Source organism: Agrobacterium sp. K11, assembly GCF_059429395.1.
The window spans coordinates 113,107-169,822 of record NZ_JCAHRB010000002.1; the positions used below are offsets into that span (position 1 = coordinate 113,107).

Annotated in this window: 50 protein-coding genes and 1 pseudogene (2 of these 51 running past the window's edge); 30 read left to right on the forward strand and 21 right to left on the reverse strand. The window is 59.7% G+C overall.

Features of this window, described 5'->3' with window-relative positions:
- The 4 genes in view from AC5SEO_RS02250 to AC5SEO_RS02265 are tightly spaced (at most 4 nt apart) and all read left to right on the forward strand, a layout consistent with a single transcriptional unit that may run on beyond the window.
- Window positions 1-583, forward strand: partial view of an ABC transporter permease gene (locus tag AC5SEO_RS02250; protein ID WP_495363709.1) — the 3' portion only. 440 nt of this gene lie to the left of the window's left edge; only the last 583 of its 1,023 coding nucleotides appear in the window; the start codon falls outside the window, past its left edge; it ends in the stop codon at window positions 581-583.
- Complete coding sequence (locus tag AC5SEO_RS02255; RefSeq protein WP_065662536.1) at window positions 583-1,470, forward strand: ABC transporter permease; 888 nt, start codon at window positions 583-585, stop codon at window positions 1,468-1,470. Before AC5SEO_RS02250 ends, AC5SEO_RS02255 begins: the two co-directional genes overlap by 1 nt.
- Before the next feature lie 4 nt (window positions 1,471-1,474).
- Window positions 1,475-2,311, forward strand: a complete 837-nt coding sequence (locus AC5SEO_RS02260) for an ABC transporter ATP-binding protein (RefSeq protein WP_013761686.1) — start codon at window positions 1,475-1,477, stop codon at window positions 2,309-2,311.
- Complete coding sequence (locus tag AC5SEO_RS02265) at window positions 2,311-3,069, forward strand: ABC transporter ATP-binding protein (protein WP_003511153.1); 759 nt, start codon at window positions 2,311-2,313, stop codon at window positions 3,067-3,069. The genes AC5SEO_RS02260 and AC5SEO_RS02265 overlap by 1 nt, the downstream gene beginning before the upstream one ends.
- Window positions 3,070-3,352: 283 nt before the next feature.
- Here the strand turns inward: AC5SEO_RS02265 and AC5SEO_RS02270 are convergent, their stop codons facing one another.
- The 3 genes from AC5SEO_RS02270 to AC5SEO_RS02280 all read right to left on the reverse strand — a co-directional run bounded on the left by AC5SEO_RS02270 (window position 3,353) and on the right by AC5SEO_RS02280 (window position 6,812).
- A complete protein-coding gene (locus AC5SEO_RS02270) occupies window positions 3,353-4,951 on the reverse strand; it encodes an ABC transporter substrate-binding protein (protein WP_003511152.1) in 1,599 nt (532 codons plus the stop codon).
- A 78-nt stretch (window positions 4,952-5,029) separates the two neighbouring features.
- The gene (locus AC5SEO_RS02275; protein ID WP_112155339.1) at window positions 5,030-5,659 is read right to left on the reverse strand and encodes an SGNH/GDSL hydrolase family protein; all 630 of its coding nucleotides are present in this window, start codon (window positions 5,657-5,659) and stop codon (window positions 5,030-5,032) included.
- 4 nt (window positions 5,660-5,663) lie between these two features.
- Window positions 5,664-6,812 (reverse strand): mandelate racemase family protein, encoded by a 1,149-nt coding sequence (locus AC5SEO_RS02280; protein WP_080801404.1) that lies wholly within the window; start codon window positions 6,810-6,812, stop codon window positions 5,664-5,666.
- A 385-nt stretch (window positions 6,813-7,197) separates the two neighbouring features.
- Between AC5SEO_RS02280 and AC5SEO_RS02285 the strand changes: the two genes are divergently transcribed.
- Complete coding sequence (locus tag AC5SEO_RS02285) at window positions 7,198-8,226, forward strand: LLM class flavin-dependent oxidoreductase (protein ID WP_174068864.1); 1,029 nt, start codon at window positions 7,198-7,200, stop codon at window positions 8,224-8,226.
- Window positions 8,227-8,287: 61 nt separating this feature from the next.
- On the opposite strand, the gene AC5SEO_RS02290 is transcribed toward AC5SEO_RS02285, so the two are convergent.
- On the reverse strand, window positions 8,288-9,595 hold the full coding sequence (locus AC5SEO_RS02290; RefSeq protein WP_174068863.1) for an NtaA/DmoA family FMN-dependent monooxygenase: 1,308 nt from the start codon (window positions 9,593-9,595) through the stop codon (window positions 8,288-8,290).
- A 359-nt stretch (window positions 9,596-9,954) separates the two neighbouring features.
- On the opposite strand from AC5SEO_RS02290, the gene AC5SEO_RS02295 reads away from it, so the two are divergent.
- The 8 genes from AC5SEO_RS02295 to AC5SEO_RS02330 all read left to right on the forward strand — a co-directional run bounded on the left by AC5SEO_RS02295 (window position 9,955) and on the right by AC5SEO_RS02330 (window position 19,672).
- Entirely contained in the window at window positions 9,955-11,010 is a 1,056-nt protein-coding gene (locus AC5SEO_RS02295) for an ABC transporter substrate-binding protein (RefSeq protein WP_174068862.1), read from the forward strand.
- 7 nt (window positions 11,011-11,017) lie between these two features.
- On the forward strand, window positions 11,018-11,914 hold the full coding sequence (locus AC5SEO_RS02300; RefSeq protein WP_174068861.1) for an NmrA family NAD(P)-binding protein: 897 nt from the start codon (window positions 11,018-11,020) through the stop codon (window positions 11,912-11,914).
- Entirely contained in the window at window positions 11,905-13,074 is a 1,170-nt protein-coding gene (locus AC5SEO_RS02305) for an LLM class flavin-dependent oxidoreductase (protein WP_174068860.1), read from the forward strand. Before AC5SEO_RS02300 ends, AC5SEO_RS02305 begins: the two co-directional genes overlap by 10 nt.
- Before the next feature lie 93 nt (window positions 13,075-13,167).
- On the forward strand, window positions 13,168-14,367 hold the full coding sequence (locus AC5SEO_RS02310; protein ID WP_174068859.1) for an amidohydrolase: 1,200 nt from the start codon (window positions 13,168-13,170) through the stop codon (window positions 14,365-14,367).
- Between the two features lie 34 nt (window positions 14,368-14,401).
- Entirely contained in the window at window positions 14,402-15,991 is a 1,590-nt protein-coding gene (locus AC5SEO_RS02315; protein ID WP_035199537.1) for an ABC transporter substrate-binding protein, read from the forward strand.
- Between the two features lie 297 nt (window positions 15,992-16,288).
- Window positions 16,289-16,627, forward strand: coding sequence for a DUF3088 domain-containing protein (locus tag AC5SEO_RS02320; protein ID WP_174068954.1), 339 nt, complete (start codon window positions 16,289-16,291; stop codon window positions 16,625-16,627).
- 41 nt (window positions 16,628-16,668) lie between these two features.
- Complete coding sequence (locus AC5SEO_RS02325) at window positions 16,669-18,264, forward strand: ABC transporter substrate-binding protein (RefSeq protein WP_174068858.1); 1,596 nt, start codon at window positions 16,669-16,671, stop codon at window positions 18,262-18,264.
- Window positions 18,265-18,319: 55 nt separating this feature from the next.
- A complete protein-coding gene (locus AC5SEO_RS02330; protein WP_174068857.1) occupies window positions 18,320-19,672 on the forward strand; it encodes an LLM class flavin-dependent oxidoreductase in 1,353 nt (450 codons plus the stop codon).
- A 16-nt stretch (window positions 19,673-19,688) separates the two neighbouring features.
- On the opposite strand, the gene AC5SEO_RS02335 is transcribed toward AC5SEO_RS02330, so the two are convergent.
- From AC5SEO_RS02335 to AC5SEO_RS02365, 7 genes are all read right to left on the reverse strand, one after another.
- A complete protein-coding gene (locus tag AC5SEO_RS02335) occupies window positions 19,689-20,660 on the reverse strand; it encodes a LysR substrate-binding domain-containing protein (protein WP_112296457.1) in 972 nt (323 codons plus the stop codon).
- Window positions 20,661-20,679: 19 nt separating this feature from the next.
- Window positions 20,680-21,918: an acyl-CoA dehydrogenase family protein gene (locus tag AC5SEO_RS02340; RefSeq protein WP_112296458.1), complete on the reverse strand. Its 1,239-nt coding sequence runs from the start codon at window positions 21,916-21,918 to the stop codon at window positions 20,680-20,682.
- Window positions 21,919-21,988: 70 nt separating this feature from the next.
- Window positions 21,989-23,044 carry an aldo/keto reductase gene (locus AC5SEO_RS02345; protein WP_003511118.1) on the reverse strand — a complete coding sequence of 352 codons (1,056 nt, stop codon included), beginning with the start codon at window positions 23,042-23,044 and terminating at the stop codon, window positions 21,989-21,991.
- An 18-nt stretch (window positions 23,045-23,062) separates the two neighbouring features.
- On the reverse strand, window positions 23,063-23,998 hold the full coding sequence (locus AC5SEO_RS02350; protein ID WP_003511116.1) for an ABC transporter ATP-binding protein: 936 nt from the start codon (window positions 23,996-23,998) through the stop codon (window positions 23,063-23,065).
- Window positions 23,976-24,974: an ABC transporter ATP-binding protein gene (locus tag AC5SEO_RS02355; protein WP_065659601.1), complete on the reverse strand. Its 999-nt coding sequence runs from the start codon at window positions 24,972-24,974 to the stop codon at window positions 23,976-23,978. The genes AC5SEO_RS02350 and AC5SEO_RS02355 overlap by 23 nt, the downstream gene beginning before the upstream one ends.
- Entirely contained in the window at window positions 24,971-25,966 is a 996-nt protein-coding gene (locus AC5SEO_RS02360; protein WP_421460540.1) for an ABC transporter permease, read from the reverse strand. The genes AC5SEO_RS02355 and AC5SEO_RS02360 overlap by 4 nt, the downstream gene beginning before the upstream one ends.
- A complete protein-coding gene (locus tag AC5SEO_RS02365) occupies window positions 25,963-26,952 on the reverse strand; it encodes an ABC transporter permease (RefSeq protein WP_065687801.1) in 990 nt (329 codons plus the stop codon). Before AC5SEO_RS02365 ends, AC5SEO_RS02360 begins: the two co-directional genes overlap by 4 nt.
- A gap of 268 nt (window positions 26,953-27,220) precedes the next feature.
- Between AC5SEO_RS02365 and AC5SEO_RS02370 the strand changes: the two genes are divergently transcribed.
- The 3 genes from AC5SEO_RS02370 to AC5SEO_RS02380 all read left to right on the forward strand — a co-directional run bounded on the left by AC5SEO_RS02370 (window position 27,221) and on the right by AC5SEO_RS02380 (window position 31,144).
- Window positions 27,221-28,828: an ABC transporter substrate-binding protein gene (locus AC5SEO_RS02370; protein WP_421460542.1), complete on the forward strand. Its 1,608-nt coding sequence runs from the start codon at window positions 27,221-27,223 to the stop codon at window positions 28,826-28,828.
- 112 nt (window positions 28,829-28,940) lie between these two features.
- Window positions 28,941-29,972, forward strand: coding sequence for an ABC transporter substrate-binding protein (locus AC5SEO_RS02375; RefSeq protein WP_149910206.1), 1,032 nt, complete (start codon window positions 28,941-28,943; stop codon window positions 29,970-29,972).
- A complete protein-coding gene (locus tag AC5SEO_RS02380) occupies window positions 29,969-31,144 on the forward strand; it encodes an acyl-CoA dehydrogenase family protein (protein WP_174068854.1) in 1,176 nt (391 codons plus the stop codon). The genes AC5SEO_RS02375 and AC5SEO_RS02380 overlap by 4 nt, the downstream gene beginning before the upstream one ends.
- Window positions 31,145-31,201: 57 nt before the next feature.
- On the opposite strand, the gene AC5SEO_RS02385 is transcribed toward AC5SEO_RS02380, so the two are convergent.
- Window positions 31,202-32,272 (reverse strand): LLM class flavin-dependent oxidoreductase, encoded by a 1,071-nt coding sequence (locus AC5SEO_RS02385; protein ID WP_065662618.1) that lies wholly within the window; start codon window positions 32,270-32,272, stop codon window positions 31,202-31,204.
- A 399-nt stretch (window positions 32,273-32,671) separates the two neighbouring features.
- Between AC5SEO_RS02385 and AC5SEO_RS02390 the strand changes: the two genes are divergently transcribed.
- From AC5SEO_RS02390 to AC5SEO_RS02410, 5 genes are all read left to right on the forward strand, one after another.
- Complete coding sequence (locus tag AC5SEO_RS02390; RefSeq protein ID WP_174068853.1) at window positions 32,672-33,289, forward strand: alpha/beta hydrolase; 618 nt, start codon at window positions 32,672-32,674, stop codon at window positions 33,287-33,289.
- A 217-nt stretch (window positions 33,290-33,506) separates the two neighbouring features.
- Window positions 33,507-33,704, forward strand: coding sequence for a hypothetical protein (locus tag AC5SEO_RS02395; RefSeq protein ID WP_003511101.1), 198 nt, complete (start codon window positions 33,507-33,509; stop codon window positions 33,702-33,704).
- A gap of 171 nt (window positions 33,705-33,875) precedes the next feature.
- Window positions 33,876-35,045, forward strand: coding sequence for an FMNH2-dependent alkanesulfonate monooxygenase (ssuD, locus tag AC5SEO_RS02400; protein WP_076845535.1), 1,170 nt, complete (start codon window positions 33,876-33,878; stop codon window positions 35,043-35,045).
- Window positions 35,046-35,240: 195 nt separating this feature from the next.
- Window positions 35,241-35,786: a flavin reductase family protein gene (locus tag AC5SEO_RS02405; RefSeq protein ID WP_174068852.1), complete on the forward strand. Its 546-nt coding sequence runs from the start codon at window positions 35,241-35,243 to the stop codon at window positions 35,784-35,786.
- Window positions 35,787-35,837: 51 nt separating this feature from the next.
- Window positions 35,838-36,782, forward strand: a complete 945-nt coding sequence (locus AC5SEO_RS02410; protein ID WP_174060858.1) for an acyl-CoA dehydrogenase family protein — start codon at window positions 35,838-35,840, stop codon at window positions 36,780-36,782.
- Window positions 36,783-36,789: 7 nt separating this feature from the next.
- Here the strand turns inward: AC5SEO_RS02410 and AC5SEO_RS02415 are convergent, their stop codons facing one another.
- Window positions 36,790-37,239 (reverse strand): RrF2 family transcriptional regulator, encoded by a 450-nt coding sequence (locus AC5SEO_RS02415; RefSeq protein ID WP_003511094.1) that lies wholly within the window; start codon window positions 37,237-37,239, stop codon window positions 36,790-36,792.
- A gap of 304 nt (window positions 37,240-37,543) precedes the next feature.
- Here AC5SEO_RS02415 and AC5SEO_RS02420 point away from each other — a divergent pair, with 304 nt between their 5' ends.
- The 7 genes and pseudogenes from AC5SEO_RS02420 to AC5SEO_RS02450 all read left to right on the forward strand — a co-directional run bounded on the left by AC5SEO_RS02420 (window position 37,544) and on the right by AC5SEO_RS02450 (window position 45,618).
- Window positions 37,544-38,548, forward strand: coding sequence for an LLM class flavin-dependent oxidoreductase (locus tag AC5SEO_RS02420; protein WP_174068851.1), 1,005 nt, complete (start codon window positions 37,544-37,546; stop codon window positions 38,546-38,548).
- Between the two features lie 23 nt (window positions 38,549-38,571).
- On the forward strand, window positions 38,572-39,912 hold the full coding sequence (locus AC5SEO_RS02425) for an LLM class flavin-dependent oxidoreductase (RefSeq protein ID WP_112674695.1): 1,341 nt from the start codon (window positions 38,572-38,574) through the stop codon (window positions 39,910-39,912).
- A gap of 85 nt (window positions 39,913-39,997) precedes the next feature.
- A complete protein-coding gene (locus tag AC5SEO_RS02430; protein WP_013761660.1) occupies window positions 39,998-41,185 on the forward strand; it encodes a M20 aminoacylase family protein in 1,188 nt (395 codons plus the stop codon).
- 23 nt (window positions 41,186-41,208) lie between these two features.
- On the forward strand, window positions 41,209-41,766 hold the full coding sequence (locus AC5SEO_RS02435) for a GNAT family N-acetyltransferase (RefSeq protein ID WP_003511088.1): 558 nt from the start codon (window positions 41,209-41,211) through the stop codon (window positions 41,764-41,766).
- 13 nt (window positions 41,767-41,779) lie between these two features.
- A complete protein-coding gene (locus AC5SEO_RS02440; protein ID WP_495363711.1) occupies window positions 41,780-43,585 on the forward strand; it encodes an amino acid ABC transporter permease/ATP-binding protein in 1,806 nt (601 codons plus the stop codon).
- A gap of 25 nt (window positions 43,586-43,610) precedes the next feature.
- Window positions 43,611-44,549: pseudogene (locus AC5SEO_RS02445) on the forward strand (ABC transporter substrate-binding protein).
- Between the two features lie 133 nt (window positions 44,550-44,682).
- Window positions 44,683-45,618, forward strand: coding sequence for an ABC transporter substrate-binding protein (locus AC5SEO_RS02450; RefSeq protein ID WP_003511082.1), 936 nt, complete (start codon window positions 44,683-44,685; stop codon window positions 45,616-45,618).
- An 87-nt stretch (window positions 45,619-45,705) separates the two neighbouring features.
- Here the strand turns inward: AC5SEO_RS02450 and AC5SEO_RS02455 are convergent, their stop codons facing one another.
- Window positions 45,706-47,031 carry an NAD(P)/FAD-dependent oxidoreductase gene (locus tag AC5SEO_RS02455; protein WP_019564745.1) on the reverse strand — a complete coding sequence of 442 codons (1,326 nt, stop codon included), beginning with the start codon at window positions 47,029-47,031 and terminating at the stop codon, window positions 45,706-45,708.
- A 231-nt stretch (window positions 47,032-47,262) separates the two neighbouring features.
- Between AC5SEO_RS02455 and AC5SEO_RS02460 the strand changes: the two genes are divergently transcribed.
- Window positions 47,263-47,739: an Lrp/AsnC family transcriptional regulator gene (locus AC5SEO_RS02460; protein ID WP_013761655.1), complete on the forward strand. Its 477-nt coding sequence runs from the start codon at window positions 47,263-47,265 to the stop codon at window positions 47,737-47,739.
- Window positions 47,740-47,842: 103 nt separating this feature from the next.
- Here the strand turns inward: AC5SEO_RS02460 and AC5SEO_RS02465 are convergent, their stop codons facing one another.
- The 7 genes from AC5SEO_RS02465 to AC5SEO_RS02495 form a co-directional block, all read right to left on the reverse strand.
- Complete coding sequence (locus AC5SEO_RS02465; protein WP_080801358.1) at window positions 47,843-49,498, reverse strand: ABC transporter ATP-binding protein; 1,656 nt, start codon at window positions 49,496-49,498, stop codon at window positions 47,843-47,845.
- Window positions 49,498-50,349, reverse strand: coding sequence for an ABC transporter permease (locus AC5SEO_RS02470; RefSeq protein WP_013761653.1), 852 nt, complete (start codon window positions 50,347-50,349; stop codon window positions 49,498-49,500). Before AC5SEO_RS02470 ends, AC5SEO_RS02465 begins: the two co-directional genes overlap by 1 nt.
- On the reverse strand, window positions 50,349-51,299 hold the full coding sequence (locus tag AC5SEO_RS02475) for an ABC transporter permease (RefSeq protein WP_003511075.1): 951 nt from the start codon (window positions 51,297-51,299) through the stop codon (window positions 50,349-50,351). Before AC5SEO_RS02475 ends, AC5SEO_RS02470 begins: the two co-directional genes overlap by 1 nt.
- A 198-nt stretch (window positions 51,300-51,497) precedes the next feature.
- Window positions 51,498-53,108: an ABC transporter substrate-binding protein gene (locus tag AC5SEO_RS02480; RefSeq protein WP_174068849.1), complete on the reverse strand. Its 1,611-nt coding sequence runs from the start codon at window positions 53,106-53,108 to the stop codon at window positions 51,498-51,500.
- Between the two features lie 88 nt (window positions 53,109-53,196).
- Window positions 53,197-53,910: an HAD-IA family hydrolase gene (locus AC5SEO_RS02485; protein WP_019564741.1), complete on the reverse strand. Its 714-nt coding sequence runs from the start codon at window positions 53,908-53,910 to the stop codon at window positions 53,197-53,199.
- A gap of 256 nt (window positions 53,911-54,166) precedes the next feature.
- A complete protein-coding gene (locus AC5SEO_RS02490; RefSeq protein WP_112191968.1) occupies window positions 54,167-55,540 on the reverse strand; it encodes an aspartate aminotransferase family protein in 1,374 nt (457 codons plus the stop codon).
- A gap of 14 nt (window positions 55,541-55,554) precedes the next feature.
- A complete protein-coding gene (locus AC5SEO_RS02495; RefSeq protein WP_065662552.1) occupies window positions 55,555-56,391 on the reverse strand; it encodes a GNAT family N-acetyltransferase in 837 nt (278 codons plus the stop codon).
- 324 nt (window positions 56,392-56,715) lie between these two features.
- On the opposite strand from AC5SEO_RS02495, the gene AC5SEO_RS02500 reads away from it, so the two are divergent.
- Window position 56,716, forward strand: partial view of a haloacid dehalogenase type II gene (locus tag AC5SEO_RS02500; RefSeq protein ID WP_003511068.1) — a 1-nt sliver only. Its footprint extends 668 nt past the window's final position; only 1 of the gene's 669 nt is visible here; only part of the start codon is in view: it crosses the right edge, with 1 base visible at window position 56,716; the stop codon falls past the right edge of the window.

The following is a 56,716-nucleotide window of genomic DNA, read 5'->3' on the forward strand; positions in this document are numbered from 1 at the left end:
CATGCCGATTTTCTGGACCGGTATGATTGCGCTGATCGTTTTTTACGCTCATCTCGGGCTTGTCGGCGGCGGTGGCCGCATGGACCAGTTCTATATCGGTCTCGTGGAGGAACGAACGGGCTTCCTGCTCATCGACAGCCTGCTGGCGGGCGATATGGAAGTCTTCTGGTCGGCCATCAATCACCTCATCCTGCCCGCCGCTCTGCTTGGTTATTCATCGTCGGCCTATATCACCCGCATGACGCGCAGCTTCATGCTCGACCAGCTGGGGCAGGAATATGTGACGACCGCGCGCGTCAAAGGCCTGTCGCAACGCCAGACGGTGTGGTTGCATGCTTTCGGCAATATCCGCGTGCAGCTCGTCACCATCATTGCCCTTGCTTACGGCTCACTGCTGGAAGGCGCTGTCCTTATCGAGACCGTCTTCGCCTGGCCGGGCTTCGGCCAATATCTCACCAGCAATCTTATCATCGGCGACATGAATGCCGTGATGACCTGCGTACTTATCGTCGGCGTCATCTTCATCGGGCTCAATCTCCTGTCCGACATTCTCTACCGCTTTTTCGATCCGAGGACCCGCTGATGACGGCTCGTGCAGAAACTTCCTTGCGTCTTCCCGTGCCATTGAACGCGCTGAAGAACATCATTGTCTTCCTGCTGAAAAGCCCGACATCGGCCTTCGGCCTGGTGATATTGCTGCTTCTCGTCATCGCGGCGATTTTCGCGCCCTGGCTTGCGACGCATGATCCTTACGTGCAGGATCTCGCCAAGACGCTGCAGCCGCCTGGTAACGGCCATTTCTTCGGCACGGACGAGCTTGGACGCGATATTTACAGTCGCCTTCTGTGGGGCGCGCGCATCACTCTCACCATCATCACGCTGGTGTCGATCATCGTCGGTCCGGTCGGTCTGCTGGTCGGCACGGCCTCCGGTTATCTCGGCGGCAAGTTCGATACGGTGATGATGCGCATCACGGATATTTTCCTGTCGTTCCCGAGCCTCATCCTGTCGCTCGCCTTCGTGGCCGCGCTCGGACCCAGCCTCAACAATGCGATCATCGCGATCGCGCTCACCTCATGGCCGCCGATCGCGCGGCTCGCACGCGCCGAAGCGATGACATTCCGCAAGGCGGACTACATTGCCGCCGCAAGGCTTCAGGGTGCTTCGCCGCTGCGCATCATCATAAAATCGATCATGCCAATGTGCCTGCCTTCGGTCCTGATCCGTCTGACGCTGAATATGGCGACCGTCATTCTGACCGCCGCAGGCCTCGGCTTCCTAGGCCTTGGCGCGCAGCCGCCCCTGCCTGAATGGGGCGCGATGATCGCGACCGGTCGCCGTTACATGCTCGACAGCTGGTGGCTCGTCACTTTCCCCGGCGTTGCGATCCTTTCCGTCAGCCTTGCCTTCAACCTTCTGGGTGACGGCCTGCGGGATGCGCTCGATCCGAAGCAGATGAACCGGAAATAGGGCCATGGAAAAACCAATCCTCGACGTCGAAAATCTTCGCATCCGTTATGGCGGTTCGCCCACCGAGGCCGTGCGCGGCATCTCCTTTACCCTTGGCCGGGAGCGTCTCGGCATTGTCGGCGAAAGCGGATCGGGCAAGTCCACCGTCGGCCGGGCTTTGCTGCGCCTCCTGCCATCGGCGACGATAACGGCCGACAAGCTTGATTTTGATGGCCTCGATCTTCTGTCGCTCAGTGAGAAGGAGATGCTGAAGGTTCGCGGACGGCGCATGTCGATGATCCTTCAGGATCCAAAATTCTCTCTCAATCCCATCCGCCGTGTCGGCGATCAGGTGACGGAGACCTATCTGCGCCATTTCAAGGCGTCGAAATCGGAAGCCCGGGAAAAGGCGCTCGCCATGCTCGATGCGGTCAAAATCCGCGACGCCGCGCGCGTCTACGAGCAATATCCGCACGAGATTTCCGGTGGCATGGGCCAGCGCGTCATGATTGCGATGATGCTGCTTGCCGATCCTGATCTGGTCATTGCCGACGAGCCGACCTCCGCGCTGGATGTGACGGTGCGGCTGCAGGTTCTGAATATTCTCGATGGCCTCGTTCGGGATAGAGGCATCGGTCTCATCATGATCAGCCACGACCTCAATCTCGTGCGCAATTTCTGCGACCGGGTACTCATCATGTATGCTGGCCGGGTGGTGGAAACGCTTGCCGCGCGCGACCTCGATCAAGCGCAGCACCCCTACACGCGCGGCCTGCTCGCGGCGCAGCCGCGGATTGGCGGCACGCGTGCGCCACTTGCGGTGCTGGATCGCCGCCCTGAATGGCTGGAGGAGAAAGTATAATGGCCGTTTCCGTTGAAACCCGCGATCTCTCCATCACCTTCGGCAGCGGCCACACGGCGCTGAAAGTGCTGCCTTCGGTGTCCTTTCGCGTCGAGCCGGGTGAGTGTTTCGGTCTGGTCGGTGAAAGCGGTTCGGGCAAATCAACAGTGTTGCGCTGCGTGTCGATGCTGAATGATTTCTGGAGCGGCGAAATCCTCATCAATGGAAAGTCGGTTCGCGACATGCCGCTGATCGAGCGATGCCGCACGTTGCAGATGGTGTTTCAGGATCCCTATGGTTCGCTGCATCCGCGCCAGTCGGTGCGCACCGTTCTCGGAGAATCGCTTGCCATCCATAAACTGGGCGATCGTGAAGAGCGCATGCGCAAGGTAATTACGGATGTCGGTCTGCCCGTGTCGTTCCTGGACCGCTTCCCGCATCAGCTTTCCGGCGGCCAGCGGCAGCGCGTGGCGATTGCGCGTGCGCTGATCCTTGAACCGTCTCTGCTTCTGCTCGACGAGCCGACCTCGGCGCTCGATGTTTCGGTGCAGGCCGAAATCCTCAACCTGTTGCAGCGCCTGCGCGAAGAGCGCGGCTTCACCTATATCATGGTGACGCACGATCTCGCCGTGGTCGACCACATGTGCGACCGCTTCGCTGTGATGCTGCGCGGCGAAATCACCGAAATCCTGCCGCGTGAGGCAATCGCCGGCAATGGCGCGACACATCCCTATGCGCGCGAACTGATCGGCGCCTCGCTGGAATATGAAGGCGCATGACACCTCCCAAAGCGTGATCGTCCTCCTCCGGGGCATCACGAATAATAAAATCCTCCTTCCTTGCCCGGCCTTCAGTGCCGGGCAATTTTTTTTGGATGGCTACGGCGGGAGGGCGGGCCGCCAACTGCGCTTAGGCTGCTCACACAAGACCCCGGATCTCGTCCGGCGTGACAGAGTGCGGAGGCTTCGCTTGCGCCTAACACATTGGGTGAATGGAGCTTCATTACAGCAAAAAGGCGCGGGGTTAGCCGCGCCTTCTCCTACTCGCAGATATGGCAGCCGATCACCGCTCCTTGCTCACCTCTTCAAAGCGCGAGAGCCAGGGGCTGACGATCATACCCTTGATGTCGCTGCGGAAAGCGGCGGTGTCGACGACTTCGGAGAATGGCTGAATGGACATGACGATCTCGTCCATATAGGCCTGAAGGTCCTCGTAGAGCTTCGTCTGTTTCGCCACGTCGCGCTCGACAAGGGCTTCCTCGATCATCTTGTTCAGCTTTTCATCGAAGAAGCTCGTGCGCCAGCTCTGATAGTTGGTGAGCTTGGCGTCGTCCGCATTGTTCGGATTATAGGCGATGGAGCGCAGGTTGTTGTCCGGATGCGGCTGCTGACCGCCGCCGCCGCGGCCGAGAAGCAGTTCGAAGTTGCGCTCGCGCATGGCGCCGTAAATCTGGTCGCCGGAACCGCTGATAAGTTCGGCCTGGATGCCGGCCTGGGCCAGTGTGTTCTGGATTGCCGTTGCCGCTTTCATGAAGGGGTCTTCCGAGAGCACGCGCAACGTCGTCTTGAAACCGTTTGGATAACCGGCTTCAGCCAGAAGCGCCTTGGCTTTTGCGATGTCGAGCTTGTAGCCCTGATCCGGCAGCGCGCCCATCACACCGGTGCTGAGAGAGCGCTGATGCAGCTTGCCGTAATAGGGCATGACCGCCTTGTCGAGACCGTCGTAGTCGATCAGGTAACGCAGGGCTTCGCGCACTTTCTTGTTCGCAAAGCGCTCGTCTTTCATCGAAACGCTGAGGTAATAAAAACCGGAGCCGGGTGTGGATTCGATGGCGATGGTCTTGTCGGCTTCGAGCGACTTCAGGTCCGGCGCCTGCAGGGAATAGGCGACATCAATATCGCCCTTTTCCAGCATCAGCCGCTGCGATTGCGATTCCGGCAGATGGCGCATCAGGACGCGCTTCATCTTGGCTTTTTCACCCCAGTAATCGTCGTTGCGGGTGAGAATGATATATTCGTTGGATTTCCACTGGGTTAGCTTGAACGGGCCGGAGCCCGCCGAATTGAGCGTCAGCCACGCGCCACCGAGATCGCCGTCCTTTTCGTTTGCAAGCGCCGTCTGGCTGTCGATGATCGAGCCGGGCCCATTCTGTGCAAGGATCATCAGCAGCAGGTTGGGATCATCAGGCTTCGGAATATTAAGCACGAAGGTCTGGTCGTTTTCGGCGACGAAAAGCTTGTCGGCATCCTCCAGCTTGAAGCCGCGCGTTTTGAGGAAAGACGATTGCGCCAGATTGCGGGCGAGCAGACGTTTCAGGCTCCAAGCCACGTCCTTTGCCGTCACGGCGTTACCGGACGCGAACTTGGCGTCGGCGCGCAGGTGGAAGCGGATCGATTTCCGGTCCTCGCCGATTTCCCAACGTTCGGCAAGGCGGGGCTGGACGCTGCGATCTTTGGGCGAAAGCACGACCAGCGTGTCGTAGATATTATTCAGAACCTGCACCGTCTCGCGGCCGGTAATGGCGGCTGGATCAAGGGTCAGGATATTGCTCATGGTCGTGGCGACGATGAGCTGGTCCTTCGGCGTTTCGGCAAAGACGCTGAGCGGCACGGCGCCGATCAGCAGTGCACCGAGGGCTGCGGTTGCAAGAAAATGTCTCATTTTTCCTCCCATATGGCCGGTTCATACGGCCTTCCACGTTTCGATCCGCGCGCCTGTTCCTCCACAGGCTTCGTGTGATCAGCCAAGAATGTCTCTGACCGGAGCGGCGAGCGCCCGGCCGATTGCGGCCGTTGCCAGCGCTTCCAGATGCACGCCATCCACTGGCGAGGCGCTGGCGACCGATCCGGCATCAAAGAAGTGATGCCCAAGTTCGGCGGCGAGTTTGTGATAGAGCGGCGCAAGCCGTAGTGATTGTCCGATATCGCGGCCGCCCGCCGGTTCTCCAGCGGGGCCTGCGACGCAGGGCGGTGGCGCGACGATCAGAAGCTTAGGCACTGCATCTCGCGGCTTGTAGATGAAGGTCTCGACGATTTGCGCCAGCCGCCGCATGCCCGAAACGGCGGCTTCCGCGCGACCGCCATGCACCGGCTTGATGTCGTTGGTGCCGAGCATGACGATGACGAGATCAAGCGGCATGTGGCACGAAAGCGCGACTTCAAGAGCTCGCGCGCCATTGCGGCAGGCCGGGCCGGCATGGTCGTCATAACAGGTGGTGCGCCCGCCTAGCCCTTCGGCATGAACCTTCGCCATTCCGGAAAGCTCTGCCTCCAGCACCTCCGGCCAGCGATGCTCAGGCCGGTGGCGGAGACCCGTTGCCGGGTCTGCGCCCCAGGTGAGGCTGTCTCCAAAGGCGAGCACGGTTTTCATAGCCTTATCTCACCCGGTTGTTGTCGATGAAATCGAAATCGATATCCTCGCCAAGGCCCGGCCGGTCGGGAACGTGAACGAACCCATCGCGGTCCATCGGGTCGGACAAAGACTTCAGATAGTCGTGGCCGTCATCATATTCGAGGAAGGGATGCAGGAGGCCACGCTCGTACCAGCGGCAATTCTTGGTGGCGGCGACCACATGCAGGTTCATGGCCGTATTGCCATGCACCTCGCATTCCATACCGAAGGCTTCGGCCAGATGCATGGTCTTGAGCGCCGGCGTGATGCCGCCTACATCGTTGACGCCGGTGCGAAGAATATCGCAGGCTCCGGCCTTGATCCATTCTGCGCGGTGCCAGTGCTTGCCAGCTGCACTTTCCGGGCCGACGACGGGAATATCGAGATTGTCGGCGAGCCACTTGTAGGAGGAGAGCGACTGCTCATCCATCGGCTCCTCGATCCAGTCGAAGCCGAGCTTTTCAAGGCCACGTCCCAATGCCAGCGCATCGGTGCGGGAATACCAGTGAAAGGCGTCGATCATCAGGCGGATATCGGGCCCGACCGCCTCGCGCACGGCCGCGCAGGCCTTGAGGTCCATCTTCACATCCGGCGCCCAGCTGACGGGCGGCATCCAGGTGTGAAGCTTGATGCCCTTGTAACCGCGCTTCACCAGCGTTTCGGCAAACCGGCCGTAGTCTTCAGGCGTTGCTAGGCCGCCTTCCAGCTCGTCCCCGCACATGATCGAGCCATAGGCGAGCACCTTGTCGCGATAACCACCGATCAACTTGTATACAGGTTGTCCGAGGCTGCGACCGGCAAGGTCCCAGAGCGCGCAGTCCACCACCGCCAGCGTGCGGTCCGTCAGCTGCGCCGCCGAGCCGCGTTGCCAGTGAGCAAGGTCCTGCCAAAGGCGTTCCCGGTCGCGATGATCCTCGCCGATCAGCACCTTCTTGACGAATTTTTCGATGACATGCGGGCGAACGATTTCCGGCGCTGTGAAGGAATGGCCTTCTTGCCCGTCTTCCGTGCGGATGGTCAGCATGGCCTGTTCCACCTGATGCGCCGGACCCGGATGTGCGTGACCGGCACTGTCCGAGTGCCGACGGGTCGTCGTGCGGAAAACACGGACCTCGACGTCGGTGATGATCATAATTCCTCCCTCATGCAGGTATCGCAGCGTTCGTGGTGGCTGCAATGTCATACATGTATGCATTATTTGTCAACATGTATGATAATCTGTATTACATGTTGGGGAGGAAAATCAAGGGCATTCGCGCGGCGCTCGATACGTCGGCGTATTTACAAGGATGTAGAGGGGACAAAGCGACCGCTCCTTGAGGATTAATCTATAATTTTAGTAGACTACTGAATCGCGCAACGATCTTTCAAAAATCGCCGGGACTATAAAAGACCATGCCGCGCCAGCGATGCCGGTCATCGTGCATTCTGCTTGGGTATGCGCGGTACAGGATGATGGCCGCACCTGCGCTGTCTGAGCTTCATCATGCCTCAACAAACATTCCCGGATGCACACCATGCCTATTTCCCATATCACGCATTTTGCTTTTCTGGTTCCCGGCAACTATCACGATGATGATCCTGCGCAGGGGCTGGAGGAAACTCTGCAGCTTTTCGAAGCCGGCGAGGCGCTGGGTTATGATAGCGCCTGGGTCCGCCAGCGCCATCTGGAACGCGGCGTATCCTCGGCCGCCACCTTTCTCGCGGCGGCGTCGCAGCGCACCAAGCGGATTGGCCTCGGCACCGCCGTCATTCAACTGGGTTATGAAAACCCTTTCAGGCTGGCGGAAGATCTTGCCACCGTGGATGTGCTGTCACACGGACGGTTGAATGTCGGCGTCTCTGTCGGCGCGCCGCCCTTCGCCCATCTGATTTCGGATTATGTCGATACGGCGCCCGATGTGGATTACAGCCATGCTCGTGCCGAGACGCTCGCCAGGGCCTTGAGATCAGAACCGCTGTCCAGCGAAACGGAGGCGGGCAATGCAGCGGGCGCGCAGGTGCCGCGCCTTCGGCCCTTCGCCAAGGGGTTGACCGACCGGCTGTGGTATGGCGGCGGATCGCAGAATTCCGCTCGCTGGGCGGGGAAGGCGGGATTCAATCTGCTGACCGGCAATATCGTCAGCGGTGAAAATACCGATGATTTTCTGACGGCGCAGGCGGCCCTCGTTGCCCGATTCCGGCAGGAATGGGCGCATGAGCGCCAGCCGCGCGTCGCCCTTGGCCGCGTGATTTTACCGACGGACAGTGCCAGCCCGGCGACACGCCGCCGTTATGCGGAGTTTGCGGCTGAGCGCGACAAGCGCACGCATACGCCGCATGGTGCGCGCCGCACGCTTTTTCTGCCTGATATTGTCGGGACGACGGATGAAATTCTGGAGAAGCTGTCGCGCGATCCCGTTTTGCCGCATGTCTCGGAATTCCGTCTGGAACTGCCCTATGAATTCCAGCCGGAAGATTATCGCCAGATCGTGACGGATTTCGCCTCTGTGCTGCTGCAGCTTTCCGGCGAAAGGCCGGTTTTGAAAGTGGCAACAGCTCAATAGCGCGTTCACAACGTCGCCATTCCTGCGCCGAGCGTGGGAATGGCGAACGAGACGAACAGCGTCAGTTTGGTTGAGGCAGGTCGTATCTCTCGCGTATGGTCGTGCCTTCGTATTCGCGCGGATAAACGCCGCGGTCTTGCAGCACCGGCACGACTTGTTCGACGAATTCGGCGATATCGTCAGGGGCACGGGGCGGCTGCAATGTGTAGCCGTCAACCGTTCCGTCCTGCCAGAGATCGATGATACCGTCCGCCACCTCTTCCGCTGTGCCGAGCAGCAGCCGGTGATGCCCCTCCGAGCGCCGCACGGCCTCGCGGGCGGTGAGCTTTTCATGGGTCAGCAGTTCGGAAAGGCCAAGCCCCATGCCTACTGCCCATTGGCGGTTCTGGTCGGGAATGAAGCGCTCGCCATCCAGTTTCGCATCGGGATCGAAATCGCGGGGATCGATACCGTTTTCCTTGGCGAAGCGTGCCAGAAGACCGTCTTCCGAGCCGGTTCCGCTGTAGAGTTCGTGTTTGCGCAGCGCTTCCTCGCGCGTCTCGCCGAGAATGACGACCAGGCCGGGAACGATGCGGATGCCGGAGGGATCGCGGCCGAAAGACACTGCGCGGTCACGGACCTTTTTGCCAAAGGCCTGGCCGGCGGGACGGGACAATATGTTGCAATAGATGATCTCGCCATGACGTGCCGCCAGATCGATGCCGCCCTCGGAAGCGCCCGCCTGGGCGATGACGGGGTGCCCCTGCGGTCCACGAGGGACGTTGAGCGGGCCTTTGACATGAAAATATTGCCCCTCGTGATCGATGGTCTCGGCCGTCGCCGCATCCCAGAAGCGGTCTTCCGGTATCTCGCCTTCGCGGCGCGGATCCCAGCTCGACCAGAGCTTTTTCGCGACATCGAGAAATTCCGTGGCCTTGGCATATCGCTCATTGCGCGGCGGCAGCGGGTCGTTGCCGAAATTGGCGGCGACGTTCGGATTGAAGGAGGAGACGATGTTGACGATCAACCGACCGCCCGTGACGATATCGATGGATTGCGTTCGTCTCGCAAAATTATAGGGCGAGTTATAGGTGGAGGACACCGTCGCCACGAATCCGATGTCCGGCACCTGTGCGGCAAGCGATGTGGAAAGGATGAGCGGATCGATGGTGTGAAACGGCCGGCTTGTCGGGTCGGTCAGCAATGCCGGGTGATCCGAAAGGAAAACGGCGTCGAACCGGCCTTTGTGAGCCAGTTCCGTCAGTCGCCGGTAATAGCCGATATCGTTGATATCGTGCCGGTCTCCGCTCCTGTATTTCCAGGCATTGGCGAGGTATCCGGTGGTATTGATGCCGACATTGAGATTGAGCCGGCGTTTGTTCGTGCTCATGCTGCCACTTTTTCTTTCAGGTCTGTTGGATTGCCGGCTTGCGGGTCCGGCACAATTGCGGGGAAGCGTAACAGCCGGGGTTCCGGTCGCGAGTTAAAAATCCTTGCTGTCAGGAGAAGAAAAACTTCCCAGACATGGCCGGCGCTCCCAAGGACAGGCTCACATCGAGTGCCGCTCTCCGACGAAGTATCGCGCGAGAATGACGCCGTTTCCGAAAGGATTTTTTACCGGAAGCACGAAGCCATGATGATATGGAAACGAATTTCCTCAATGGCCTCTCAAATAGTACACGTTATCTATAGAAAATATTTTATGGCGTGTAGCGTGTCGTAGAGATCGCAATTGAGAGGACGAACGCCATGGCTGATGCGGCCCTTCGCCAGATAACCCACCCTGAAACCGTCTGGTACACGCGCTGCCCGGCGCCAACGCCGCTTTCCATCGCGGCGCAGCTTGGCTGGATCGAGGAGAGTTTCGCCGGCCACGGCATTACTGTTTCTTCCATTCGCGATGCGGCGGATCCGGCCATTCGCCAGAGCCATTTCGATCACCGTCTGGACTGGTCATTCCGTCAGGGCGGTAATATTCCGCCTATCTGGGCAAAATCCGGCGGACGCCAGACGCGTCTTGTCGGGTTGACCAGGACCGACGAGTTTCAGGCGGTCATAGCGCTGCCAGCCAGTGGTATAACAAAGGGCGGCGAGCTGAAGGGCCGGCGCATCGGGCTGCCGAAACGACCGAACGAAACCATCGACTTCCAGCGCGCCACATCGCTCAAGGGCATCGTGTCGGCACTGACCGTTTCCGGCCTTTCCGTGGCGGAGGTCGAGCTGGTCGATCTCACCGCAACCGAGCCGGTGCTGCTCGGACCGGCTGACGACAGGTTCCATGGCCTGCGCCGACGGCTGCCCTATGGGGAGGAGATCGCGGCATTGCATCGCGGAAAGATCGATGCGTTTTTTGTCAAAGGGGCGGAGGGCGTCACCGTCGCCAATCTCATTGGCGCGCACGTCGTCGTGTCGACCGGGTTTCACCCCGATCCGAAAATCCGCATCAATAACGGCACGCCACGTCCTTTGACCGTGGATGCTACCTTTGCCGATGAGAGGCCCGATCTCGTCGCCGACCTCGTGGCCGCGGTACAGCGGGTTGCCGGCTGGGCGAATGACAATCCGGCGGAAGCGGTGCGTTTCATCGCCCGCGAGATCGGTGTCAGCGAGGAAGCGGTTATCGCCGCCAACGGGGCGGATGTGTACCGTAACCTGAGGCTCGATCTCGATCCGGCGGAGCTGGATGCGCTCAACCACTTCAAGGATTTCCTGCTGGAATGGAAATTCATCCCTGCCGATTTCGATGTGAACGACTGGGCCGATCCGCGCGCCCTTTCTTTACTGCAACAGGCTGCGGCGAAGTGAGGGCGTCATGACAGCAACCATTCTTGTAACGGGTGCGACCGGCAAGCTCGGCCAACGCATCGTCAGCCGCCTGTTGCAGAAAGAGGCGAAGGTTAGGGTGCTGACCCGCCGGGGTGAGGACGCGCTCAAGCTTTGGGGCGACAGGGTGGATATTTCGGAGGGTAATTTCTCCGATCCCGCCAGCCTGAAAGAGGCCTCACGCGCAACAGACACGGTGTTCCTCCTTTCCCCAATCGGTGAAACGCTGGCGGCGGACCAGAACGCGGTCATCGATGCCGCTCTCTCCGCCAGCGTATCGCGGATCGTGAAAATATCCGGTTCCGACTGGACCATCGCCAATGCCGCACGCTCCGTCTCGGGTGCCGCCCATGCCGAGGTCGAAAAACATCTGGCCGGGAGCGGCATTGCACATACGGTGCTGCGGCCGAATGCCTGGATGCAGGTGGCGCTGGAACCCGTCGTCGCAGCACTACGCCAGGGGGAGGATGTGCCCACCCGTTTCGGCGATGCGGCAGTTTCCTTCATTGATGCCGACGATATAGCCGATGTGGCGGTTCACGCCTTGACTGCGAGCACGTCTGTTTCCGGCGCCTTGGTGCTAACCGGCGGTGAAGCCTTGACGGCACTGGAAATCGCCCGCATCGCGGCCCGTATCCTGCATCGGCCCGTTGGGATATCGCATCATTCCGCTTCCGTTTTTCTGCCGGATATCGGAGCGTTCGAACAGACGGCGATTGGTGAATTCGGCCAACTCATCCGCGAGGGCCTCGCGGCCTCCGTCAACGACAACATCGAGCGGATTACCGGTCGGCAGCCCCGCAGCGTGGAGGCCTATTTGCGCGCCCGGCTGGCAGCGACCACCCCGCAGGGTAATCATTCCGAGGGAGAAAAGACATGGCGCTGACTGTTTCACTGCCTGAAGGTCCCGAACTGAAAAGCCCCACTGATTTCGAAGACAGCCCGCTCAGCCGCGCGGTGAAGCAGCCACTGATGCTGGGGCTGTTCCTCAATCTGCAGGACATCAACTTCTCCAGCCTGCCAACCAGCAATAGCTGGACCTTCGATTACAACGCGGAGCTGGTGAAGCGCGCGGAGGAGCTTGGTTTCGAAATCGCCTTCAGCCGCACGCAATGGCTGCCCAAGGGCGGTTATGACGGCGAATCCTCGCTCGACAGTTTCATCGCACTCGGCGCCATGGCGGCGGTCACGAAGAGTATTCTTCTAATCTCCACCATCCATGTGCTTTACGGTCCCCTGCATCCGCTTCATCTCGCCAAATATGGCGCGACGCTGGATCATATCGCCAGGGGACGATGGGGCATCAACATCGTCACCGGCCATCGCGCCATAGAGCATGAAATGTTCGGCTGGCAGCGGATCGACCATGACAAGCGTTACGACATGGCGGGCGAGTTGTTCGATGTGCTTCATCGCCTGTGGGGAGAAACCGAAAACTTCTCCTACGAGGGCAAGCTTAACCCCTGGGCCATCAACAACGGCTGGATAACGCCAAAGCCCGCCTTTGGCCGCCCGCCGCTGGTGACGGCGACCGGCTCGCCGGCCGGTATCGATTTCGCTGCCCGCCATTCCGATCTGGTTTTCGTTACCTCGCCCGGCGGCGCGCATATCGACAGCGCGCTGGAAACGCTTCCCGAGCATATCGCCACCATCAAGAACCGCGCCAGGGCCTATGGCCGTCAGGTGAAGACGCTCATCAATCCGATCATCGTCAGCCGCGATACGGAGAGGCAAGCGATCGCCTATGCCGACGCCATCGAGGCGGGAAAACCGCAGCCCGGCACCCGTGCCTTTGCGACCAACAATTACGACAGCGACGCCCATGCCTGGCGGGGTCGCGGCGATGCGCGCCACAAGCAGGGGCGCAATCTCGGCGGCAATATCGAAATCATCGGCTCGCCGGAGCAGGTGGTCGAGCAGCTTGTCGGCTTGAAAAAGGCTGGCATCGATGGCGTGCAGCTGAATTTCTACGATTTCCGCGAAGATCTCGAATATTTCGCTGAGCGCATTCTGCCCTTGATGAAGGAGGCTGGCCTGAGGCTCTGACGCCTCTCCCGCCTCAGATTTCCAGTTCTGAAGCTTAGCACTTCGCAATCACAGAGATTGCGAGAACGATCTTTTTTGCCCTGAGGAGATACCGTGAATATTGCCGTCGATCCCGTCAAAACGCCCGCGCCGAAAGTCATAGACCGGATCGGGACCTATGTTCCCGAACTCGTCTCCATCCGCCACGATCTACACCAGCATCCGGAAATCGGTTTCGAAGAGGTGCGCACCTCTGGCATCGTCGCCGAGAAGCTCACCTCCTGGGGGATCGAGGTGCATCGCGGTTATGGCAAGACCGGCGTGGTCGGCGTGCTGCGTGGCCGTCATGCTGGCAACCGTTCAATCGGGTTGAGGGCGGATATGGATGCCCTGCCGATGCCGGAAGAAACAGGGCTGCCTTATGCATCGGTCTATCCCGGTAAGTTCCACGGCTGCGGGCATGATGTGCACACCACCATATTGCTTGGCACCGCCCGTTATCTGGCGGAAACCCGTGATTTTGCCGGCACGGTGATTTTCATTTTCCAGCCCGCCGAGGAAGGACTGGGTGGCGCACGCGCCATGATCGCCGATGGGTTGTTCAAGGATTTCCCCGTCGATGAAATTTACGGGTTGCACAATTCCTCCCATGCAGCACCCAACCATCTGAAGGTTTCGCCCGGCACCATTCTGGCAGGCGCCGATTTCTTCGATATACGGCTGAAGGGCAGGGGCGCGCATGCTGCTCACCCGGATCTCTCGCGTGATCCGGTGCCGGCGACGGGTGAACTCATCCAGGCCTTGCAGACCATCGTCAGCCGCAATGTGCCGCCGACCGATCCGGCCGTCTTGTCGATCACCCGTATCGAGGCGGGATCTGCCTATAACGTCATCCCCGAAACGGCCTCGATTGCAGGCACGGTGCGGGCCTTCTCCGACAGCGTGCGCGAGACCATAAGGGGCCGAATCCGCACGATTTCCGATCACATTGCCGCCGCTTATGGGCTCACCGCCGAGGTGGATATTCGCGACATATTCTCGGTTCTGACCAATGACGACGCGTCGGTGGAGATTGTGGCCGGGGTGGCGCGCGAAGTTCTCGGAGACGAGCGCGTTTCCACCGAGCCCAGCCGCTTCATGGGCAGCGAGGATTTCGCTGATCTCCTGAAACATGCGCCCGGTGCGTTTTTCACCCTCGGTCATTCCGGCACCGTGCCGGCCCATAATCCCGGTTTCATTGTCGACGATGCCATCCTGCCGGTCGGCGCCACCTTGTTTGCCCGGCTGGTCGAAACCCGGCTGAAGCCTGCCTGAAAATTTGAAAACAAGCCTGCAAGAGGAAACATCCATGGATATTACAAGACGTAAGACATTGCTTTTGAGTGCTGCGCTAGGTGCGGCCATGCTGCTGCCATCCCTGCCGGTGCTGGCGGCGGAAACGCCGAAAAAGGGCGGTATTGTTACCCTTGCGGGTCTCGGTGAGCCGACGACGCTTGTGCCGCTTTCCGATTCCAATACGCGCACGCGCGCGATTTCCACCAAAATCCTGGAAGGGTTGGTGCGCTTCGACAGCGAGTTCAAGCCGCATCCGGTTCTCGCCGAAAGCTGGGAAACCTCCGCCGACGGGCTGCGCTACACCTTCAAGCTGCGCAAGGGTGTCAAATGGCATGATGGCAAGGATTTCACCGCACAGGATGTGAAATTTTCCCTGCTTGCCTTCAAGAAGGTGGGCCCACGCGGCCGTATCACTTTCGCCAATGTTTCCGATATCGAAACGCCCGATCCGCTGACGGCGGTAGTGGTGCTTTCCAAACCTGCGCCTTATCTTCTGAGGGCGCTGACCGGTGGCGAAACGCCCATTTTGCCGGCCCATGCCTATGCTTCGGAAAACTACAATGAGAGCCCGAACGGCAACGCGCCCGTTGGCACTGGCCCCTTTGTGTTTGAGGAATGGAAACGCGGCAGCTATGTGAAGCTCAGGAAGAACCCGAACTACTGGCAGGCCGATCTTCCCTATCTCGATGGCTTCGTGGCGCGGTTCGTCGCTGACGCGGCCTCCACCACCATCTCGGTGGAAACGGGCGAGGCGGATTATACCGCCGATGTCTCCTACAGCGATCTGGAGCGTTTGCGGCAGAATCCCAAGCTTTCGGTGGAGGTCTATACCGACTCCTATCTCAATAACGCCGCCGTATTCGAGTTCAATCTGGAGAACCCGATCCTCGCGAAAAAGGAGGTGCGGCACGCGCTGGCACATGCCATCGACCGCAATTTCATCAACGACGCGATCTTTTTCGGCACGGCGAAACCCGCCGGTTCGAACATTCCGGCGGTATTCACCGCCTATAATGACGAGAAGCCCTTTACCTATCCCTTCGATCTGGCCAAAGCGAACGAGCTGCTGGACAAGGCGGGGTATCCGAGGGGTGCGGATGGCACGCGTTTTTCGCTGCGGCTGGCCTTCCTGCCCTCCGACGTTTTCCGCAAAACCTCCGAATATCTACGCTCGTCCTTCGGCAAGCTCGGCGTGAAGGTGGATATCGTCGAAGGCGATCTCGCCACCTTCATCAAGCGCGTCTATACGGAGCGCGGTTTTGACCTGACGGTGAACGGCATCAGCCGGTTGTTTGATCCGACAGCGGGCGTGCAGCGGCTCTACTGGTCCGATGGCATCAAGAAGCCCGCGCCATACGTCAATGCTGCCCACTACAACAATCCCAGGGTGGATGATCTTTTCCGCGCCGCTGCGATTGAAGTGGATGAAACGAAACGGGCGGGGCAGTTCCACGATATCCAGAAAATCACCGGTGACGAATTGCCGAATTTCTCTATCGTCGCCCTGCCGACCGTCATTCTGCGCAACACCAGCCTGCAGTCTCTCGTCACCACCATCGACATTGCCTATGGCGATCTGTCGACGGCCTGGAAGAACGAGTGAGCGTTTTGCATATGGCAATAAAAAACCCGGCAATATTGCCGGGTTTTTTATTGCTGAAAACGGCCCTCCGGCCTTTTTTCACTATCGCGGGATAACGGCGTTTTCGGGAAAAACATTGCCTTTGGAACGGGCCGGCAGGAACGGTGATGCCAATTATCGGAACTCTAAAAAAAATCAATTTCTTCAATAATTTAGGGCGAAGGAATTCTTCGTTTTGCGGGAAGAATAGCTTTCTGGACCTCTGATTTCTCTGCCTGCACTGTGTCCATGAAATCTCACCCGCACACGATGGATGCCATGGCCAAGGATACGCTTTTTTTGATCGCCCCCGGTTTTGAAGACCCCAAGCACCCCGGTGTCCGGTTCGTCTGCCCGCATTGTAACCAGATCGAAGGCCTGCTTGCCGCCTTTCCGGACCTTGCCGCCGGGATCGATATCCACCGGGTCGGTTTTCAGCGTCCGCGCGAAGCGGTCATCGCCGCCGTGGGTGAGGAAAACCAGTCGTTGCCGCTGTTCGTCTTTACCGGCGATGCACCAGCCGATGCGACGACCAAAGGCGACACGCACTTCATTCAGGACACGAAACGCATTTTGCAAATCCTCGCCGAGCGTCACGGGTTCCCGCAACTGCACTGAGATGCCGCACCCCGCACATCGGATTTTTATCGGAGATAGACATGACCTTTTCCAGACGCCAGTTTCATAAAATTGCACTCGCCGCCGGCGCTTTCGTGGCGCTTCCAGGTGGTTCTTTCGCTGCTGCTGAAGAGCCCGTTTCGGGCGGTACGCTCAAGATCGTCTATTTTCCCGAGCCGACGCAGCTCGTGGCAATCAATACCAGTGCGGGCGGTCCGCAGTTCATCGGATCGAAGATTTATGACGGGCTTTTGACGTACGATTACGAACTTTCGCCCAAGCCGAGCCTTGCCAAAGAATGGAGCGTTTCCGCCGACGGGCTGGAATATATCTTTCATCTGCAGCCGAATGCGAAGTTCCATGACGGCAAGCCGGTGACATCGGCAGATGTGGAGTTCTCGATCCTGCGGCTGAAGGAAGCCCATCCGCGCGGCCGGGCGACTTTCTCGCATGTTGAAAGCGTCGATACTTCCGATCCGCTGGTCGCGAAGGTGAAGCTTTCCAAGCCGGCGCCGGGATTGATAACCGCGCTCGCCTCGTCGGAATCGCCTGTTGTGCCAAAGCACATCTTCGAGACCTTCAAGCCGACTGACAATCCAAAACCCGCCCAGATCATCGGCAGCGGCCCCTTCGTCCTGAAGGAATGGGTGCCGGGCAGCCATATTCTTCTGGAAAAGAATGCCGACTACTGGGACGCGTCAGGTCCTTATCTCGACCGCGTCATCATTCGCCTCATCAATGATGCGGGCGCTCGCGCGGCGGCGCTGGAAACCGGAGAGGGCGACATTGGCCCGAACCCGGTGGCGCTTGCCGATCTGGAACGGCTGAAATCCATTCCGACGCTGAAGGTGGATGACCGCATCTACGCCTATGCCGGTCAGCAGAACCAGCTCGTCATCAATCTTGAGAACGAATATCTCAAGGAATTGAAGGTGAGGCAGGCCATTGCCCACGCGATCGACGTTCCGGCGTTGATCGATACCGTGCTATACGGTTATGCCGTGCCATCGCCCACGCCGATTAGCCCCGGCCTTGCGAAGTTCCACAATCCGGATATCGGTTTTGCCAAATTCGACGTCGCGCTGGCGGAAAAGCTGCTGGATGAGGCGGGCTTTCCGCGCAAGGATGGCGGCAAGCGCTTCAAGCTCAGGGTCACCACCAACCCGTTCAACCCGCAGACCTATTCGGATTTCATAGCGCAGGCGCTTTCCAAGATCGGCATCGAGGCGGATATCCAGAAATTCGATTTCGGCACCTATGTGAAGGTCGTTTATACCGATCGGGCCTGGGATCTTTCAGTCGAATCTCTCTCCAATACCTTCGATCCGACGGCCGGCGTCCAGCGTGTCTACTGGAGCAAGAACTTCAAGATCGGCCTGCCATTCTCAAATGCCAGCCACTACGCCAATCCGGAAGCGGACCGGTTGCTGGAAGCGGCCGCGGTGGAGCCGGATATCGAAAAGCGCGCAGCCTTCTTCAAGGAGTTTCAGGCCGTCGTCGCCAAGGATCTTCCCGTCATCAATCTCGTTTCGCCAATCCAGCCGGTCGTCGGCAGCGTCCGCATCAAGGATTACGCGACAGGGGCGGAGGGTCTTAGCGGCAATCTCGCCAAAGCGTGGGTGACGAAGGAGGCGTAAGCGCATCCTCACCTCTCGTTTAAAGCCGCGTCAAAGTTGAAAAGGGTTCATCGCCATGAGCAGAAAATCCGAGAAGCTGGTCCTAAATGCGTTCATCTATCCGGGTGGGCACCATGAAGCAGCCTGGCGCCACCCCGAGTCGGAGCCACTGCGCGTCACGGATATAAGGCTCTACCAGGATATCGCCCGCAAGGCCGAGGCGGCAAAGCTGGATGCCATTTTCTTTGCCGATGCGCCGGTGCTGGACGCCAATATCCGCTATGCCGCCCGGCACCGGCTGGAACCGATCACCATGCTGGCGGCCTTGGCGGCCGTCACCGAAAAGATCGGCTTCATTGCGACGGCCTCCACCACCTATTACGAGCCTTACAATCTCGCGCGGCTGTTCGCCTCGGTCGATCATATCAGCGGCGGCCGGGTGGGCTGGAACATCGTGACGACCTCGGCCGATGCGGCGGCCGGAAACTTCAATCTCCAGCAGCATCCGCCGCATGCCGACCGTTACCGGCAGGCGACTGAGTTCGTCGATGTGGTGACAAAGCTCTGGGACAGCTGGGAAGACGATGCCATCGTCGCCGACAAGGAGAGCGGTCTTTTCGCCGATACCGACCGCATCCATCCTGCCAGTCACGAGGGCGAGTTCTACCGGGTGCGGGGCGCGCTCAACCTGCCACGCTCGCCGCAGGGCAGGCCGGTCTATGTGCAGGCCGGCTCTTCGGAGGACGGCCGTGGCTTTGCTGCCCGGTATGCCGAGGCAATCTTTACCGCGCATCAAACTCTGGAGAGTGCGCGGTCTTTTTATTCCGACATCAAGAGGCGCGTGGCGGCCACGGGGCGCAATCCCGCCCATGTGAAAATCCTGCCGGGGATCAGCCCCTTCATCGCCTCCACCGAAGAGGAGGCGCGAAAGCTCGAGGCGAGTTTCAACGATCTTATCCAGCCGGCCTTTTCGCTTGGGCAGTTGCAGCGCATTACAGGCATTGATCTCTCATCGGCCGATCTCGATCAGCCGTTGCCGAAGGAGGCGGTGGAAGCGACGCGCGCGCAGGCGGATAGCAGCCGGCATCAATTGGTTCTCGATGTCATCGACCGGGAAAATCCGACGATCCGGCAATTGTTGCACCGGCTTGCCGGCGGGCGCGGGCACAAGGTGATTTCGGGAACGCCGGAACAGGTGGCAGACTGGATAGAGACCTGGTTCCGTGAAGGTGCTGCCGACGGCTTCAACATCATGCCGCCATGGCTGAATGGCGGGTTCGATATTTTCGTCGACGAGGTCGTGCCGATCCTCAAACAGCGCGGGCTGTTCCGCGAGGACTTCGAGGGCGACACGCTGCGTGATCATTACGGCCTGCCCCGGCCGGAAAACATCCATACGACCAGGGAGTTGCAAAGGGAACGCGCCTGATGTGGGACGGGCGTGTTCAGGCGGCGGCTTCGAGTGAGCGTGTATCCTCGCGCAACAAGGCGAGTAGAGATGCGATTTCCGGCAGCCGCCGCCTGTCAGGACTGGTCAGAAGATGATACCGGCTGGCGGTCGGCTGAGGTGCGCCGAAAGGTGCGATCAGACGGCCGGTTCGAAGCTCTTCGGAAATGAGCGAGTGGCGCGCAAGGCCGATGCCGTGGCTGGACAAGAGTGCCTCTATCAGCGCGGTCTGACGCGAAAAGCGCGGTCCGGTTGCCGAAAGCCGAAGCGGAATGCGGCAGGCGCGCAGCCAGTTTGCCCATTCGAAGGCAGCATCGGTGCCGTTGCCGCGCAACATCGCAAAAGAGATATCCCGAAGCCGCTCGGGTTCACCACCAAGCTGGTAGCGGGTCGCAAAATCCGGAGTGCAGACGGCACTGACGGTGTCGGTAAAAAGCGGTTCGTGGATGAAACCGGGGATTTGTCCGTGGGTCGCGACGATCGCGCAATCGGCATCGAAATGCGTGAGGTCGATGGTATCGCCCTCGAGAGATTCAATCGAGATATCTACGTCTCCAAGGGCTGGAACGATGGTTCCCAACCGTGGTGCCAGCCATCGGGCCGCAAAACAGCCTTCCGCCAGAACCTTCATCTGCCGCCGGCCGCCGGAGGCCATGAGATCGGAAAGACTGCCGATCATCGTCTCGAAAGCGTCCGCAAGGCCGGGGTAAAGCGTGCTGCCGGCCTGGGTCAGCACCAGTTCGCCGCGCTGGCGGCTGAAGAGTGTTTGCCCGAGATGGGTTTCGAGAATGCGCACCTGCTGGCCGATTGCGGCAGTCGAGACATGCAGTTCTTCCGCCGCCCGCGAGAAGCTGGCGTGACGCGCGGCCACGACAAATGCGCGCAGGGCCGTCAGCGGCGGCAGCCGGGAAAGCGTCGGCAACCGGAAAGCCGCTCTTGCGACCGAAGGAGGGATGAATTCCGTTCTCATGGCCGTTTTCCCTTCATCGCTAGAATACCCGGCCTTCCCTGAGGTGCGTCGTGGTGCCGTTGAGATAGTAGTCGCCGATGACACGCGCCTTGTGGGCAAGCGGATTGTGGTTGTAGACCGTGCGGATGTTGCGCCAGTGGCGGTCGAAATTCCGCTCGCTGGACGTCGCCGATCCGCCGCCGAGTTCGTAAAGGTTGGTGGCGACCGTTAGTGAAAGCTGCGATGCGATAATCTGGGTACGGGCGGTGGCGAGAGAACCTTCCAGCAAAGCCGCTTCTATCGCCTCTTCGTCGCCGCTGGAAAAGGCGGCGGCAGTCCTGTCGAGCGTTCTTGCCGCCTCGCGGATCAGCGTCTTGACGGCGAAGGCACCGGCGCTGATCTCGCCGAGCATCTTTTGCACAAAGGGGTCCTGATTGGCGGTTTCGGCGCTGCTGTGGAGCGTGGTGCGCGCCTGGCGCAGAACATAGTCGATGCCGTCGTTGAGTGCACCCTGAACGGCACCGGCGGCAGAGGCAGCGAGGTGCAATTGTCGCATGGCCGAGCTGTGGCGCCCGATCTGGCTGCCGAGCTTGCGGGTCGTCAGTTCATGCGGGAGCACCTCGACATTTTCAAGCAAAACGCCGCCGCTTGCCGTCATGCGCTGACCCATGCTGTCCCAGTCGTCGAGAATGGTGATCCCGGGCCGATCAAGCGGAATGAGGACGCCGACCGGCTGTTCGTCGTCGCCGACAGCGCTGAAGGTGCCGAAATCTGCGAAGGCGGTGCCGGTCGCATACCATTTGCGGCCGTTCAGACGATAACGGTCGCCATCGGCGCTGAGGCGCGTGGTGATTTCGCCGGGGCGTTTGGTCCCCTGTTCCGTGCTGGCGCCCGCAAAGAGCTTGCCGGTGAGGACATTTTCGAGGTGCCGCCGATCCTCAAGCTCGATCGGTGTGAGAGCGAGGTTTTCGGTGAAATTGAAATGGCTGCGGAGTGCGTGCGGAATATTGCTGTCGGCTTCCCCGAGGATCATCAGCACTTCTATATAGTCAGCAATCGAGCCTCCCGGCCCACCCTTGGCCTCGGGGATGCGCAGCGTGCCGATCCTGGCTTCTTTGATCAGGCCGAAGATTTCGAAGGGAAGTTCCCGCTGACGCTCACGGCGAGCGGCATCCTTGGCGGCAACAGCCGCAATGTCCCTGGCGCGGGCCAGAATGTCGTCTCGGCTCGGCACGCCGGAATTATCGGTGGTTGCGGTCTGTATTTTAGGATTGGACATTGCGGATTTTCCCTGAGCGGATGTGATGACCTGCGGCACGGTCGCGCCGCAGGCATTTTCTTCTGGACGATCAGGCGACCGCGCGCGGCTTGACGACCGGGCGGGGAGCCGGTTCGATATTGCGCGGCACGCGGCCTTCGACGGGATGGCTCGGATCGTTGAAGCCGGGTGTCGAGGGATGGCCTGTCGTCACAAGGCTGTCGACCAGCGCCTCGTCTTCCGCATCGATCTTCACATCGAGGGCGCGGACGTAACCGTCCCAATGGTCTTCAGTGCGCGGGCCGGTGATCGCGGCGGTGACGAACTTGTTGTTCAGCACCCAGGCGAGCGCAAAATCCGCTGCCGAAACACCCTTTGATGCGGCGTGCGCCGCAACCTTCTGGGCGATTTCGACCGACTCGGGGCGCCATTCCGTTTCCAGAACCCGCTTGTCGCCACGGCCGACACGGGTATCTGCGCCCGGCTGCTCACCCGGCTGATATTTGCCGGTCAGCACGCCACGTGCCAGCGGCGAATAGGAAACGACGCCCAGCCCGTAATTATGTGCCGCGGGCAGCTGCTCGGCTTCGGCTGTGCGGTTGACGATGTTGTAGAGCGGCTGGCTGGCGATAGGCCGGTCGATGCCGAGCTGATCGGCCAAATGCGAAATTTCGGCAATGCGCCAGCCCCGGAAGTTGGAAACGCCGAAATAGCGCAGCTTGCCCGCACGGATGAGATCGGCAATGGCGCGTACCGGTTCTTCCAGCGGCGCGTCGAAGACGGCGCGGTGGAAATAGAGGATATCGATGTAGTCGGTGTTGAGACGGCGAAGCGAATTCTCGACGGTCTCGATCACCCATTTGCGCGAATGGCCGCCAAGGTTCGGACCCTTGGTGTGGGAATTGACGAATTTCGTTGCCAGAACCCAGTGATCGCGACTGGCCTTGATACCGCGACCAACGACTTCTTCCGACTTGCCGTCGTGATAGACATCGGCAGTGTCGATGAAGTTGATGCCCTGCTCGCGTGCCTTGTCGATGATGCGGAAGGCCACGTCATCCGGCGTCGGGCCTCCGAACATCATCGTGCCGAGGCTCAGCGGTGAAACTTTCAGCGCGCTGCGTCCGAGATAGCGATAGTCGACCATTATGGTTGCTCCTTCAGTTTATTGGGCATGGTGGCAAGCCACGGCGTGGTTCTTGCCGAAAAGGGTGTAATCCGGCGCTTTTTCGCGACAGAGATCGGTGGCGAGCGGGCAGCGGGTGTGAAACCGGCAGCCGGATGGCGGGTTGTGGGGGCTCGGCAGGTCGCCGGAAATGGGCGCTGCCTGCTTGCGGCGCGCGGGATCGGGAACGGCTGCGAGAAGCGCACGGGTATAGGGGTGTTTTGGCGAGGCCCAAAGCTCCGCGGTCGGCGCGCTTTCCACGATCTTGCCGAGATACATGACGAGAACGCGATCGGAAAAATAGCGTACGACCGAAAGGTCGTGGGATACGAAGAGATAGGACAACGAAAGCCGTTTCTTCATCTCCACCAGAAGGTTGAGGATCTGCGCCTGGATGGAAAGATCGAGCGCCGAGACAGGCTCGTCGCAGACGACCAGTTCCGGCTCGAGAACGAGCGCCCGGGCAATGCCGATGCGCTGGCGCTGGCCGCCGGAAAACTCGTGCGGATAGCGGTCAAGTGCATCCGGTGGCAGACCCACCTGCGCGACGATCGCCTCGACGATCTCCCGCTGTTGCGCCCTGTCGCCAATGCCGTGCACCTTCAACGGCCCGGTAAGGATAGTTCGCACCGTCTGGCGTGGATTGAGCGACGCGAATGGGTCCTGAAAGATCATCTGGATGCGGCGGCGGATGCCGCGCAGCTGCGACGACGACATCGCCGTGACATCGGCGCCCTTGAAGGTGATCCTGCCGGAAGTGGGCTCCACCAGCCGCATCAGCGACTTGCCGAGCGAGGATTTTCCGCAGCCTGATTCACCCACCAGCGCCACGGTCTCGCCCGCCTCGATGTCGAGCGAGACATCGTCGACGGCGCGGACTGTTCCGCGTCCTCCCGAATAGTGGGTGGAAAGACTATGCACTGACAAGAGCGTCATCGGATACCTCTTGGGATGTGGGGGATACGAAGGGGCAGGCGGCGTAGCGGCCTTCCGAGACGAGCCTCAGCGGCGGTACGAACTGCCCGCAGAAACCGCGGGCGCTCGGACAGCGTGGCCGGAAGGCGCAGCCGCGCTCCCCCGTGGCGGAAACGATTGAACCCGGAATTTCGATGAGTGGCCCGTCGCGATAATGCTGGCCGTCTTCGGCGCGCGGAGAGGCAGCCAGCAGGCCGCGCGTATAGGGGTGGTAAGGATTGGAGAAAACCGGTTCAGGCAATCCTTCTTCCACCTTGCGGCCGGCATACATGACCATCACCCGGTCGGCCCATTGCGCCACAATGCCAAGATCGTGGGTGATGAGGATGACGGCCATGTTGAGATCGCGGCGCAGATTGTCGAGCAGCTGCAGGATCTGCGCCTGTATCGTCACGTCGAGCGCGGTCGTCGCCTCGTCGGCGATCAGCAGTTTGGGATTGCAGGCAACGCCGATGGCGATCATGACGCGTTGGCGCATGCCGCCGGAAAGCTGGTGCGGATAATCGTCCACGCGGCGCTGGGCGTCGGGAATATTGACGAGGTCCAGAAGCTCGATGGCGCGTTTGCGCGCCTGGTGCCTGTCGATCCTTTCATGGATGCGCAGCACCTCGACGATCTGTTCGCCCACCGTCAGGACCGGGTTCAGCGATGTCATCGGTTCCTGAAAGATCATGCCGATATCGCGGCCGCGAATGCCGCGCCATTGCCGCTCGGAAAGCGGCAGCAGATCGCGGCCTTCGAGCAGAACACGCCCGCCGGTTTTTGCATGCGACGGCAACAGGCCGATCAGGCCGAGCGCAGTCAGCGATTTTCCCGAGCCGCTTTCGCCGACGATTGCAAGCATTTCGCCGGACTGCACATCGAAGCTGACGCCCTTGACCGGTTGGGCTGAGCCGAAGCTGACGGAGAGATCGTGGACTTCGATAAGTTTGCTCATCGGCGTTCCTCCGAAAAACGGGGGTTTAGCGCATCGTTGAGACCGTCGCTGATGAGGTTCAGCGAAATGACGGTGAAGACGATGGCGAGGCCGGGAAGGGCGGTCAGATACCAGGCGGTGCGGATGACATCGCGTCCCGACCCGATCATCGAACCCCAGGAAACACGGTTGGGGTCGCCAAGTCCCATGAAGGAAAGGGCTGCTTCCATGAGGATCGCACCCGCCACCATGACGGAGGAGGTGACGATGATCGGCGGCAGGGCGTTGGGCAGAATTTCCTGAAACACGATACGCGCATGGCCATAACCGAGGCTTCGTGCGGCAAGCACATAGTCCTTCTCGCGGATGGCGCGGAATTCGGCGCGGGTCAGGCGCGCAACAAGTGGCCAGGTAATGATGCCGATTGCCGAGGTTACCGTGGTGACCGAAGGCTGGGCGATGGCGACGAGCACCACCAGCAGCACGAAGTTCGGCAATGTCTGGAAGATTTCGATGATCTTCACGAGAATATCGTCGATGACGCCACCGAAATAACCGGCGAAAGCACCGATTGTTATGCCGATCGTCAGCCCGATCAGGGTGGCGACGACACCGACGGTGAGCGAGATGCGTGCGCCATGCACGATGCCCGCCAGCACATCACGACCCATGGAATCGGTGCCGAGCGGATAGGCTGAGTTCTGGCCGGGCCAGAGGAAGGCGCGGGCAACCATTTCCAGCGGATCGCCCGGATAGATCAGTGGGGCCGTGACAGCGGCGATGAGCACGGTGGCAAGAAACAGCAGCCCAACGATGGCGTTGGGATTGGTCAGGAAAATCTTTAGTTCCCGCCGCAAGCCGCGCCGCGGCACGGAGACGGAGCGGGCTGAAAGCGCGTCCGGCGCATGGATATAGGGCCAGACCTTTTCTTCAGGTTTTTTAGGTTTGGGATTGCTCTCTTTGGCACTGAGTTCGGCCGCGTCGAGAACTGCTGATGTCTGGGAGGAATTCATCGGCTTTCTCCGATGCGGGGGTCGAGCCATGCCTGCAACAGGTCCACGGCGGCATTGACAATGATGACGACAAGGGAAGAGAGAAGCAGAATGCCGAGCAGCACGCTGAAATCGCGGGCCATGACGGCCTCGAAAGCAAGACGGCCAAGGCCTGGCCAGCTGAAGACGGTCTCGACCACGACCGCACCGCCCAGCAGGCCGCCAATATGCATGCCGGCCATGGTGGTGATCGGGATGAGCGCGTTGCGCAGAATATGGCGTGTGGTGAGCCGGAAGGGTGAAACGCCTTTTGCCCGTGCCGTGCGCACATAGTCTTGGGATTTGACTTCCAGCATCGCCGCGCGGGTGAGGCGGGCATAAATCGCCAGAAAATAAAGCGCCAGCGAAAGGGCGGGGAGAACGATATAGCGCAGCCTGTCCAGAAGGGCGTCGAGGCCGGTGAGGCTGCTGCCGATGGTGCTGTCGCCGCCAGACGGAAGCCAGCCGAGCTTGACCGAGAAGGTGAGGATAAGCATCAGGCCGATCCAGAAGCCCGGCACGGAATAAAAGATTAGCGAGCCAATCGAAATGATCCGGTCCGGCAGCTTGCCGGAAAAGAGCGCCATGATGGAGCCGAGGAAAACGCCGACGAAAATCGCAATGCCAAGTGCTGCTCCCATCAGCGCCAGCGTGCCGGGCAACCGCTGGCCGATAAGATCGGCGACCGGCATGCCGTAGCGGGGTGAAAAGCCGAGGCTGAACTGGGCCAGATTGCCGAGATAGTTCATGAGCTGATGGACGACCGGCAGGTCGAGCCCGAAGCGTGAGCGAATTTCGGCCATGGTCTCGACGGTCGCCGAACCCGCTTCCGCGGCCAGCACGTCAGCCGCATCACCAGGCGCCAGCTGCAGCAGGAAGAAGTTCAGGATGACGATACCGAGAACCGTCGGGACGGCCTGAATGGCCACCCGCCTTGCCTGCGATAAAATCCGTTTCGAATTCGACATCGGCTCCAGTCCATTCGCTTGAAAACATGAAATCGCCCGTAAAGGCGTTGGTATTAGTTGACTAATTTTATGGAATTTGTCAAAGAGTAATAGAATTATTTTCTGAAATTTACGGAAAAATGCGCCATAAAGAAAAGATAATTCCTATTTATGAGAATGGTTGGTGCTTCATGCCAATCTCACTCTCGTCTGCGGAACAAACTTCTTCCCAAGCGCGGCCGTTCAGTTTTGCCGGTTTTTCGCCGGTTCAATTAAGGAGAGGTATCGCATGACTGTTTTCAACCAGACGACGCGCCGCGGATTTCTGCTGGCGTCGGTGGCGCTTGGCGTGGTGTCGTTGCCGGGGCTGAAGCTCAACGCAGCAGAGCCGGCAAGCGGCGGAACGGCCACTTTGCTCATCTCATCGGAGCCGCCGGTTCTGACGACGATCGCGCACACGGCCTATAATTCCGTCTACATATCGCCCAAGGTCACCGAAGGGCTGCTGACCTATGATTTCGACCTCAATCCCAAGCCGCTCCTGGCCAAATCATGGGATGTCAGCGGCGATGGCCTGCGTTACACCTACAATCTGAGACCCGGTGTAAAATGGCATGACGGCAAGCCTTTCACATCTGCCGATGTGGCGTTCTCCATCAATACCATCAAGGAAGTGCATCCGCGCGGTCGCAATACATTCCTGAACCTCACTGCTGTCGAGACGCCGGACGAGCTGACGGCGGTTCTGGTTCTTTCCAAACCTGCGCCCTATCTGATCACGGCGCTTGCCGCCGCCGAAACGCCCATCGTGCCGAAACATCTTTATGAGGGTACGAAAGTGACCGAAAATCCGGTCAATCTAGCACCCATCGGCACCGGTCCGTTCAAGTTCAAGGAGTGGGTGCGGGGCAGTCATATCGTTTTCGAGCGTAATGCCGATTATTGGGATGCGCCGCGCCCCTATCTCGACAAGCTGATTGTTCGCTTCATTCCTGATGCTTCGGCCCGGGCGATTGCCATCGAAACCGGTGAAATCGATCTCGCGCCCAGCACGCCGGTCGCCTATAGCGATCTCGACCGGCTGAAGGAGCTGCCGAGCCTCGGCTTCGAGACCAATGGCTATCAATATACCAATTCGATCAGCCGCGTGGAGTTCAACCTCGAGAAGGACGTGTTCAAGGATGTCCGCGTCCGCCGCGCCTTCGCGCATGTCATTGACCGTAACGTCATCTTCAACACGGTCAATTTCGGTTATGGTGCGACGATTACCGGACCGATCAATCCGAAGCTGACGAAATGGTTTGTCGAAGATCTGAAGACCTATCCGATCGATCTGAAGGCGGCCGAAGCGCTGCTGGACGAGGCGGGATACAAGCGCGGCGCGGATGGCATCCGTTTCAAGCTCAATCTGGACTATGTGCCGAGCACCGAGGCCTATCCGCGCGGCGCAGATTACATTCGCCAGGCACTGGCAAAGGTCGGCGTGGATGTGACGGTGCGGACGCAGGATTTCGCCACCTACACGAAGCGCATCTACACGGATCGTGATTTCGACTTTGCCTATGAGGGCATGAGCAATCTCTTCGACCCGACAGTCGGTGTGCAGCGGCTCTACTGGTCCAAGAACTTCAAGAAGGGTGTGCCCTTCTCAAATGGCGCCGCCTACAGCAACCCCAAGGTGGATGCGCTGCTGGAAGCTGCCGCTGTCGAGATCGATCCGGACAAGCGCGTCGCGCAATGGAAGGAAATACAGCAGATCCTCGTCGATGACGTTCCTGCCATCGATATCGTTGCGGCACCTGAAATCACCATCTTCAACAAGCGCATTGCCGATCACACTATCGGTGCAGAAGGCGTCGCGGGCAGCCTGGCCTTCGCGCATATCGCGGCATCCTGATCGTCTCGCCAGCCCCTGCCCGCCGTTTGCGGCGGGCAGGGACATCTCCCTTTCGTCGACGGGCACCGCAGCATCGCTTTCTGGTGTCATCGTTTTCATCGAGGCCAAAGCCATGAGCACGACACTTTCTGAAATCTGGTACACACGTTGCCCGGTGCCCACGCCCGTGGGGCTTGCGGCGCAGCTCGGTTATCTCGCACAGACCTTCGAGGATGTCGGCATATCGCTGAAATCCATCATCGATTCGCCGGATCGCTCCGTCCGGCAGAGCCATTTCAACCACACGCTGGAATGGTCCTTCCGCCACGGCGGTAATGTGCCCCCTATCCGCGCCCGCTCGGAAGGGCGCAATACGCGTCTTATCGGCATTACCTGGACCGATGAGTTCCAGGCGATCATCACCCTTCCGGAAACCGGTATCCGCTCGCTTGCCGATCTCGTCGGCCGCCGTTTCGGTGTGCCGCGCAGACCTGATGGGATTGTCGATTTCATGCGAGCGACAGCATTGAAGGGCATCGTTTCGGCGCTTTCGCTGGAGGGCCGTAAGGTCGAGGATGTCGAGCTGAAGGATATCGTGATCAAGGATTCCGTGCTGGCGACACAGGAGGGACCATCCCTTTTCGGCCTGAAGCGGCGACAATCCTTCGGTGAGGAGATCATCGCGCTGTTGCGGGGTGAGGTCGATGCGATTTTCGTCAAGGGTACTGCCGGTATCGCCGCCGCGAACCTGATCGGCGCCGTGCAGGTGGCGGAATTCGGTTTTCACCCCGACCCGAAGATACGTATCAACTCCGGCTCTCCCCGCGTGCTGACCGTCGACGGTCGGCTTGCCGATGAGCGCCCCGATCTGGTGGAGCGGCTGGTTGCCGCCATTGCCAAAGCCTCGCTCTGGGCAGAGCAGCATCCGGAAGAGACCCGCCGTTTTATCGCGCGCGAGGCGGGTGCGACCGAAGAGCAGGTTCTGGCCGCCAACGGCCCGGATGTCCACCGCCATCTAGGTCTTGGCCTTGATGCAGACCTCGTCGCCGCCGTCGGCCATTACAAGAATTTCCTGCATCAATGGGGTTTCCTTGAAAACGACTTCGATCTCGCTGCGTGGATCGATGACCGTTTTGTCACGGCCAGTGAAAGGGCGGTGGCATGAGCGGCGCTTTATCCGCCGTTCCGAGCTCGGAGCAGCACTTGAATCCCGTCGCCATCGCAACCGCGCTAGCCGAAGATTTCAGCCTGACTGCGGCGGAGTATGACAAAAGCGGCGAATTCGCTGCCGGTAATTTCGAGGCGCTTTTCAAGTCTGGCCTGCTTGGTCTCGTGACGGCTGAAAAGGACGGTGGCTGGGGGGAGGGCATGGAAACCGCGCATGCCGTCATCGCCGCCATTGCCAAGGGTGATCCGTCAACCGCCCTCATCCTTGCCATGCATTACAGCGTTCATGCTGCCATCCGGCGCGGCAGGTGGCCGGCAGATCTCGCGGCAAAAGTGCTGGCCGCCAATAACAGGGAGCGGGCGCTTCTGAACAATGCGCATGCAGAGCCGGGGATCGGTTCCCCGGCCCACGGCGGACTGCCGGAAACGACGGCGCGGATCGAGGGCGATTTCTGGGTGGTCAATGGCCGCAAGAGCTTCGTCACCGGCCTGCCGGGTCTGAAATGGGCGATTGTACTTGCCGTCACGACGGAAGAGGCGCCGCGTCTGATCCAGCTTCTGGTCCCGCTCGATGCGCCGGGCATCGGCCGGGAAAAGGCATGGGAAGCGACAGGAATGTATGCCACCGCCAGCGACGATCTCCTGCTTGAGAATGTGAGGGTGCCGCTCGCCGATATCGTTGCCGAACAGCCGGCGGACGAGCCGTTGCGGCGGGATGAGGCGGACGGTTACAATTTCTTCGTGCTGCTGGCCTCCGTCTATCACGGTGTCGCGCTTTCGGCGCGTGACGCCCTCTTGCGCCATCTGACAGGCCATGTTCCGGCAAGCCTCGGCGCGCCGCTGTCATCCATTCCGCGCATTCAGGAAGGTGTGGGCGAGATCGAGGTACTTCTTGCGGCCAACAGGCGTCTGCTCCGCTCCGTCGCGCGTGATATCGATGCGGGTGAGAGGGTAGGCACGGATGCGCTCGCCGTTCGTCATGTGGTGATCGACAATGCGCTGGCAGTGACGGATCTGGCGCTGGAGCTTGGCGGCAATCGCGGCCTTCGCCGGGACTATAATCTCGAGCGGCATCACCGCGACGCCATAACGGCAAGGGCGCATGCGCCGCAAAGCCACATGATCCGAACTATCCTCGGCCGTCAGAGCATCAAGGCTGTTGGCGGCTGACCGTAGAAGACATGGGCGGCTTTGTTTGGCAGGCCGCCCATGTTGACGCCGCCCGCATCAGTCCCGGAGTAGCGGCAACAGCTTGTCGCCCTGCCGTTCAATTTCCTGAAGATAGGGCGTGTCGGAAAGCACGAAATGGGTGATGCCAAGCGCGCGGTATTTGCGCAGCGACGCGGCGACGTCTTCCGCCGAACCGACGAGCCATGTCGTTGCGGCACCGCCTCCGCCAAATTTGCCGGGTGCGGTATAAAGATTGTCGTCCAGCACATCGCTCTGCGTGTGCAGATCCAGCAGGCGGCGCTGGCCGACCGCGACACCTTGCAGATGATCGTTCCAGCGCACGCCATTGTTCGCAGCCATCTCCGCCACCTTTGCTTCCGCATCGCGCCAAGCCTCAGCCGTGGTTTCGCGCACTAGCGTGGTGATCCGCAGACCGAATTGCAGCGGCGGCAGATCACGGCCGAGGGTCTCACTGAAATGTCTGAGACGTTCGATCCTTTCGCGCACGCCGGCGAGCGGTTCGCCCCAGAAGAGCTGGACATCGGCTTCAGTTGCGGCAACCTGTTCGGCGGCCTCGGACGCGCCGCCGAAATAAAGTTTGGGATGTGGCCGGCCGGCACTCTCGCTGATGCGCGGCGAGACGGTGGAGTTCTTGACCCGGAAATGGTCGCCATTGAAAGTGACGTTTTCCTCAGTCCAGAGCCGCCGCACCAGCCGCATGAACTCCTTCGTGCGCGCATAACGCTGCGCCTGATCGCCTTCTTCGTCGCCATAGGCCGCAAGCTCGTCCCTGCCGGAAACGACATTGATTCGTACCCGGCCACCAGAAAGCTGATCGAGCGTGGCGGCGGCCGATGCGAGATTGGCCGGCTTCCAGTAGCCGGGGCGGATAGCGATCAGTGGCTCGAAAGTGGTGGTACGCGCGGTAAGCGACGCCGCAACCGTAAAGGTATCCGGACGCCCCCAGCCTGTGCCGATCAACGCGCCCTTCCAGCCATGGTTTTCCAGCGCCCTGGCATGGGTAGTTAAAGTATCGAGGCTGTTGTGGTTTTCGCTGACGGCGTCGCCCCGATGTCCGGGTTTGACGTCATTGGGGATGTACCAGAGAAATTCGCTCGTGCTGCTCACATTATCCGCCTGAATTTTCGCTTTATGTCGCGGTGGAATGGCCCTGCCGAGGCTCGGCATTTGCCATTTTGAGGTTCGGGAGGTTGAGGTCTCCGACAGTGCGAGAATGACAAACCGGCGGCGGCACGGCCAAGCAGCGGCGTTTCTTTTGGAATGCGGCAGAGGAAAAGCTTTCCGCGCGGTTTGCTCGATTAGAACATATTTTCTATGGAAAATATTTTAGGCAATGATTCCACATGCGCAGTGCCAAGGCTGCTGCCGAGAACGTATTTTTTGCCGCAACGGAATTGTCTGGATCGATTTTTCTCGAGTTCGGAAAAGCTGAGCAAGGCAATAGTCGACTAAAATTGCGAAATTCACCATTCTTGGCACACCCCGCCCGCAAACCACGGAGTAGGCATGTGTACCACCTTGATTGTCCCCGGCCTCAACGGTTCGGATGAGGGGCATTGGCAGCGGCACTGGCTGCTGGAAGATTCGGAGGCGCAGCTGGTCGATCAGCAGAATTGGGAATGCCCGGTTCTTGAAGACTGGCTTGAGCGTCTGGAAGCGGCGCTCGCCGCAACCGAAAGCGCCTATATTGTCGCCCACAGCCTGGGTTGCCTGCTCGTCGCCAATATGGCGACACGACCCGTGGCCAGCAAAATCAGGGGTGCGCTTCTGGTGGCGCCCGCCCATCTCGACAGAGTGGAGGCAATGCATCCATGCATCGTCCGCTTCGGCGCATTTCCTCGGTCGCCGCTCACCTTCCCCAGTCTCGTCGTAGGTAGCATGAACGACCCCTATATGAATCCAGACGAGTTAGCCCGCACCGCTGCTGACTGGGGAAGCGATATCGTCAATCTCGGCTCCGTTGGACACATCAATATTGCCGCCGGTTTCGGCCGGTGGTCCGAGGGCTATGCTCTTTTCGCACGCCTGAAAGCAGCGTCCGAAATCAAGGCCAGCAGATCGAGGAAGCGCAGATCACCCGTTCTGCACGGTGCGCTGCTGCAGGGTGATGCCGGCGCTCTATAGTCTTTTCGTCCCAAGTCCGTGCTTTGAGCGGCCATCGTGTCGACGCCATTGCGATGACCCCTTTATTGGTGGTTCGAAACGGAATTTTTTCCGCTGCCGCAACCTTAGTCCACGTTTGCCGGCAATCCGCCAATTATAGAATAGTAATTTTATGGAAAATATTGACCAATCTGGGCGCTCGCCGGAGGATAGAGCGAATTGATCAAAGGAGGCGCACATGCCGCAGGGACTTCATGCGTTTACTGTCGATCTGTTCGGTCTGGCCAGGCGTAGGCCGCGAGGGGATGATCAGGGCAGGCTCCAGCCGCTGGATCATTCCGGTCGTATCAAGCGGGAAAAGAGCGATCTCGACCTTGAGCGGGAAGAGATTTACGAAATGAATTTCGCGATGCTCGGACTTTATCCGGTCCTCTGACACAGGGAGGCGAAAGGTTTGTTTTCGCTTCCCAGACCCATTTCCCAGCGGAGATAAACTCTCCTTGCGGCACGGAAATTGGAACAAAATTTCTTAAACGCGGCGGGGAATTGGCTACCCTTTTAGTACCCAGCCGAATTGCCCGATGGGCGGATTGCAAAGGACCTGTCGATGAGCACAGCTGACAAACCACTCGATTTTCTGTGGTTCATACCCACCTCAGGCGACGGCAGCTATCTTGGCTCCGACGATCTGTCACGACCCGCCGATCCCGGCTATTTCCGGGAAATAGCGCAGGCTGCGGATCGGCTCGGTTATTCCGGGGTGCTTATTCCTACCGGCGTCGCCTGCGAGGAATCCTTCATCCTCGCGGCCAATCTCGCCGCCTATACCGAGAAACTGAAATTCCTCGTCGCCATCCGTCCGGGCGTTGCCTCGCCGGCCTATTATGCGCGGCTGGCCTCCACGCTGGACCGTGTTTCCCATGGTCGGCTGCTTCTCAACATCGTCGTTGGCGGCAGCGCGCAGGAGCTGGCTGGTGATGGCATCTTCCTGCCGCACGACGAGCGTTACGACCACGCTGACGAGTTCTTCCAGGTGTTCAATTCGTTGATCGAAAATGGCAAGGGAGATCTCGACGGCAAATATATCAAGGCACAGGGTGCCAGGCTCGGCCTGCCACCGGTGCAGGAACCGCGTCCGCCGCTTTATTTCGGCGGCTCCTCCGATGCCGGGATCGAGTTCTCGGCCGGTATCACCGACAAGTATCTGACCTGGGGTGAGCCGCCGGCACAGGTGGCGGAAAAAATCGCCAAGGTTCGCGCCGCCGCAGCGAAAAAAGGGCGAGAAGTGACATTCGGCATTCGCCTGCATTTCATCGTGCGCGAAACCGATGAGGAGGCCTGGGCCGATGCGGACAAACTGATTTCCAAGCTTTCCGACGAAACCATCGCTTCCGCTCAAGAGGCCTTCTTAAAGGCGTCGGATTCGGTCGGTCAGGCAAGGATGCGGGCGCTGCATAATGGCCGGCGTGACCAGCTTGAAGTCTCTCCGAACTTGTGGGCGGGAATCGGTCTTGTCCGCTCTGGCGCCGGCACCGCGCTGGTGGGTTCGCCGAAGACAGTTGCGGCGCGGCTGCGGGAGTATCAGGCGCTGGGCATCGATACCGTCATCGCATCGGGCTATCCGCATCTGGAGGAAGCCTACCGTCTATCCGAATTGCTGTTTCCGGAAATCGGGCTTGATGGGCCACGTAATCAGATCCGTTCGTCTTTCGGCACGAAACAGGTTTTCGGCGGCGGCGGCCACGGCGGTAACGTCAAGCTGGTATCCGGCTCGTGATCAATCGCCGGAAGGCGGTCGGCCCCGTCTTCCGGTTAGCCTTTCCTATGGGCGTCATTCGGCGGAGCGTTCACGGGAGAGCGGCATATAAAACATTATTTCCATAGAATATAAGTATTATGGAAAACGATGTCTATTTCACGCCCCGCCGCCGCTGCTAACTATTGAGCAACAAGCTGTTTTCAGGAGCGATCGATGACATTGCAATATGCGGCCAAGGATCAACAGTTCATCAATCTCCGCGATCCCGTCTCTGGCAAGGCGCCGGATGCCGATAGCCTTAAGGCGGCGCTCAGGACGCTGGGCGGCGGTGTCAGCGTCATTACGGCGGGCGAGGGTGATGCGCGCACGGGTGCTACGGTAACATCCGCCACCGCCCTGTCGGTCGATCCGCCAAGAATTCTGGTTGCGCTCAACCGCTCCTCCTCCACATGGCCTGTGGTGCAGCGCTTCGGCCATCTGGCGGTGAATATTGTCGGCCCGAACCATCAGTTCATCGCCAACCAGTTTGCCGGTGTTGGCGGTCTGAAAGGTGTGGACCGTTATCGCGGCGCGGAATGGACCCGTCTGGCGAGCGGCGCGCCCATCCTCGAGGACGCCGTTGCCGCGATCGATTGCACTATCGAGGAGGCGATCGAGCGCCACAGCCACGTCATCATCATCGGCAAGGTGGAGGCGATCCGCATCGGATCGGGTTACTCGCTGGTCTATCAAAACGGCCGTTATCATTCGCTGGACTGAGCTCCGGCCTTTCCGGCGCTTTCACTGGGTCATTCTTTGAGGGAGTTGAGCATGGGATCTGTCACGCCGCTCGGCGAAAGAATTCGTTTCGTGTCCCCGCGTCTCGGCGCGGATGGGGATGTACTGACCGTTGCCCGGACGATTGCCGAAAAATGCGCGGTGGAAAGTGCCGCACAAATCCACGCGCGGATTGCCCGTTCCGGCCTTCTCGCCCTCTCCGTTCCAAACGATCTGGGCGGGGCGGACATCACAAACGACGTTCTCTCGCAAGCTCTCTCGATTATTTCCGCGGCTGATGCGGAGGCTGCGCATGCGCTTGCCGAACACTTCACGGCGCTTGAATTCATCAGGAACGCCGGTAGCGAAGAGCAGCGCAAGACCCTCTTCGCCCGCCTCGATCTTGGCGAGACTTTTGCGCTTGCCTCATCTGACGCCGGCGTGGATCAGGCGGTTCTGTTGACTGGCGATGACTATGGCTTGCGGCTGCCCGCTGACATTGCCCGATCTGTTACCTCAGATGCAGACTGGATCGTTGTCCCGGCAGTCAACACGGCAGGGCAGGCCGTGCTCGTTGTTCTTCGCAATCGCCCGGATACATCATGGGACGGCCTGCTGCGCGCCGATCAGGTCGCGTTTCTTGCCCAGGGCGCTGGAAATCTGGCAGCCTCCGTTTTCACCCTTCTGAAGGCCGCCGTGGCTCTGGGTGAGAAACAGCGTGAGCTTTCAGCGTTGCTGATTGACAGATTGGCCGAGGAAGGTGATGCGCGCCCCCTTATCGGCGAAATATTTCTCGCAATCGAATTGCTGAAGGCACAGATTTCCCGCCTCGCGGCCAATATCGATGCGGCGCAGGTGGGGGCGGAAAGCGTGACCTTTCGCTCTGTCCGCAACAATGCCATCACGCTGGAAATTCTAATGGCCCGTCTCGGCCTTATCGATGGTGCAAGCGAATCCGGGCTGATTGCGACCCTGGGAGACGATCTGCGCCGGCAGTAAACGGCGCTTATTCGCCTGCCGGAATAAATTGCGCGTCTTGTCCGCCTTTTGCCACGAATTGTGCGAGCGTCATATTGTCCAGGATTGTTGCGATGGCGTCCCGCACGTCCGTCATCGAAACCCTGACCTGACAGGTCTCGGGATCGTCGCAGTCGTCGCAGGCTTCAAAAGCGGTGCGGCTGGCACAGCGGATGGGGGCCAAGGGCCCGTCCAGCGTTCGGATGACCTGCCCGATCATGATTTCCGATGGCATTTTCGACAGCGAATAACCGCCATTCGGTCCCTTCTTGGAACGCAGAATGCCGCTGTTGCGCAGTTCCAGAAGAATAGTATCCAGAAATTTTTTCGGAATATTGTTGCGGGTTGCAATCTCGGTCACAAAGGCGGTCTCGCCCTGGGGCAACCGCGCCAGATCGACAAGAGCCTTTAGTCCGTATTTGCCTTTTTTGGTCAACATCGCATGATCCGCAAAGAGGGCCAGCACCTTCTGAGTGCCGGGTTATGGTGTTCTCAACTTACTAAGTAGTTTTTACCGAATTCCCGCGCAAGTCCGTTTCGTCCCGGCTCGATGCACAAAGCGGCTTTACACCATCGTTTTTCGCCCCGTTTCCTCATCGTTTCGGATTGCTTTGCCAAAGACGCCTGCCGAAACCATAGCGGGAAATAATATTTTCTCTGATCGCGTCGCAACGTGGAACGAACGTCCTTTATTACTATATAAAATCAGTAGACAAAGTATGCATCAAAAGACGTGCGAGGTGATGATGTATACTCTCAGTTTGCTGGACAAGAGCCCTGTTCCAACGGGTGAGAACGCGGCAAGCGCGTTCCGCGACACGATCAATCTCGCCAAACGCGCCGAAGAACTGGGCTATCGCCGATTCTGGGTGGCAGAACATCACAATTCGCCGGAGCTTGCCGGTTCCGCGCCGGAAGCGCTGGTTGCATGGATTCTGGCGAAGACCTCTCGTATCCGCGTCGGCTCGGGCGGTGTCATGCTGCAGCATTACAGCCCCTACAAGGTCGCCGAGGTTTTCAACGTGTTGTCGTCGCTCGCCCCCGGTCGGGTCGATCTCGGCGTCGGCAAGACACCGGGCGGGCTGCCGCTTGCGACGTCTGCCCTACAGCAGGCCTATGATCCCGCCCGCAAGCCGGATTTCGAAACGGCTTTTGGTGAACTTACCACGTTTCTCTCCGGTGCCGCACCGCAGGGGCATGCGCAGGCCGGGTTGCAGGCAACACCGTTGCCGCCGGTTGCGGTGGAACGGTTTCTGCTCGGTGCCAGCCCGGAAAGCGCAAGGCTTGCAGCTTCCAGAGGATGGAATTTCGTCTTTGCCGGCCACCTCAATGGTGATCCGGAGGTTCTTCGCAGCAGCCTCTCGGCTTTCCGTGAGGAGAGCGGCGGCAGGGCGCCGATCCTTGCCCTCTCCGTCTTTGCCGCGAGTGATCCCGACCATGCGGCGCGGCAGGTGGAAGGTCAGCGCATCTACCGGGTGTTCCTCAGCGACGGCAAGGCGTTCAACCTTGGCCGCCGTGAACAGGCGGAAGAATTCGCCCGCCAGTCCGGCGATACCGATTATCGCATCGAGGAGCGTAAGCCCAACGTCCTGCATGGCGGGCCGGACGATATTCACAAGGCGCTGCGCGCGCTTTCCGATGAGCACGGTATCGAGGAATTCATCGTGGAGCCGCCGCATGTGGGGGCCGATCAGAGGCTCGCCTCGATCGAATTGCTGGCCACACACCGCCTTTCCAGGGCCGCGTGAACTTGTCCTCAGGAGGAAATGACATGACGAAAAAGACAATCCGTTTCGGCATCATGCTCCAGGGCCCCGGCGGGCACATGAACGCCTGGCGGCACCCGAAAAGCCCTGTTGATGCCAGCGTCAACTTCGATTTCTTCAGGAAGAACGCGCTGAAGGCAGAAGCCGCCGGCATCGCCTTCGCCTTCGTTGCCGACGGGCTTTACATCAACGACAAGTCCATTCCGCACTTCCTCAACCGGTTCGAGCCTTTGACCATCCTTTCGGCGCTCGCCTCCGTCACCTCGAAGATCGGTCTTGCCGGCACGGTTTCGACCTCCTACAGCGAGCCCTTCACCATCGCGCGCCAGTTCGCCTCGCTTGATCTTCTGAGCGGTGGCAGGGCCGGCTGGAATGCAGTGACGACGCCACTCGAAGGTACGGCGAAGAACTACAGCCGCAACCATCCCGAACATGCGCTGCGTTACGAGATCGCCGATGAATATCTGGAGGTGATCAAGGGCCTGTGGGACAGCTGGGACGACGATGCCTTCGTGCGTAACCGCGAGACGGGACAGTTCTTCGACAGGCAAAAACTCCACACGCTCGGCCACAAGGGTCGCTTCTTCCAGGTGGAAGGTCCGCTGAACATCCAGCGTTCGCCGCAGGGACAGCCGGTGATTTTCCAGGCGGGTTCTTCGGATGCCGGTATCGGGCTTGCGGGCAAACATGCCGACGCCGTTTTTACTAATTCTGCATCGCTCGAGGAAAACCAGACATTCCTCAAGCGCGTGAAGCAGAGTGCTGTCGCGCAGGGCAGGTCCGCTGCCGACGTGAAGATTTTCCCTGGCATCGGGCCGATTGTGGGCGAGACGCAGGAGGAGGCGGAAGCGAAATACAACATCATCCGCAACCTCATCACCATCGAGGATGCGCTCGCCTATCTCGGCCGTTTCTTCGACCACCACGACTTCAGTGTCTATCCGCTGGATGAGCCTTTCCCCGAACTTGGCGAGATCGGCAAGAATAGCTTCCGTTCGACGACCGACCGCATCAAGCGCCGTGCGAAGGAAAAGAGCCAGACGTTGCGCGAAGCGGCGCTGGAGGCGGCGACCCCGCGCGAAGGTTTCATCGGAACTCCGGACAAGGTGGCGGACGAGATCATCCGCTGGGTTGAGCACGATGCGGCCGACGGTTTCATTCTGGGCTTCCCGGTGATTGCCGAAGGGCTGGATGATTTCATCCGCCTCGTCATACCGGTGCTGCAACGGCGCGGATATTTCGAACCGCATCTGGAAGGCAGAACGCTGCGTGAGCATCTCGGCCTGCCTTTCAAGGAGAGCATCTATTCCCACGCTGAAAGCGGTTCCAGCAAGGCGATCGCATAAAAGCGGGGTCGGGCGGCAGCCATTGCCGCCCGGAGAGAATTTCAAGGTGCTGTGCGGGTAAAGCGCAGCGCAGGAGACCAGAACCATGAATATCCGCATTGACGGCGCGCGTCCGCAGGACGACGCCGAACGGGGAATCCTTGCCTTCATCGAGGAAAGCATCGCCATCCGGCACGATCTTCACCGACATCCGGAGCTTTCGCTTGGGGAAAAGCGCACGGCGGCGCTCGTTGCCCGTTATCTCCTCTCCTTCGGATATGAGGTGACCGAGGGTGTCGGGGGCCATGGCGTCGTCGCCACCTTGAAACGTGGTCATGGTGACAAGCGTCTGGGTATCCGCGCCGATATCGACGCCCTGCCCATCGTCGAGGAAACCGGTCTTGCCTATGCCAGCCAGACACAGGGTGTGATGCATGCCTGCGGTCATGACGGTCACACGACTATCCTGCTCGCCGCTGCCCGTTATCTAGCTGAAACATCGAGTTTTTCCGGCACGCTGACGCTGATTTTCCAACCCGCCGAGGAAATCGGTGCGGGTGCTAGAGCGATGATAAAGGACAGGCTTTTCGAGCGGTTTCCCGTCGATGCCGTGTTCGGGCTGCACAACTGGCCGGGTGTCGAAACCGGACAATTCGGCTTTGTCGAAGGGCCTGCCATGGCCTCCGTCGACAAGGCGAAGGTTCGGATCATCGGCAAGGGCGGGCACGGGGCGGCGCCGCATGAAACGGTTGATCCGGTTCTTGCCTCGGCAAGCTTCGTCACCGCCTTGCAGAGCATCGTCTCGCGCAATGTCGACCCGCGAGACATGGCGGTGCTGACGGTAGGCTCCATCCATGGCGGAACTGCTTCCAACGTCATTCCCGAGAGTGTCGAACTGCAGATTACCGCGCGGGCCTTTTCGCCCGCCGTGCGCGACAGACTGGAGGAGCGGCTTCCCGCCCTTGCCAAAGCACAGGCGGAAAGCTTCGGCGCAAGCGCCGATGTCACCTACTCCCGTGGCTTCCCCCCCGTCATCAATCACATCAGGCAGACAGCTTTTGCCCGCGACGTCGCCAAACGGCATTTTCCAGCCGAACAGGTTGCAGAAGGCTTTCAGCCGCGTACGGCGAGCGAGGATTTCGCCTTCATGCTTCTGGAGCGGCCGGGCTCCTATCTCTTCGTCGGCAATGGCGACAGCGCGCCGCTGCACAGCCCTCACTACGATTTCAACGATGCGATCATTGCGCCTGCGGCACGCTTCTGGGTGCGCCTGGCCGAAGCATACCTCTCCTGATGCAACGAGTTTAGGACAATGAGATGAGCGACAGTTTTCTCTACACATCGGTCAAGGATCCGCTCGCAACTCCGCTTCTGGAGGAGTTGCTGTTCGAATATGACAGCCGCTACGGCACATATTTCAACGCGGAAGGCGCCAAGGCGGAACTTAACAAATATCCGCCGGAGGCTTTCAGCCCGCCGTCGGGCAATTTCCTGCTGCTCTTGCGTGGCGGCAAGGCGATCGCCGGCGGTGCCTTCATGCGCTACGACGAGGAAACCGCCGAGTTCAAGCGGGTCTGGACCCATTCGGCCCACCGTCGGCAGGGGCTTGCCAAAATAGTGCTTCAGGAGCTGGAGCGGCAGGCGATCCGGCAGGGTTACGCCCGTGTCTATCTGACCACGGGCTTCCGCCAGCCGGAAGCGGTCGGCCTATATCTCACCAACGGTTATCGCGCGTTGTTCGATACGTCGGCCGATCCTGAAACGATCAGGTCGCTGCCTTTCGAAAAATGGCTTGCCGATAGCGCCTCCGCCTCCGTTGCGGAAGGCGCGTCGATACCGGCGGCCCGGCCGCATTCTTCCCCGGCCCACCCGTGAAAGGCTTTTTCAGATGACGATAGCCTCTGATTTTCCGCATGTTGCATTGAGCGAGCAGAAGGGTGAACCGATCAAGGGTGGGTATTCCCATTTCCGCATCGTGCCGGCCCGCTACCCCTTGCGGACCGTGGGAACAGTCTTCTCCGTACTCATCATTGCGGCCGTTCTGCATTCCGTTTTCGGCAATCCGCGCTGGGGCTGGGATGTCTTTGCGGAATGGTTTTTCGCTGAACCGGTGTTGATCGGCTTAGGACGGACGCTGCTGCTGACCGCGCTCGGTGCGGTGCTCGGCTTCGCGCTGGGAACGCTGCTGGCGCTTGCCCGCGTTTCACGCTCGCCGCTGCTGGTTGCCGTATCCTGGACCTATATCTGGATTTTTCGATCCATTCCGCTGATCGTGCTTTTGCTGATCCTCAACAACCTCGGTTATCTCTATGAGACCGTGACGATCGGTGTGCCCTATACCGGCATCAACTTCTTCAGCTGGAATACCACGCAGCTGATGACGCCGTTTGCGGCCGCCGTTCTGGGGCTGACGCTCAATCAGGCCGCCTTCGCATCCGAAATCGTCCGTGGCGGCATTCTCTCGGTTGATCAGGGGCAGCTTGAGGCTGCCGCAGCACTCGGCCTTCCCCGGCGGCGGCAGGCGTCCCGCATTGTTCTGCCGCAGGCGATGCGCTCCATCTTGCCCACCGCCTTCAACGACATCATCGGCCTCGCCAAGGGGACTTCGCAGGTCTATATCCTTGCCCTGCCGGAGCTGTTCTACACGATCCAGATCATCTATCGCCGAAATCTGGAAGTGATCCCGCTGCTGATGGTCGCGACCGTCTGGTATCTGGTGATACTGACGGCGCTTTCGATCGTGCAGCACCATATCGAGCGGCATTTTTCACGCGGTGCACTGCGCAATCCGCCGTCGTCACTGTTCGCCACGATTTACCGCACCTTCCTGCCGCGCAAACCCTTGCCTGAAGCCGTGGAAACGGTGGCCACGACAGCCGTAAGGCCCGAGCGTTCGGTGCCTGCCCGTGCCGTGAGCTTTCAGCTCGGAAATCGTGGCGGGTCGGTCAATATTCATGGCGTTTCGAAATCCTTCGGGTCGCTGAAGGTGCTTGATGATATCAGCCTTTCCATTCCGGCAGGCAGTGTTACCACCATTCTCGGCCAATCCGGCTCCGGCAAGTCCACATTGCTGCGCTCCATCAACCATCTCGAGCGTGTCGATGACGGTTTTATCGCCATGGACGGTGAATTGGTCGGTTATCGTCAAAAGGGCGATACGCTTTATGAGCTGAAGGAACGGGAAATCCTCAAGCGCCGCGCCGAAGTGGGCATGGTGTTTCAGAGCTTCAACCTGTTCCCGCATCTGACCGCGCTTGAAAACATCATTGAAGCACCCATCGCCGTTCGTGGCATATCGAAAGAGCAGGCGCAGGCCGAGGCGCGCGATCTTCTGGCTCGCGTCGGCCTTGCCGAAAAAGCTGGCGCTTATCCCCGTCAGCTTTCCGGCGGTCAGAAGCAACGCGTGGCGATCGCCCGGGCGCTGGCGTTGCGGCCGAAGGTGTTGCTGTTCGATGAGCCGACATCCGCGCTCGATCCTGAACTCGTCAACGAAGTGCTTGATGTCATCAAGGAGCTTTCCCGCTCCGGCGTCACGCTCATCATCGTTACCCATGAAATCGGTTTTGCCCGTGAAGTCTCCGACAGGGTCGTCTTCATGGAACAGGGCCGCATCATCGAAACAGGTACGCCGGACCAGGTGTTCAACAGCCCTGAACATCCCCGCACCGCCGAATTCCTCGCAAAAGTTCTCTAATCAAAACAACAAAGGAAACACTCGCATGGCTTTTTCATCGAAATTATTGTCGTTGCTTGCAGGCGGTCTTTTCACCGCTACCACCGCGCTGATACCGGCTGCGCATGCGCAGGAAATCGACCTGTCGCCGGAGCAGAAGGGGCGAGTGCGCGCCGAGAAGGTGGAAGAAGCGATCAAGCTTCTGCCCGCTGGCCACAAGTTCGTCGCGGATGGAAAGTTGACGGTCGCGACCGTGCCTTTCCGGCTGCCGCTGGTCGATTATGCCAGCGATACGAAAACGCCTATTGGCGTGGAGCCGGATATCGCCCAGCTGGTTGCTGATAGTCTTGGCCTTGAACTTCAGCTAGTTCCCATCGCCTGGGCCGATTGGCCGCTGGGTCTCACCTCCGGCAAATATGATGCCGTCACCTCCAACATCACGGTCACTGAAGCCCGCAAGGAAAAGTTCGACTTCTCCAGCTACCGCAACGACCTGCTCGGCTTTTACGTCGGCAGCAACAGCAAGGTGACGAGCATCAGCAAGCCCGAGGATGTGGCCGGGCTGAAGGTTATCGTCGGCGCTGCCACCAATCAGGAGCAGATCCTGCTGAAATGGATCAAGGACAACAAGGCCAAGGGTCTGGCCGACACTGATGTGCAATATTACGACGATCAGGCCGTGCTCGATGTCGCCCTGCAATCCGGCCGCGCGGACGCCTATCTCGGCCCCAACGCGACGTCAGCCTTCCAGGCAGCAAGCCAGAAGAAGACCAAGCTCGTTGGTACCTTCTCCGGCGGCTGGCCGGAAGCGGCGGAAATCGCCGTTGCCTCCAAAAAGGATGCCGGAATTGCCGCAGCCATCACGGCGGCACTGAACGCCTAGATCAAGAACGGCAATTACGGCAAGGTTCTCGCCCGCTGGAACCTCGGTTCGGAAGCCATCACCGAATCCCGCACCAATCCGCCCGGTCTGCCCAAGAGCTGAGTGCTGGTTTGCTGCCAGAAAGCTGAGTTTCCACAAAGCTGAGTTGAAGGTGGGACATCACTCAGCCGGTAGCGCGGGCCTCCTCCCGTCCGCGCTACCTCCGTCCCGCAATTCATTTTATCGGGGAGCCAGAATGGCACTCACCTCTCGTCTTGCCACAGTCACGTTCGGCGTTTTTCTCTCTGTCGCCGCTTTCGGGTCGGCTTTCGCAACTGATGTCTTCGATCTTTCGCCAGACCAGCCTGGCCGGATCAGGGTAGAAAAAGACCCCGCAGCGATTGCCGCCATCCCGAAAGACTTCAAGTTCATCACCCCGGGCAAACTCACGGTCGCGGTTGCACCTGGCGGACCACCGCTCGCGACCTATGCGACGGACGCCAAGACCGTGGTGGGTGCCGATCCGGACTATGCGCTTGCGGTGGCTGATAGTCTCGGCCTTGAGCTTGAGCTGGTTGCTGTCGCCTGGGCCGACTGGCCGCTGGGGCTTGCCTCCGGCAAATACGATGCTGTCATTTCCAATGTCGGGGTGACCGAGCAGCGCAAGGAGAAGTTCGACTTCTCCACCTACCGTCAGGGCCTGCACGGCTTTTTCGTGAAGTCCGACAGCGGCATCACCGCCATAAATGAGCCGAAGGATGCGGCGGGCCTGAAGATCATCGTCGGCGCTGGCACCAATCAGGAGCGTATTCTGCTGAAATGGAATGACGAGAATGTAGCCGCCGGTTTAAAGCCGCTCGAGCTGCAATATTATGACGACGAGGCCACCCGGCTTGTCGCGCTTTCTGCCGGGCGGGCCGATGTGATCGTCCAGCCGCATGCGCAGCTGGTCTTCATCGCCGCGCGTGACAAGACCATCAAACGTGTCGGAACACTCTCCGCCGGCTGGCCGGAACGTTCGGATGTCGCCATCACCACCCGCAAGGGTTCGGGACTGGCCGATGCGCTGACGCTCGCCACCAACGATCTGATCAAGAGCGGCGCTTACGCGAAGATACTGGAACGCTGGCAGCTTTCGGAAGAGGCCTTGCCGGAATCGAGAACCAACCCACCCGGCCTGCCGAAAAGCTGACCGGTCGAATAAATGCGGTGGACGGCAGCACCCGCAGGTCATGCCTGCGGGTGCTGTTTTATTCGTCTGTTGGCCTGCGCGGAACAATCAGAAATCTGCGACCTTGCCCCATGACGAGTCAAGGAAACGGCTGGGATGATACGGGGCGGGGTCAACGATCGGGGTTGAACCCGTCACGATATCGGCGATCAGGTGGCCAGCGCCGGGGCCGATGCCGAAACCGTGGCCGCTGAAACCGGCGGCGAGAATGAAGCCGGGCAATTCGCTGGTCTCGCCGATGGCGGGCACACCATCCGGCGTGCTGTCGATGAAGCCGGCCCAGGCAGCGGATATCTGGGTTTTGCGGAGTGCAGGCAGAAGTTCCAGCGCCCTTTTGTGGGTCTCACGTATGGCGGCGGCATTCGGTTTCGGATCGAGAATACGAACCCGTTCCATCGGCGTCGGCGCATCGAGCCGCCAGTGCTTCAGCGTTTCGTGCCCACCGCGAACCCCTTCCAATCCACCCGGCCGCAGGCTGCGCCAGCGTTTGAGGAACATCGGAACGAATTCGCGTGCAAACCGCATTTGCTGCGCGGTCGGGTCGATGCGACCGAGGCCGCTGATGGCGAGCGTGTAACCGCCGTTGCTCCGGCGTGTTACAGAAACGGCTTTTGTATGCAGCGCATCCGGCAGTCCTTCCGCACCTGCTGTGACGGACAGGATCGAGGAGCGGACAGCGGCCTGCGGAAAACGAATTCCGAGCTGGCGGCAGAAGGACGAGGCCCAGGCACCGCCGGACATGATGGCGGTTTTGGTGCGGATCGTGCCTTTTTCGGTAACGACGGCGCTAACGCGACCACCTTCCGTCTCCAGACCGCGCGCGGCGCAATTCTGGTGCACCGTTCCGCCCAGCTTCATGAGGGCACGCGCGACGGCCGGCGCCGCCATCGAGGGATCGGCGGTGCCGTCCGTTGGCGAAAAGACGCCACCCTTCCAGCGTTTCCCAGTCGCGCGTCCGCGGTTGCTCGCCTCATCCGCGCTCAACATATGCGTCGTCACGCCTGCGGTGATGGCAAAGTCGCGCCAGCGCGCCCAGCCGGCAATTTCAGCTTCGTTGTCGCTCAGGTAGAACAATCCGCAGCGGCGGAAACCGGTGTCTTCGCCGCTTTCTGCGGCAAACCGTTCCCAGAGCGTCAGGCTCTGCGTTGAAATCGGCAATTCGCGGGCGTCTCGGTTCTGCTGCCGGCACCAACCCCAGTTGCGGCTGGATTGCTCCGCGCCAACAAGACCTTTTTCGACAAGAGCCACTTTCAGGCCACGCCGGGCGAGGTAATAGGCTGCGAACACGCCGACGATACCGCCGCCAATAATGACGGCGTCCGCCGATTTCGGCAGTTCCGGTGATGTCGTGATCTGTTGCAGCGGCGCAGGCATGGTGGGGCTCCTTGTATTCGTCTTAATTTACCTTGGTCGCCGGGTAAACGCTGCCAGACTGCGCCGATTGCCGGAATCTCCTGCTGTTCGTAGCCATGTCTGCAACTCTTTATGCTGGATGAAAAAAACATCCCCGCGTCGACAGGGCACGCTCATGTGATAAGATTTCCATGGCCGCGTCAGAATTTTATGCCGCGTGCACGAAAAAATATAAAAGGGGTTCCGCACGTGATGAAACTTGACCGGATCGACATCAAGATCCTTTACGAACTCCAGAAAAATGGTCGCATCACCAATGTCGAGCTGGCGGAGCTTGTCAATCTCTCGCCAAGCCCCTGCCTGATGCGCGTCAAGAAGCTTCAGGCCGAGGGCTATATCGAAGGTTATTCGGCACAGATCAACATCAACAAACTCGGCCAGACGCTGACGGTATTCACCGAGATCACGCTCAAGAACCACCGCCAGATCGACTTCGCCCGTTTTCTCGGCGTTATCGAAAAGATCGATCAAGTGGTAGAATGCCACCTCGTTTCAGGCGGTTACGATTACCTCCTGAAATTCGTCACCTCCGGCATCGTCGAATATCAGTCGATCATGGAGCGGCTGACGGACATGGATGTCGGTATCGACAAATATTTCAGCTTCGTTGTGCTGAAATCTCCGATCATCAAATCGCATATGCCGCTGACCAGCCTGTTTCCGCTTTGAGGTGGAAGACGTCCCTTAGCAGGGGCGCCAGAGTATCGAGATACGTCGCTTCATACTCAACGTCATCCTGGGGACGAGCCCGAGGATGACGAAAGTGATGTTGTCACCTCTTGGAAAACGCCCGCACCAACTCTGCATCCTGCTGAAGATTGTCGAGCCATTTCGGGTCGAGCTTCGGTACCGAGGAGAACAGGAGCTTCGAATAGGGATGGGTCGGCGACTTGATCGCTTCCGTTGCCAGATGCTCCACTTTCTGCCCGCCATACATCACGACGATTTCGTCGCAGATGGTTTCCACCACAGAGAGATCGTGGCTGATGAAGATGTAGGAGAGGTTCAGCTCTCGCTGGAGTTCGCCGAGCAGGTCGATGATCGCGGCTGCGACGACCGTATCAAGCGCCGAGGTAATTTCATCGCAAATGATGAGCGATGGTTCTGCTGCGAGCGCGCGGGCGAAGTTGACGCGTTGCTTCTGTCCGCCCGACAGGCCGGAAGGATGGCGGTGGCGAACCGAGCGCGGCAGCTTCACCATATCCAGCAACTGGTCGATCCGGGCGTCGCGCGCCTTGCCTCTCATGCCGTGATAAAAGGTCAGCGGCCGGCCGAGAATATCCTCGATGGATTTGGCCGGGTTGAGCGCCGTATCGGCATATTGGAAGACGATCTGCATGCGGCGCAACTGATCGCTGGTGCGTTGGCGGGCATCGGCGTCCAACTGCCGACCTTCGAAGATGACATGACCGCTGGCGGCGGGCAGAATGCCGGCAATGGCGCGCGCCAGCGTCGATTTTCCGCAACCGGATTCGCCGATGATGCCGAGATTGCGTCCGGGATAGACTGCAAGGCTGACGGAATCGACCGCACGCACCAGCGGCATATGGTCTTCGCCTTTCGTTCCATATCCGGCGATCAGCTTCTCGATATCCAGCAGCGGCTTCGCGTCACTTTGTTTTAGCGGCGCTACGGTGCGTACCTTGTCGTTAAAAGCGGTGAGCAACTCCCGCGTATAAGGATGCTGTGCATTCTCGAGAATATCCGTGGTCGTGCCGGTTTCCTGTATCTCGCCGCCTTTCAGCACCACGATCCGATCGGCAATCTGGGCGACGACTGCGAGATCGTGCGAAACATAAACGCCGCCGATACCGCCCTTGCGCATCGCTGATTTGAAGGCGCGGAGAACCTCGATCTGTGTCGTTACGTCGAGTGCTGTGGTCGGTTCGTCGAAAATGACCAGTTCCGGGTTGCCGATCAGCGCCATGGCGGCGGAGAGACGCTGAAGCTGGCCGCCGGAAACCTGGTGCGGATAACGGTCGCCGATGGTTTCGGGATTGGGCAGCGACAATGCCTTGAACAGTTCCACCGCTCTTTGGCGCGCCTCCTGCGGCGGCATCAGATCGTGGATGCGGGTGACCTCTATGACCTGGTCGATAATCTTTTGCGCCGGATTGAAGGCGGCTGCGGCGCTTTGAGGGACGTAGGAAATTTTTGTACCGCGGATCTTTGCCCGTTCCATTTCGGAAAGCTGTACCATATCGCGGCCTGCCACCGTGACGCTGCCGCCGGAAATACGGCAGCCTGGGCGGGCATATCCCATCAATGTCAGTGCAATGGTGGTCTTGCCGGAGCCGCTTTCACCGATCAATGCGACGATCTCGCCATCGGCGATATCGATGTCTACACCCCTGATGATTTGGATGCGGCGGCCGGAATCGGTGGTCGCCTCGACTTTAAGTCCACGGATTTCAACAAGATTTGTCATTATTCGCTCCTGTCGCGGATTTTCTGCGGCAGATTGTCGATCAGCAGATTGACGCTGATCGTCAGGCTGGCAATCGCCAACGACGGAAAGATCACGGCTGGCGCAGCAAAGGGCAGGCCGCCGATGTTTTCACGCACCAGCGCACCCCAGTCTGCATTCGGCGGCTGCAGGCCGAGACCGAGGAAGGAAAGGCCCGACAGAAGCAGCACGATGAACACAAAGCGCACGCCGAGATCGGCCAGCACAGGACGGATGATGTTGGGCAGGATTTCGGAGCTGATGAGGTGCAAGAGGCTCTCGCCGCGCACGCGGGCCACGGTGACGAAATCCATGGTGTTGACATTGACGGCGAGCGCCCGGGCAAAGCGATAGGCGCCGGGCGTATAGATAACCGACAGGGTGACGATCAGCACAGGAATGGATGAGCCAACGGCAGCGACAACCACAAGCCCGAAAAGCTTGCTTGGGATGGAGTTCACCGCATCGAGAAAACGGCTGAGGGCCGCATCGAACCAGCCGCCGACCACGGCTGCGCTCATGCCGAGAACGACGCCCGACACGCAGGCGATTGTTACGGCCGCAAGTGAAATGCCGACCGTGAAACGCGCGCCCATGAGAATGCGGGAAAACACGTCGCGGCCGAGATAGTCGGAGCCGAGCCAGAGATCGGAGGTCATCGGACCGAAATAATCCAGATCGACGATTTCACCGACGGGATGCGGGATGAGATAGGGCGCAAAGATCGCAACCATGGCCCAGAGAAAAATGACGAGAAAGCCGAAAACGCCGACGACGTTGATTTTGTAACCCAAACGCGAGGTCCCCGAAGTTGTTTTGATATTGTCGGTCATCAGCGCAGCCTCGGATTGGACATGATGGCGATGATATCGGCGGTTGTGATGAGGAGGAGATAACCGACGCAGAAAATCATTGCGCAACTCTGGATCAGCGGCAGATCACGGGTCGCGACGCCATCAACCATCAGCTTGGCGATGCCTGGATAATTGAAGATAGTCTCGACGATGATGACGCCGCCGACGAGGTAGGAGAGCGAAAGGGCCACCGCATTGACGATGGGACCAAGCGCATTGGGAAGTGCGTGGCGCAGGACGATGCGCATGCGCGGAGCGCCCTTCAGGAGCGCCATTTCCACATAGGGCGTATCGAGCGTCTCGATGACGGCGGCGCGGCTCATGCGGATCATCTGTGCCGACACGACGAAGGTGAGGGTGATGACCGGCATGGCGTAAACCCGCAGCACATCGAACACGGTATGCACCTCGCTGACCAGCGACAGGGCTGGCAGCCACTTTAGATATACGGCGAACAGCAGAACCGCGAGCGTCGCGATCATGAATTCCGGCACGGAAATGACACCGATGGTCAGGATGGTGACGGCGCGATCATAAAGCGTTCCACGCAGCATGGCGGAGCTGATGCCGAGCGTCAGGGCCAGCGGCACGGCGATAACAGTGGTGATGCCGGCAAGCTTCATGGAGTTGACGAAACGTGGGCCTATGAGGTCGGCGATCGCCATATTGTTGGCGTAGGACGTGCCGAGTTCGCCGTGCAGCAGGCCAAAAAGCCAGCGGACAAAACGCAGAAGGGCCGGGTCGTCGAGATGCATGGCGGTGCGCAGACCGGCCACGGCCTCCGGCGTTGCCGACTGGCCAAGAAGGATCGTTGCCGTGTCGCCGGGCAGCAGGCTGGTGGCGGAAAAGACGATAAACGATACGATAAGCAGCGTCGTCAGCATGACGACCAGCCGCCTGGCGATAAGGGAGAGTATCCGGCTGTTCATTTACATGCTCCTGCGACCTGCCTGGATCATGATGATTTCAGGCCCGATCGACCTGAAATCATCATGATCCAAATTATATAGCTGTAGCGAGATATCAGGCGAAAACCGCTTGTTTTTCAAAGTGTCGCTCCAGCTGTGGAGGCTTCCCGCACCGGCGGAAAGGTTGCCGGGCGCATCGGCGCCCGGCCCCTTGGTCTATCAGGCTTCGAGCCAGACGTATTCAGCAAACGCGTAACCCATCATGCCGCCGAGCGGATTGGCTTCCAGACCCTTCAGCTTGGAGGTGATGGCATCGACATTGGTGATATAGGCGGGAATGATGGTGCCGGCTTCGTCGGCGATCATCTTTTCCATTTCGAAGTAGATCTGCTTGCGCTTGTCCATGTCCAGCATGCCACGTGCTTCGAGCATCATCTTGTCGAACTTCGGCGACTTGTACTGGCTTTCGTTCCACGGCGCGTCGGAGGCGTAAAGCAGCGAGAACAGAATATCCGGGGTCGGGCGCGGGTTGATATTGCCGAAGTGAATAGGCGCCTTGAGCCAGTAATTGCTCCAGTAACCGTCCGAGGGAACGCGCTGCACATCCAGCTTTACACCGATTTCTGCGGCCGACGCCTGGATGATCACCGCCATGTCCACGGCAGAATTTGCAGCATCCGAGGTGATGACCGGGATGGACTGACCGATAAGACCCGCTTTTTCAAAGTGGAACTTCGCCTTATCAGGATCGAAGGCCTTCGGCTTGAGGTCCGGATTGTGGTAGGGACTCATTGGCGGCACGGGTTGGTCGTTACCGACTTCGCCGAGGCCACGCAGAGCCGCCTTGACGATCTGCTCGCGGTTGACGATCGACTTCATGCCGGCGATGAAATCGGCATTGTTGCCGGGCGTTTGGTCCAGCCGCATATTGAGGTTGGTGTAGTTGCCGGACGTTCCCTTTGACAGAACGATGCCTTCCTGCTTGTCGAGCAGGCGCAGCGAACGCGGATTTATAGCCGCTGCGAGGTGGATATCGCCCGAAATGAGGGCGTTAACGCGGGCATTGTCTTCGGCAATCGCGAAGAATTCGAAGCTATCGACGTGCGGACCACCCTGTTTCCAGTAATTGGTGTTTTTCGACATGATCGAGCGGACGCCGGGTTCGAATTTCTCCAGCTTGAAGGCACCGGTGCCGTTCCCCTTGGAGAAATCGGTCGCGCCATCGGCAACGATCATGAAGTGATGCAATGCCAGGATGGCCGGCAGGTCTGCATTCGCGTTTGCCAGCGTGATCTCGACGGTGCTCTTGTCGATCGCCTTGAAGCCGGTCATCTGGGCGGCGATCTTGGCGACCTTCGAACCGACGGCCGGGTCAAGGTGACGCTTCAGCGAATAGACCACGTCATCGGCGGTCAGTGCCTTGCCGTCATGGAAGGTGACGCCGGAACGCAGCTTCACGGTCCAGGTCTTGGCGTCCTTCGTTTCGATGGATTCGGCCAGCTCCATCTGGGGCGTGCCGGAAACATCGAGGAAGCTCAGTCGGTTATAGAGCGCGCAGCAACGAACGTAATCCGTCGAAAGCGAGGCTTTGGCGGGATCGAGCGTGTCGGCCGTGGAGGAGGACCAGCCGGCCGCCTTCAGCGTGCCGCCGGAAACGGGAGTGGCCGCCAGAGCCTGCGAGGCGCGGCCGAGAATGGCCGAACCGGCGGAAAGTGCTACGCCGCCGGCCAGCATCATGTGAAGCAGCTCTCGCCGCGTCGCGCCGCGACGGATAGCCTGTTCAACGGCGGCATCGTCAGAGCGGGTCCAATTTGTAATCCTGTCACTCATGGTCTTCCCCTTTTGTATGATTTGTTGAAATGGCATCTGCAGTAATTTTCGGCATCCACGCCCCAGTGCGCGTCATGCCACAGGCGCTTCAGCGACCCGAGTGTCTCGTGGCCTCGGCAAGGCCGGCCATCGAGGTGAAGTGGTAGTCCGGTTCGGTAAAGTTCTCCGGCTCGATGGTGCCGCCATATCCCTTCTGGGCGTGGCGGCGCTCTATCCAGCAATTGGTCATCCCGAGTTTCCGTGAAATGCCGATATCGTGGTACTGGCTCTGCGCAACGTGCAGAATGTCGTCCTTCGATGCGCCTTCGCTTTCAACGAAGGCGAAAACCTTCTCGAAGAATGCGGGATCCGGCTTTTCCGTGCCGGTATCATCCGCTGTGAAAGCGGCGTAAAAGGGACTACCGAGTTCCTTCGAGAAATACTCGAAGGCCCAGCGCTGGGCGTTGGTCATTGCAATGAGACGATGCGTCTTTGCAAGCTCGGCCATCGCGGCACGGCTGTCTTCAAAGCCTTTCCAGTTTTTTGCCGCGTCGCGCAGGCGCTCACCCAGAGCGCGCTCCGCCGGCAAACCGAGTTCCGGAGCGATGATCAGGTAGACGCGGACGAGATCGTCCGGAAACAGATCGGTGGCGTCGGAGTAACGCGCCGCGCGGTAAAGGCTAAGCGCCTTTTCACCGTCGACCTCAACGCCGTTTTCAGCGCCGATCTGGATCAGGGTCGATTTCAAGCCACCTTCGAAATCGATGAGAGTTCCCACCACGTCGAAGCTCATATATTTGAAGTCGCTCAGTTTCTTGGGCAATGTCGGTCTCCGCTTTGCCGCGCAGAGCCCTTGGGAAGGCTGCGGCATTTTATTCTGTTCCCGGACGGGATCCTTGCCCCGTTCCCATTCTTGCTAACGCCCTTTTTTATGGCGTTTAGTGCTTTTTCTGTTGATAGTTTGGCAGTTCCAGCGCGCCGGATTCTCCGAAAAGGATCGGGTCTTCGGCAGAATATTGCGAATATGTGCGGCGTTGCGACATTTCGAGAAGGTGCCGCAACGCCATCCACTGTTCGCCTCAGGCCATGGCGGCCCGCACTGCCGGGTCCTCGAGCGTCTGGTCGAGGGTTTTCCGCGTCCGCTCTATAATGGCGTCGATCTCGTCATCGGTGCAACACAGCGGCGGCGCGTAGCCGAGGATGCCGTTGGCGAAGGCGCGCACGATGAGGCCGTTTTCCCAGGCGCGGTCAAAAACCTTGCGTGCAGGGGCCGCTGCAGCCGGCAGCGGAGTTTTCTTCTCTTTGTCGGTCACGAGTTCGATAGCGGCGAGCATACCCCGGCCGCGCACATCGCCAACCAGCGGATGGCTTCTCAATCCTTCCAGCCCGGCCATCAGCCGCTGACCGGCGCGCCGGCCGTTTTCCAGCAGCCCGCCCTCGTAAAGTTTCAGCACTTCGAGACCAACGGCGGCACTGACGGGATGGGCGGAATAGGTATAACCGTGCCCGACCGCGGCATCGCCAGCGAAGTCGGCTATTGTATCATAAACATGGTCGGCCATGAAGACGGCGCCCATCGGCACATAGCCCGAAGTCAGACCCTTGGCGGCTGTGATGAAGTCCGGCACGATATCTTCGTCGGCACAGGCAAACAGTGGTCCCGTGCGGCCGAAGCCGGTGATGACTTCGTCGGCAACGAAGAGAATGCCGTAGGAACGGCAGAGTTCTCGCATGGCCTTGATCCAGCCAGGCGGCGGCACCAGAACGCCACCGGAGCCCTGAATGGGCTCGGCATAAAAGGCGGCGACCCGCTCCGGGCCGATAGCCTCGATCTTGTCCTTCAGGATTTGCAGGGAAGAGGCGATGATGGCGGCGGGGTCGCTGCCGACCGGATTGCGATAGGCATAGTGAGACGGAATTTTGTGCTGCCAGTCGTAAGGCACGCCGAAACCTGCATGGAAGGCAGGCAGCGCAGTCAGGCCTGAACCGGCGGTGGTGGAGCCGTGATAACCCTGTTCGATGGAAATGAACTGGTCGCGCTGCGGCTGGCCTTTGGCGTGCCAGTAATAGCGGATGAAGCGGATGGTGCTGTCCACCGCGTCGGATCCGCCAAGCGTGAAATAGACGTGGTTGAGATCGCCGGGCGCGCGGTCGGCGAGTTCGGAGGCGAGGCGGATGGCGGGTTCGCTGCCAATGTCGAAATAGGCAGTGGCATAGGGCAGTTCACGCATCTGCTTTGTCGCCGCTTCCACGATGCTGTCATGCCCATAGCCTGCATTGACGCACCAGAGGCCGGCAAAACCGTCGATCAGCTGGTGGCCGGTCATGTCGGTAATCGTGGCACCCTTTGCCGATTTCAGCACGCGAACGCCAAGCTTTTCATGGCCGCGGAAGGAAGAGACAGGGTGCACCAGATGGGCGCGGTCGAGCTCGATCAGTGAATTGCTTAACATGGGTCTCTCCGGATTCAGCCCAGCGCCTGGCTGGTCAACGCGAATGTTTTCAGTTTTTTGTCGGCAGAGGTTTCCGCCTTCGGCCGGCGCATGGCGATGCCGCCACCGACATGGGCAAGACCGTATTCGGCAAGCCAGGGACCGAGGCCCGTCTCGGTGGTGGTGTCTACGCGCAGGAATGCGCCGGGGCGCTCGGAAACTACGAAGGCAATCAAATCCTTTGCGATTTCAGCAGTTTCCGCGACAATCGGGCCGATGACTTCACCACGGCCAAAGGCGCGAAGGCCTGCAAAGCCCATGATGGCGCCATGCTGTTGAACCACCGCAAACCGTGCCCTATCCGCAAGCTCGGTAAAGAGTGCCGTACGATCCGCACCGAATGCCTGCGCGTCGAGTGCGGCAAGCTCGGCCGGTACAATCGTTTCTGCCCATGCCACGTTAGCGGGCTTATCGGCGGCCGTAGGAATTCCCTGGTGCTGACGCACCTCGCCGCATGCGACGAACCCCATCTTCTCATAGAGGGGGAGGCCTTCAGCGGTGGCGGTCAGACGGCACTCGCGATTTTCCGCAGCATCGACGACCGCCTGCATCAGCTTGCGTCCGAGACCACGGCCGCGCATGGCCTCGTCCACGATCACCATGTTGACGGTGGCGCAGGTGTCTCCGAGAAGCGTGGCCATTGCGGTTCCGACGACGCGACCGTTTTCGATAGCGACGAAACCCTTGCTCAGTGAAAGGACGAGCGCCCAGTCTTCCCGGCGGTGTGGCCAACCGGCCTGGCGGGAAAGCTCGACGGCGGCGTCGAGGTGTTGCGGCTCAAATTTCTGGATATCGATGAGGCTGGCTTGCATGGCCCAACTCCGTTTTATTCTTCATGTTCATTGATAGACCGGCGGCAAAAGAACATTGTCCCGACGAATGGCAAGGTTCGATATGTTTCACTGTTGCTTTTACCCGCCGCCGCATCTTATGCCGCACATCATCTGCTTCCATCCGCAGAACGGGGGCGGGCGGCGGCTTCCGGTTTTGTCGCACGCAACTCTCTGCCAAACTGGCGGCTGCATACGCAACAATCTGCTTTCGCGAATGGCAATTGCAGTGCGTCGACCGGGCAAAGGCCTCTATGATCTTGTTATTGCAGCCACCACCCATCCCCAAGCAAGGACGACGACGACA

Bases quoted from the DNA above. Each gene is read 5' to 3' on its own strand.
- AC5SEO_RS02255 (WP_065662536.1), top strand. From the start codon at position 583: ATGACGGCTCGTGCAGAAACTTCCTTGCGTCTTCCCGTGCCATTGAAC.
- AC5SEO_RS02260 (WP_013761686.1), top strand. From the start codon at position 1,475: ATGGAAAAACCAATCCTCGACGTCGAAAATCTTCGCATCCGTTATGGC.
- AC5SEO_RS02265 (WP_003511153.1), top strand. From the start codon at position 2,311: ATGGCCGTTTCCGTTGAAACCCGCGATCTCTCCATCACCTTCGGCAGC.
- AC5SEO_RS02270 (WP_003511152.1), bottom strand. From the start codon at position 4,951: ATGAGACATTTTCTTGCAACCGCAGCCCTCGGTGCACTGCTGATCGGC.
- AC5SEO_RS02275 (WP_112155339.1), bottom strand. From the start codon at position 5,659: ATGAAAACCGTGCTCGCCTTTGGAGACAGCCTCACCTGGGGCGCAGAC.
- AC5SEO_RS02280 (WP_080801404.1), bottom strand. From the start codon at position 6,812: ATGATCATCACCGACGTCGAGGTCCGTGTTTTCCGCACGACGACCCGT.
- AC5SEO_RS02285 (WP_174068864.1), top strand. From the start codon at position 7,198: ATGCCTATTTCCCATATCACGCATTTTGCTTTTCTGGTTCCCGGCAAC.
- AC5SEO_RS02290 (WP_174068863.1), bottom strand. From the start codon at position 9,595: ATGAGCACGAACAAACGCCGGCTCAATCTCAATGTCGGCATCAATACC.
- AC5SEO_RS02295 (WP_174068862.1), top strand. From the start codon at position 9,955: ATGGCTGATGCGGCCCTTCGCCAGATAACCCACCCTGAAACCGTCTGG.
- AC5SEO_RS02300 (WP_174068861.1), top strand. From the start codon at position 11,018: ATGACAGCAACCATTCTTGTAACGGGTGCGACCGGCAAGCTCGGCCAA.
- AC5SEO_RS02305 (WP_174068860.1), top strand. From the start codon at position 11,905: ATGGCGCTGACTGTTTCACTGCCTGAAGGTCCCGAACTGAAAAGCCCC.
- AC5SEO_RS02315 (WP_035199537.1), top strand. From the start codon at position 14,402: ATGGATATTACAAGACGTAAGACATTGCTTTTGAGTGCTGCGCTAGGT.
- AC5SEO_RS02320 (WP_174068954.1), top strand. From the start codon at position 16,289: ATGGCCAAGGATACGCTTTTTTTGATCGCCCCCGGTTTTGAAGACCCC.
- AC5SEO_RS02325 (WP_174068858.1), top strand. From the start codon at position 16,669: ATGACCTTTTCCAGACGCCAGTTTCATAAAATTGCACTCGCCGCCGGC.
- AC5SEO_RS02330 (WP_174068857.1), top strand. From the start codon at position 18,320: ATGAGCAGAAAATCCGAGAAGCTGGTCCTAAATGCGTTCATCTATCCG.
- AC5SEO_RS02335 (WP_112296457.1), bottom strand. From the start codon at position 20,660: ATGAGAACGGAATTCATCCCTCCTTCGGTCGCAAGAGCGGCTTTCCGG.
- AC5SEO_RS02340 (WP_112296458.1), bottom strand. From the start codon at position 21,918: ATGTCCAATCCTAAAATACAGACCGCAACCACCGATAATTCCGGCGTG.
- AC5SEO_RS02345 (WP_003511118.1), bottom strand. From the start codon at position 23,044: ATGGTCGACTATCGCTATCTCGGACGCAGCGCGCTGAAAGTTTCACCG.
- AC5SEO_RS02350 (WP_003511116.1), bottom strand. From the start codon at position 23,998: ATGACGCTCTTGTCAGTGCATAGTCTTTCCACCCACTATTCGGGAGGA.
- AC5SEO_RS02355 (WP_065659601.1), bottom strand. From the start codon at position 24,974: ATGAGCAAACTTATCGAAGTCCACGATCTCTCCGTCAGCTTCGGCTCA.
- AC5SEO_RS02360 (WP_421460540.1), bottom strand. From the start codon at position 25,966: ATGAATTCCTCCCAGACATCAGCAGTTCTCGACGCGGCCGAACTCAGT.
- AC5SEO_RS02365 (WP_065687801.1), bottom strand. From the start codon at position 26,952: ATGTCGAATTCGAAACGGATTTTATCGCAGGCAAGGCGGGTGGCCATT.
- AC5SEO_RS02370 (WP_421460542.1), top strand. From the start codon at position 27,221: ATGACTGTTTTCAACCAGACGACGCGCCGCGGATTTCTGCTGGCGTCG.
- AC5SEO_RS02375 (WP_149910206.1), top strand. From the start codon at position 28,941: ATGAGCACGACACTTTCTGAAATCTGGTACACACGTTGCCCGGTGCCC.
- AC5SEO_RS02380 (WP_174068854.1), top strand. From the start codon at position 29,969: ATGAGCGGCGCTTTATCCGCCGTTCCGAGCTCGGAGCAGCACTTGAAT.
- AC5SEO_RS02390 (WP_174068853.1), top strand. From the start codon at position 32,672: ATGTGTACCACCTTGATTGTCCCCGGCCTCAACGGTTCGGATGAGGGG.
- AC5SEO_RS02395 (WP_003511101.1), top strand. From the start codon at position 33,507: ATGCCGCAGGGACTTCATGCGTTTACTGTCGATCTGTTCGGTCTGGCC.
- ssuD (WP_076845535.1), top strand. From the start codon at position 33,876: ATGAGCACAGCTGACAAACCACTCGATTTTCTGTGGTTCATACCCACC.
- AC5SEO_RS02405 (WP_174068852.1), top strand. From the start codon at position 35,241: ATGACATTGCAATATGCGGCCAAGGATCAACAGTTCATCAATCTCCGC.
- AC5SEO_RS02410 (WP_174060858.1), top strand. From the start codon at position 35,838: ATGGGATCTGTCACGCCGCTCGGCGAAAGAATTCGTTTCGTGTCCCCG.
- AC5SEO_RS02415 (WP_003511094.1), bottom strand. From the start codon at position 37,239: ATGTTGACCAAAAAAGGCAAATACGGACTAAAGGCTCTTGTCGATCTG.
- AC5SEO_RS02420 (WP_174068851.1), top strand. From the start codon at position 37,544: ATGATGTATACTCTCAGTTTGCTGGACAAGAGCCCTGTTCCAACGGGT.
- AC5SEO_RS02425 (WP_112674695.1), top strand. From the start codon at position 38,572: ATGACGAAAAAGACAATCCGTTTCGGCATCATGCTCCAGGGCCCCGGC.
- AC5SEO_RS02430 (WP_013761660.1), top strand. From the start codon at position 39,998: ATGAATATCCGCATTGACGGCGCGCGTCCGCAGGACGACGCCGAACGG.
- AC5SEO_RS02435 (WP_003511088.1), top strand. From the start codon at position 41,209: ATGAGCGACAGTTTTCTCTACACATCGGTCAAGGATCCGCTCGCAACT.
- AC5SEO_RS02440 (WP_495363711.1), top strand. From the start codon at position 41,780: ATGACGATAGCCTCTGATTTTCCGCATGTTGCATTGAGCGAGCAGAAG.
- AC5SEO_RS02450 (WP_003511082.1), top strand. From the start codon at position 44,683: ATGGCACTCACCTCTCGTCTTGCCACAGTCACGTTCGGCGTTTTTCTC.
- AC5SEO_RS02455 (WP_019564745.1), bottom strand. From the start codon at position 47,031: ATGCCTGCGCCGCTGCAACAGATCACGACATCACCGGAACTGCCGAAA.
- AC5SEO_RS02460 (WP_013761655.1), top strand. From the start codon at position 47,263: ATGAAACTTGACCGGATCGACATCAAGATCCTTTACGAACTCCAGAAA.
- AC5SEO_RS02465 (WP_080801358.1), bottom strand. From the start codon at position 49,498: ATGACAAATCTTGTTGAAATCCGTGGACTTAAAGTCGAGGCGACCACC.
- AC5SEO_RS02470 (WP_013761653.1), bottom strand. From the start codon at position 50,349: ATGACCGACAATATCAAAACAACTTCGGGGACCTCGCGTTTGGGTTAC.
- AC5SEO_RS02475 (WP_003511075.1), bottom strand. From the start codon at position 51,299: ATGAACAGCCGGATACTCTCCCTTATCGCCAGGCGGCTGGTCGTCATG.
- AC5SEO_RS02480 (WP_174068849.1), bottom strand. From the start codon at position 53,108: ATGAGTGACAGGATTACAAATTGGACCCGCTCTGACGATGCCGCCGTT.
- AC5SEO_RS02490 (WP_112191968.1), bottom strand. From the start codon at position 55,540: ATGTTAAGCAATTCACTGATCGAGCTCGACCGCGCCCATCTGGTGCAC.
- AC5SEO_RS02495 (WP_065662552.1), bottom strand. From the start codon at position 56,391: ATGCAAGCCAGCCTCATCGATATCCAGAAATTTGAGCCGCAACACCTC.